This is a genomic window from Enterococcus lemanii, from assembly GCF_016909125.1.
GTDB classification, from domain to species: Bacteria; Bacillota; Bacilli; order Lactobacillales; family Enterococcaceae; genus Enterococcus_I; species Enterococcus_I lemanii.
In genome coordinates this window covers 1-56,319 of sequence record NZ_JAFBFD010000008.1, presented here as the reverse complement: position 1 = coordinate 56,319, position 56,319 = coordinate 1, and the positions used below count along the sequence as shown (strand labels likewise).

The following is a 56,319-nucleotide window of genomic DNA, read 5'->3' as shown; positions in this document are numbered from 1 at the left end:
GATTTTATCGAATTTTTTTGAAACACCCCAAATTGCACCGATAACGACACCAATACTGGTGGTAATTAAGGTTGCTATCACACTAATTGAGATGGAGGTTTTCGCTCCGGCCCAAACGGCGTCAAATAACGACATACCGTTCGCATCTGTTCCAAACCAGTGCTCTAAACTTGGGCGGTTATAACGTTTCCCAAAATCATTAATGTCTTCCACGTTCATGAAATCATACCCACTAAAAATGGGTTGAATGAACGCCATTAATAAAATGGCGGTCATTAAGATTAACATCGCAATGGCTGTTTTATTTGAGAAAAACTTGCGACCAACCGAACGCCAATAGGAATACGTTGGTGTATCGATTTTTTCAGAGGCTAAAGAGTCGATTGTGACAAAATTAAAGCCATCATTGATTTTTTGATTGGAATTTTCCACTTTACTCGCCTCCTGCAGATAAGTTAATACGTGGGTCAACCATTGCCATTGTTAAGTCACCTAGCAAGATTGAGGTAACCGCAACCGTTGTAAAGACAAAGACAATTGCGATGACGACCGGGTTATTGTTTGACATAATCGCATCTGGTAGCATTTTACCCATACCTGGAGCGGCAAAGACCGTCTCTGTAATGGTTGCTCCAGTGATTGCACCGATAATACTTGCCGGGATTTGATTGGCAATTGGAATCGCCGCGTTTTTGAAGATATGTTTGCGGGCGATTTCGCGGCTATTTAGTCCTTTGGCTTTGGCAAATTTCACGTAATCTGCTGATTGTTGGTCAATCATATAACGACGAATCCAGATGATAATACTTGATAAGGAAAGCAGTCCTAAGATCACCGTTGGCAAAACAAAGGAGCGTATGTCACCTGCCCCATAAGTTGGGAAGGAATCCGGCATGCCAAACCAGCGATTTCCGATAAAACGGAAGAAATAAATAAAGGCTAAACTTGGTACCGAAATTAATACAGTCACTAAGCCAATCCCAACCTTATCTGGGAATTTCCCTTTAAAACGTGCCATTAACATCGCAAACGGTATCCCTAAGCCATAAGCTAAGAAGACCGCTACGACACCCATACGAAAAGAAATGCCAATCATAGAAGGATCTTTATAGTTATTTTGGGTAACGACATAATTATCAGTAAAAAGTTTTTTGTCTTTAGAAGAAATCTTGTCACTATCTTGGTATTGACGTGAGTACAAATTAGCAGCTGACTTCATCGTCACGCCCGTTGGGAATGTCATTTCATGGCTATCGGTCTTCCCTTGACCGCCAGCGATAACATCCATTACTTTTTGACCAGCAAAAGTTGGATAAGAAACGCCTAGGTTTAAGTGCACGATATTTTGGTGGATATATGGGAACTGAGAGTTAAAATAAATTTGATATTTAAATTGTGTTCCCGAACCTACTAAGGCAAATCCTACCGTCTCGTCATTTTCGAAACGTAGCGACCGTTTTAAATCTGGATTTGATGGATCTTGTACCTTCCATGGATGATCAATCTGAATCATATTGGCATAAAATCGATACACACGCTTTGGTAGTGGAATGTCTTTGGTGACATAAAATGCTTGACTAATTGGTAACTGGTTCAATGTCCAACCGTTTTTATCGGCCCATTCTTGTAAAATGGCTTTATTTTCTGGTGTTGGTTCGCCAGTTAGCTCTTCGTTATCCTCTCCTACTTTATCAATTAATTCTTTTGAAGATAAAAACTCAATATAGCCCATTTTGCTAAAAGCGGTGTTTTCATAATTTGCCAATTCATCTGGTTTTCCTTTTAATTTCCCGTAGTTTGGGTCGTCTTTAAAGACATTTCTACGAGGAACCATGGTATAAATCACCGCATAAGTAATGGTGGTTACCAGAAAGATACTCACGATTGATCGTAATATTCTAAATGAAAGGTATCGTTTCAAATCTTGTCCCTACTTTCTCTATGTAAGTAAAAAAGGCTAAATTTAGCCTTTTTTACTAAAAATAAATTATTTTGCTGCTTTTTCTTTGGCAGCTGTCCAAGCATCGTGCGCTTTGTCCCATTGGTCAACGGTTACGATTTCGTCTTGGATTTCAATGTATTTCAATTTATCAGCTGCAATTCCTGCCCAGCCATCTGGTCTTGTAAATGGTACAACCGTTGTTACACCAGGTAAACCTTCGTCTGAGTTAATTGGAATTTGGATAACTGCATTTAATAACCAAGCTTCTGCTTCGGCATAAGCTTCGTAACGTTTGTCGTTATCATCATAAATGGCTGCTGCTTTGTCTAACAAAGCATCATATTCTGCTAAACCAATTGCTTCTTTTGCTGCTTTTGATGGGTCTTCCCCTTGAACAATTGCTGAACCTTCAAGACCTAAAGTTTTTAACATATCTCCTGTACGAGAGTCGTAAATGTTTAAGTAAGTTGATGGGTCAACATAGTCAGGTCCCCAACCAGAAGCATTTGAGATATCAAAGTCACCTGCTGCACCAGTTGTTGCGTCATAAGTTGCCGCATAGTATTTGTCATCATTTAACAATTGAATATCAACAATCACGTTATCCGTGCCTAAAGCAGATTCAATCGTGCTCTTCAATGATTTCACTTGGTTTACAGCAATTTCAGCTGATTCTCGAACAGGGATATCTAAGTGAATTGGGAAAGTTACGCCGTCTGCTTCTAAAGCTTCGCGCGCTTTTGCAATATACTCTTTCGCTTTTTCAGGGTTGTAGTACGCTGCTTGCCCTTCTGCTAATTCAATATCACCAAAAGCATCGGCATCTAAAGCACGTAATTTTTCTTGTACGGTCTCACCAACTGGCTGCCCCGCAATATTAACAAATTGTGTTGGTATTAACGTGTTACGTAAGCTACGGTCCGCGCCTTCTTCACCTACGTTTTGCGCACGATACGCTTTTGTATCAAAACCAAACATAAAGGCTAAACGGAAGTCGCGGTTACGAATCGCTTTTTGGGTATCCGTAAATTCTTGTTCCGTTGTTTTTGATGTCGCATCAAATGTGCCACGGTTAAAGTTGAAAGTTAAGTTAAACGTACTTCCACCTGGTAATGTCCATGTTACACCATCTGGGTAAGTTTTTAAGACATCTTGGTAACCTGGTGAGTTTGGATAGACACGAGCGGCTGTTAACGTACCATCTTGGAATTGTTTGAATAAACCGTCGGGATCACTGCCGTCATTGTAAGTCCATTTTACCGTATCGATATTGACATTATCTGCATCCCAGTATGCTTCGTTTTTCTCATACTCGATAACTGATTTTGCCGTATTATTTTTTAAGATAAACGCACCATTATAAAGAATTGAATCAGGTGCCGGTGTTCCGAATTCTTCTCCTTTTGAAGTTAAGAATTCTTCGTTAATTGGGTATAAAATCCCATAAGTTGTTTTAGAATTCCAGAAAGATTCTGGTTGGTTTAATGTATACTCTAAAGTATAGTCATCCAACGCTTTAATCCCTACGCTATCGAAGTCTTTAGAAACCCCATTGACATAATCTTCTAAACCTACGATACTACCAGCTACAATGTACAGCGTCTCTGATTTTTTCTCAACCGCATGTTTAAGACCGGTTAGCCAATCATGAGCCGTCACTTCTGCGCCGTACTCATTGCCTTCGCTATCGATCCATTGTACTCCTTTACGGATGTGGTAAGTATAGGTTAAACCGTCATCACTAACTTCCCAAGACTCAGCCATTGCTGGTACTAAGTTCCCTAAGTTATCATTTTCTAATAAGCCATCCACAAAGTTCGTGAAGTGGTCCCCATTTGTTTTACGTTGTGAAAAAGTGTAGTCTAAGATTTCCAAATCTTTTGAAAAGACATTGTTATATTCTCTAACTAAACCGGCTTGATCGCCACCATCTTTTGAACCATCTGTTTTGCCCGTTCCACCATTACCGCAAGCTGCAAGCACAAATGTACTAACCAATACAGTTGCTAAAACCTTACTTACTTTCATGTATACTCCTCCATTTTCCCTTTTGTTACTTTATCTAAATTTTTAAGCGGTTCAAATTGTTTGAATATTTGAATTATCAGAAAAATTAGATAAGCATGAGAAAATAATAACTGATTTTTATTTATTCGTCAACGATTTTTTTAATAATTAATTAGAAAAAAGAACGAATTATGAAAATATATCGCTTAAATCTTGATTTAACAACCTTTTATTTTGAAAAAAATTATTTTATTCTCTAGTCATTTTTCCATTATTTGACTTATTTTCGTCTTTTTTCATTTTATTTCTTTTACGAATCTTCTTATTTTTGCTTTTTCTTTCTTAACAAGCAATATGAAATAACAGTTATTTCATATTATATAAGAAGCATTCATAAAAAAACGGAACCGACTCCTTTGACGAAGCGGTTCCGTTTAATAATCAATTAAAGTGATCCCTTGTTGAAATTCATTTAATAGGTGGATTTTTTTATAATCATCAAAAGCCGATTGGTGTTTTTTTAGCACCCCTTTTAATTTCGTCGGGCGATACTTTTGGGCAAGTTGCCGTTCAAAAACAAATTGACGGGTCAACTGCCATTCATAATAATAGCCAAACGGGCGACAATGGTACCAGGTCTGCTTAATCTTTTTAGGTTCAAACCGACGATGCGTATGACCAAATATAACGTGTTGGACTTGTGAAAACTCATCTAAAACTTCGCCAAAACCTTCCGAACCTAAAAAAGCGTTTAGTTGATTCCAACGAGCATGTTCCCCTGTTTGAAAAACAATAAATTCTCTTTTGGGTACGAAATGCGTGCTTAAAATGATTTTCTTTTCTTTTGGTAATTGCTTTAATGTCTGATACAAACGTTGGTTAATTTGTTCGCTAATTTGCGGATCACTCCCCAAGCGTTTGATATTCCGGTCAAACCAATACAATTCTTTCAATTGGCGAATCTTACTTTCTTCTTGTAACTCTGAAAAACGGTAATCATACCAGCCATTTACACCTAATAAAAGTGTCTCTTCATTAAGAGAGACACTTTTAAAGTTTAAGAAAGCTTGATCTTTATATGCTTCAATTTCGGTTTCACCATTTAATCCGACCATCTCATGGTTGCCCCAGTGATAGGTTGTTGGCACATGTTTTTGAAAATATGCAACGACCGCTTGCGTTGCTTGCGGATGATTGGCAATATCCCCAGCCAAATGCAAATGTGTCACTTGTGCTTGTTTTAACGTTTGCCAAAGCATCGCCAGCTCAATCGATGAAAGCCGATTAATATCAACGTGTAGGTCACTAATGACCGCAAGTTTACCCAATTATCCCACTCCTATAACTAAACAATTTACGCGTCCATTCGCAGTAATGGCATATTTGCTGCAATCACCCCACTATTTGAACGAATTTGCAAGCGTTGATAGGCCGGCTCAACCATAATTTCAATCGCCTCATCTAATAACATTTCTGAACGTTTTTTTACCGAAACAATCCCTAATTCTGTTTCAATCGCATCATCATAATCTATGAGTTGTTCTTTTGGAAACTCTTTTGGTACTAATAATAAACGAAAACTTGGGTATAACTGACAAGAAACCGCCGATTGGGTAAATGGACCAATTGCGTCTTCATAATCTAAAAGAATCACATCCCCTGGTTGTTGTTTGGCTAAAATAACATCTTGTGCCGCTTGGCTAAAACTTAATTTCATGATAATCCCCCCTTAACTTCTTCCTATCTTAAGTGTACTGCTTTTTTCAGATTAATTCACGAAAAGAAGCTTCATCTAAATTTAAGATTTCATAAAGAGTCAAACATAGCCACACCATGTTTACTCTTTTGAGTGAGATTGCATTATTATTTTTTTCCTTTTGGCTTGTGTGCTATAATAGTTTCAATCATACTTTTGGAGGAGTTTTATGCCTGAAAATTTGCAACAACGCCTTGAACAATCGACAAGCGGTACCCCAATGGTAAATCCAGACGAACAACGAAAGTATTTAGGGACGTTTCGCGAGCGCTGTTATTTAAGCATGACGATTGGCCAAATGAAGCAAAAAAAATTACAAGAAGCTTTTAGTCGATTGAGTTTAAACTATCCCAAAGCTTCCATCTTGATTAACGGTTGTTTAGCACCTTTAATCCAAAGCACTTATATTCAAATCGCATCGAAAAACCAAATACCGTTTACAATTGTCACTACGAATCAAAATTGTGAGAATGAACGTATTGGGTTACTGATTGTCGCGAACGAAGCGGTTAATGAAAAAGAAATTGACATTGAAAAGTTACTAACCCCTCCTGAAAATAAGCAAACCGTCACTTTAAACAAAGAACATGCCCCTGAAGCCAAAAAAAGTTTTTGGAAAAAATTCTTTTAGCCTAATCTAAAAAAACGGAAGGAGTTTTAACAATGACAAACTATTTAAACTTAAAAAAAGAACTCATTGATGCCCTTGACACTCACATCGACATCTTAAAGGACACCGCCACGATTGATAGCGAGTCTTTAGATGGGGTGATGTTTATGATGCGCAGCTTAGGATTTATTTTTGACCGTGCCCCAAAAGTTCTATGGGAAGAAGATCCAGATGAGATGAATTTTTTAATGTTCCAGTATTATAGTTTGCTTCGTGAACTAAAGTACAATTTAGCTTTAAATTACTCCTATGCAAAAATTCACAATCAAACGCTCTTAGAAATTAGCCAAAATTTCCCAACCACTTATGAACAAGAAATGAAAGATTGGTGGGAAGGGTTAACCGGCTTACAAGTCGATTACACCAAACAAACAATGGCGAGTGATCAGTTTTAGTTTTTATCATGAGTTAAAAAATAAGCGCTGGCTTTTCGCCACCGCTTATTTTTATTTTAAACAAACATTTCGGGAAATAATAATTCTAAAATAGTCATCGTTAAGCGACGACCTTGTCCTTGGTAAGGATACGTATGGATCATCATCGCTGGGTTAAAATTGGCTTCAATAATCCCATATGCACCTGGTTCATCGGCTGGTTGGGTATAATCGGGAATAATTAAATCAATCCCACACACGACTGCCCCTAATGCTTTCACGGCGCTTTCAGCAATCTCTTTATAATCTTGACCAAAAGCATCGGTCATATCAATCGAGTCACCCCCACTACTAATGTTGGAGTTTTCTCTTAAATATACGACTTCATCTTTTTTAGGAACCGAATGGACTTGATAGCCTTGTTCTTTTAAAGCGAGTTGTTCAATTTCACCTAATTGGATTTTTTCTAATGGTGTTAGGTGATGCGTTCCCCGTAATGGGTCAGTGTTTTTTTGCGCCACTAATTCTTCAATCGTATGCACGCCATCGCCTTTCACGTTAGCTGGTACGCGTAGTAAAATAGCTTTTGTTTGGCCATCGACAACAAAAAAGCGGTATTCGGTTCCAACTAAAAATTCTTCGACTAAAACAGCATCGTCTTCTTTAAAGGCAATTTCTAAGGCCGTTTGATAATCACTCAAACTCGCTCCTTCTTTAAAAATCGAAATCCCTAGCCCATAATTCGTTGATTTTGGCTTCACTACAAAAGCTTGGGTTTCAAACTCGCGATAACTGGCGAGAGCTTCTTCCACTCGATGGAATTCACGGCCTCTTGGTACACGAAAACCAGCTTTACCTAACACCTTTTTGGTTACGGTTTTATTTTCCATTAGTAAAGGCACAATATAATTATCCTTACTGGTCATGTTCCCATTTTTGACATATTCGATATGGTCGCCCACCGTTAATTGTAAAAATTGATCTTGTGGGTCTAGCACTTCAACACCAATCCCTTTTTGAATGGCATCAAAAATCAAAATTTGCGTTGACAGTTCTAACGCCTCAAAACCAGCTAATTGATACGGTTTTGCCCAACGTTTTCGGTGGTTTGCTAAAGCAATTTGAACGGCGACGTCTTTTTGACTTGTTTTTTGACTCGCTAAATACAATTGCGCAGCCAACGTTTCTTCTGGCTTTTTCACAGCTTGGAATAGTTTAGGCAATAAGTCTTTGGTCAGTGGTAACTCTAGTTCTTTGGCAAAAGCAAGCATCTCATCGAATAATTCATGGGCTTCTTTGGCATATTTCGTTTTTTCTAACGGATGCTCTAGCGCCACTTGTTCATTTTTTTGCAGGCCACTTTCGACCCATTCATCTAAAATGGGGCCTTCTTCTTGCCAAAGTAAGAAGAGTAAAAAGAAATGTAAGAATTCGACTTGTTCCACACTAATGCCACAAGAAGCAAAAGGATGCAAATCTAAATTGCGTAATTCAATATAACGAATGCCATCTTTGGCTAAATCGGCCATTCTTTTCCCACCACGTAACCGAACTGCGGAGTAAAATTCTTTTTCTTCTGACAGTTTGCCTTCTTCTACCATACGGGTAATGTCGGCTAAATAAGTCTCCATATCGCAATAAGAAACTTTTACGTCTTCATGATTTTTATAACCATAAGAACTATTACGAATACTACGAACGGGTTCTTTCGGACGCTTGCAACCTTCAAAATAACGTGCTTCACTTAATGGTGTTGCTCCGAATAAATAAGTGACTAACCAACTGTAATGCAAGTAATTGCGGGTAACTTTTAAATAGACTTCGGTTTTAAATTGATGATAATCTAAAACTTCGGTTTGCATTGAAAACATTTTTTGCAATAACTCGTCGCTAAATTCAAAGTTAAAGTGAATCCCGCTGACCATTTGCTTGCGTCGGCCATAAGTTTTCGCTAAATAACGGCGATACAACACGTCTTCAAAGGCGTCTAATTTTGCGATAAGAATGTCTTCTTCTTTTTCTGGTAACGCTGGTGGCATACTTAATGGCCACAACATTTCGTTTTCATCCATTGAACGATACGCCACGTCATGAATTCCTGTTAAATATTGGAATAACTCTGGAATACTTTCTGCCACTGGTGTAATCAATTCCATTTGCGTTTCCGCAAAATCGGTTTGAATATACGGGTGGTATTGGCGATTGCCTAAACGTGCTGGATGAGGAGTGTCCACTAACTCCCCAGTCAAAGTTACGCGTTGGCCTTCTCGCTCAATGCCATAACGCGCTTTTAATAAATATGGTTGCAACTCCTGTTTTGCTAGGAGGGTTTTGAATTCCATGATGTCACGCCTCTTTTCAAATGTAATCACTCACATTATAGCAAACATCATTTAAAAAGTTACGATATTTGTTTTTTTTTAAAAGAATTCACGTCTTACTTTATTCGATTCCTTAGAAAGTCTGCTTGTTGTTTAATTTTGGGCATTATTTTTGGGCATTATATAATAAGATTAAATAAAAAATGAAAGGGGTGCTTCTAAAATGTTATTCGCGTTTCTTTTCGATTTACTTGCACTTATTTTATACTTTTTTCAAAAACAAGATTTAACGACTTCGCGCTTCACGATTGGACTTATTGGGCAAACAATGCTTGTCTTTGCCTTACTCGTCCTCGTCTTTTCTTATAAAGGAAAAAAATATAGTCAGGTTCAACCAGTGATCGGTATGCGTTATTTCTCGATTCGATTTGCTTTGATTGTTTTTTCCTTTATCGGTGGCCAAAAAATCTACTTTTATGAAGCACTCTCAAAAACCTATCTTGTTTCCAGTTTACCCACAAAAATGATAAAAACCGACGATCAAGAATGACGTTTTCTTCTTGATCGTCGGTTTTACTCTCTATTTTTCGAACGCCATTTTTATAGTTTAAAACGGATACACTAGCGCTAACTAACTTGAAGTTTTTCATTTTGATTAGCATACTCTCGCTGTTGGTTACCGTTTAAGCCACGCTTTCATTTGTTACAATAGTACACAAAACCATCAATTTCAAAAATCGTTCAATTAGACAAATCAATAATACCCATCATTTTTTTATTTTCACGTTTAATTTTTAGCAATGCCAATAAAAAAAAGAATACGCTAATTAAACTCAAATAGAAAACTCCTTGCCTCCAAGTCGGTAGCCAACCACTAATTCCACTTCTTGCAAAAATTAATTCTGGTAAATTAAAATAGCCAAAAGGCAAGTAATTCAATATTTTATTTGGTAAAAGTTTTAAAACTTCTGGCATCAATCCGGGCAAGACCAAACAAATCCCCATGACAAGTGTCCCTATCGTATTTTTCGTTACTAAACTAAAAAGATAAATGGCTGTTACTAGGAAGAAAGACAGCACTAGCAAGCTGATTAATAACTTTACTAAATACTCACCACTTGAAATTGATTGTACTTGTTTTTCAAGATCAAGAAAGAAAAAGCGATACTTTAACGTACCAAATCCATATTGAATGGTCGTAATACTACTAATGATAAACATGCAAGTAACCAAGAAAAGAATACCCAAACAAATGTTGTACTAGTTTTATCCAATAAAAGATACTCTCGCTTATAAGGAAAAGAATTAAGGAAATAAATTGTTTTTTCTCGATATTCAGCCGTTAGATGAAACGATAACAATAAAACAATCAATAATAATAAGGTAGTTATGGGGATAAATTCAAATAATCGCGGAATAAAATAAGTGGTCGGAAGTTTTTGGTACTGAAGAGATTCTCCCACATACTCTATATTGGGATGAGTAATAAAAAAGTTTTTTTCCACTATTTTTAATTTAATTTCTTCAGGCTCAATACCTGAGAGATTGCCTTTTTGTAATAAACCTAAATCAATCCTTTCGATCTCAATCTCAGCTGTTAACTACTTTATTAAGTTGTTTTCTGCAATCCCTTCCGCTCTTTGACGAAAGTGTTTTTCTTGTTGCTCAATCTCACTGTAAACTTCTTGCGGAAACCCTTTTTCTTTCATATCAGCAACGAGTGCAGCCTTTTTTCCAACGGCATCTTTTGACTGAATTAAAAGATCCTTTTGGTTTACCATTGCTAGCTTTGAATAGGGGTAATAAGTAAACAGCAAAATAGCAATGAAACAAAATGGCAAGACAAATAATACTTTTGAGCGATAGATTTTAATAAATTCTATTTTCATAAATATTTTCTCCCGTTTAAAAATAATGTCTGATAAATTTTATCTAAATCTGCTTTTTCTTTCTTTGATACTTCTTCTATTATTTGCCCTTCAGATAAAAATAATACCCGCGTACAGATTTCAGAAAGGTTCGCTAAATTATGCGACGACATCAAAATGGAACGATTTTCTAATTGTGCTTTTATCATTTGTTGATTAAAAAGATAAGCATTTGTCGGATCTAATCCATTTAACGGTTCTTCCATTAGCCAAAATGGCGCATCGCTTATTGCATACATCGTTAAAATTAATTGTTGTTTCATCCCTAAAGAAAGTTGTTTTACTTTTTTCTTTAAAAATGGTTCAATCTCAAAAAAACGAGTCGCTTCTTCTAGCGTAATTTTCGACTGCCATTTTTGTTTAACCATTAATAAATGTTCTTCTACCGTCAAATATTCATATAAATTTTGATTTGTTTCAATAAAAAAGAAGTTCTTTAAATACGACTCCCTATTTTTTAAATTATTCGAATCCCCCAGGATAATTGTCCCTGATTGAGGTACTTGTAACCCTACTAACGTTTTTAGGAGAGTTGTTTTCCCACTACCATTCGGAGCAACCAAGCCAATGACTTCCCCAGGTTGTATTTTGAAAGAACAATCAACTAAAATTTTTTGATGCTTAAACTCGACCTGTAAATTTTCTACAATTAATTTCATCAAACTCTCCTTAATTCTTTTATTTGCATAGGTTTTATTAGTTAATTGTTATTTAATTTATAAGTTCCACTCACTTACGATAATTTATTGGTTTATAGGGTGATGATGATGTGGCTGTTCTGGATCAATGTCAATAGTTGACCATAGACATATCAATTACATTAAAATCAATATCTTTATTTAATTTATCAATCAAATAATTTTTTAGTTTTTCAAGCGGCATTATTGACACAAAATCGCAGTTATACAAAAAACATTCAAGTCAATATTTCCAATGTTTTTTTCTTTGCAATACTTCCTATACCATAAACACTAAACATATTGTCTAAATTATTTAACTCAGTAGAATTTTTAATTTCTACTCTTACCTGTTCTAACATTTTTTCACTCCTTTAATACATCAAATTTGTTTTCCATATTTTTTATGATAATATCACAATCATCCATCCATTTATAATAGTTACTTTCATACTGAAAACGTCTTTTAGAAAAATCAGCTAATATTTTTTCTTTAGGTACCCCTCTGATTCCATTATCTCTTTTTAATCTCATTTTCAATTCCAATTCTTTTTCAGTATATATAAATATTTTTTTTTCGATTTTAAAAAATGACTCTGTAAAAGGTAAAGCAATCCCTTCAAAAATCTTAATATCTTTTGGTTGATATAAAAACATTTCATTTTTATAGTTAGGTAGTTTCATAAATTTTTTTCCCATTATAGCCATCTTCAAATCTCGTTCTAAAGCTGGAATAAAATACGAATCTTTATCATAGGCAGTTTTATTACTAAATAGACTTGATTTTCTAATTTTTGAATCCAAAAGATAATCATCAGTATTTAACAACTGTTCGTTACTGTACTTAAAATTCATTAATAATTTATTAGCTAAAAAAGATTTCCCACCACCTCCATTACCAATAATCGCGTATTCTTTTGAATCTGATTCTGTTATAAACTCTATTAATTCATCTATGCTCATAATCATATCTGATTTATACTCCTTTACTAAAACTTGAAACATAAAAAATGCACACTAATCCCATGGTATCAAGCAACTAACTTCAACTGGTTTTATGTTGCTTGAGGTAGTTTTTGGATATTAATTGTCTTTATCCAAGTAACAGAGGTTTAAATGTAGCTTAATTCCTGCTTTTGTTTACGAAATTTCACCCAAGGAAACCATGTTTTATTTAAGAATATGGTCATTGAGTCAACAAATTGAAGGCTAGAGGTTTTTGAACTTGGCCGTTTTTGTGGATTTTTTTGTACCAGTACGCCAAAGATTTTCATCAAGACTTCGATTTGAATTGCACCTCCCTTACGAGACAAAGAACGATGAGATAGAGATTCGATGCCTATTTCTTAGCTCAATCGTTTGTCCATGAACGCGCGCCTAATTTCACGATAACTCGGTAATTCTTCATAAACCGCATACAAAAGAAACTTGCGCGTTGTTTCAAAATCAAGTTTCTTGTGATAATAATCAAAATTTTTAATGGTTATTTGGGCTTCTTCTGATAATTCGTTAAAATTTATCGCAGAGACCCATTTCTCAAAGGTTGTTTTTTTGTTATACTTATCCATGTGTGGGTCCTTTTTATTGGTCTTGGATAAGTCATCCTTGATTCAGTATAAAGGACTTTTTTGGGTTTAGATAGTGATAGATGAGGTTTTTAGTGCGAAATAATCTTTGCACCACTAGTGAAGCTATTGATATTAAATATTTATTTTATCAATTAACAGCTTATGTGAAACTTTAGCATAACGATTATTTTCAATAATATTTAGATTTCATCCCTTCTTTCTTAATTTTTTTCACTACCGTATCCTTTTTGCATTACCGTAAAGGTTCAATAGATAACCAAGTCACTAAAAGTATTAATAAATCAATCATATAAATAGATCATCCTTTCTAATTTTTTTAACTTAACAATAGTCTATCAAATTAGAAGGAAAAAAATTATTTTGTGCATAATTGAAACCTAAAGGAGCGTTTTTTATGAATGATGGCAATTTGATTAAAAAACTTCGAATTGAAAGAAATATTACCCAAAAGGAACTAGCTGCTGGACTATGTAGCCGTAGTACTTTGGCTCGGTTTGAGAACAATAATGGTAATATCCAGGCATACCTACTTATTAATATACTTGAACGAATGAATATTACTTTTGAAGAGTACGCTTCTTATAAAAGTAATAACGAGCGCTCAAAAAAAGAAGTGCTATCTGAAAACTTTTCAAATAAAGTCCTAAATATTCAGCATGGAGAAACTTATTTACAAAGTCTATATCAAGAATATAACCAAACAAATGATCTTTATTATCTTCACTTGTATTGCCAAGGTCGAATTATTTTAAGTAAGGTTTACAATAAAGAAATTAATTTGGCTAATGAATTTAAAATCATCAAAAAACATTTAGATAATGTTGATAATTGGGGATTTTTTGAGTTAACAATGTACACAAATAGTTTGTATTTATTTGATTATGATCAAACTATTTATCAATTTGATCAAGTCATTGCTCAAATCAATAAATTTTCAAATTCAATTAAAATAAAACACCTAAAAATTCATTTTCTAGTAAATTCTATTATTCTATCCTTTGAACACGAAAAACCTAAATTAACGACTAAATACTTAGAGATATTGCATGCTAGCTCCGAACATACTGACTTTATTTTAGGTCGCATTTTTTGGAAATTCTTTACCGGCCTTCAAAATGCTCAAAATAATCACACGATTTTTGATGCTGAAGTAACTTTAAGTTGGCTTCACTCTTTAGGCTATTCTAATTTGGTAGAAAATTTTAGAGGAATCCAAGAACTAGTTGAAGCAAAGAATAATATTTAAATAAACGCCAAAAAGAAAACGAGCAAAATTCTGCTCGTTTTCTTTAAGTATTCCTATTCCTCTTCTAACAATCCCTTAAATAGTCCCATCACAAAATCATTTGGATTGAAGACTTCTAGATCGTTAATCCCTTCGCCTAAGCCAACTAGCTTAACTGGCAAATGCAATTCATTACGAATCGCAATAACAATCCCACCTTTAGCCGTCCCATCTAGTTTGGTTAACACTAGACCAGTAACGTCGGTGGTTTCTTTGAATTGCTTGGCTTGAATCATCGCGTTTTGTCCGGTTGTTGCATCAACAACTAACAATACTTCATGCGGTGCGTCAGGTACTTCACGCTGAATCACGCGTTTAATCTTATCTAATTCGTTCATTAAGTTGACTTTGTTTTGCAAACGACCGGCTGTATCTACTAATAAAATGTCGGCTTGTTGTTCTTTGGCTTTTTCTAACGCGTCAAAGACCACCGCCGCCGGATCGCCCCCCGCTTTGCCGCGAACGACCTCGACTTGGGCACGCTCACCCCAAACAACCAATTGATCAATCGCACCCGCACGGAAGGTATCGGCTGCGGCAAGTAAAACTTTTTTACCAGCTAAACGATATTGGTTCGCCAATTTCCCAATGCTGGTTGTTTTCCCAACGCCATTCACCCCTACAAATAACATCACTGTTAATTGGTTGGGCTGGATATTTAAGGTGTGGTTTTCATTGATTCCTTGTGCTTCATACAGGTCAACCATTTTTTCAATAATGGCATTTTGAACAGCCGCGGGTTTTTTTAGATTTTTTAATTTGACTTCTTGGCGTAAATCTTCTGCAATTTTCATCGACGTTTCAAAACCAACGTCGGCACCAATTAAAGTTTCTTCGACTTCTTCAAAAAAATCTTCATCGACTGCGCGAAAATTAGCGAACAATTCATTCATGCGTTCTTTAAAGGTTTTACGCGTTTTTTCTAACCCTTTATCGTATTTGTTTTGAGTACTTTGAGGATTTGGTTCCACAATTGGAACTTTAATTTCTTCAACAATCGGTGGTGTCGCCTCAATTTCTGTTACTACTTCAACTTCTTCAGGCTCTGTTGGTGTTTCAATCATTTTCTTTGTTTCGTCTAATTTGTTTTCTTCTAAAATTACGCTGACTTCTTCTGTTATCGAGAGTTCTTCATCCATTGCTTTGTCTTCAGCACTTGGTGTTACTTCTGTGACTAGAGTCGCTGCGTCGGCTTGTTCTGCTACTGTTTCTTGTTCTGCTACTATCGATTGTTCTTCAACAACCGATTGCTCTTCTTTTTCTTTGATAAATGCTTTTTTTATTTTATCGAATAATCCCACGAACAAACGCCCCCTTTATTTCAATAAATATTTTTCAATCACTTGCGCCACACCATCTTCTTCGTTTGAAGCGGTAACCACATTTGCTACGGCTTTGACTTGATCAACCGCATTCGCCATCGCAACACCGATCCCCGCGTATTCAATCATTGGCAAATCATTTTCCTCATCACCAATCGTCATAATTTCAGCAGCTGTTAACCCTAAATCTTTGGCGAGTAAAGCTAAACCATACGCTTTGGTCACCCCTTTTGGCATAAATTCAAGTAAAACGGCCCGACTCTTGATCACTTCATATTGTTCTTTAAAATGCCTTGGAATTTCTGTAATTTTTTGATCAAGGAGTTGTTGTTCATAACCAATGACGGCTTTATTATACGGTCTTTGCCAATCTAAATCAGCTAGTGGCGTTGGAATATGTGTTAATAACGGGTTAATTTCTGGATACAAAGAAAGATGGTTTGTTGAAGTTTCTAATGTATAGACTTTGCCACCTGATAATAAATCGAGTGGCATATCAAGTGTTTGCGCAAGTGTAATCAACTCTTTTACTTGCTCACTTGTTAAAACTTTTTTCTCTAAAACTTCCCCGGTATCATTTTTTTGTACAAAACCACCGTTGAAAGTAATGCTATAATCACCGGGCTCTTCTAAGTTTAATTGGGCTAAAAACGGATGAATCGCTTCAAGCGGACGCCCCGTACAAATGACCACTTTTATTCCTTGTGCTTTGGCTTGTTCGATTGCGACTTGGTTACGTTGGCTAATTTTTTTTTGATCATTTAAAAGAGTGCCATCTAAATCAATTGCGACCAATTTTATCATTTTTTTCTCCTTATTAAACAGTTATTTTGCCATCTTGAGCAACTTGCTCTAAACGAACTGAGACAATTTTTGATACGCCAGATTCTTCCATCGCCACGCCATATAAGACATTGGCTGCTTCCATCGTCCCTTTGCGGTGTGTAACGACAATAAATTGAGTATCGGTTTGGAAAGTGCGTAAATAATGACCAAAACGTAAAACATTAGCTTCATCTAATGCGGCTTCCACCTCATCAAGTACACAAAATGGCACTGGACGTACTTTAATAATTGAAAAAAGTAACGCAATTGCCGTCAGTGCGCGCTCGCCACCAGACAGTAAGCTTAAGTTTTGTAATTTTTTACCCGGCGGTTGTGCTTCAATCTCAATCCCTGTATTTAATAAATCATCTGGGTTCGTCAAAATCAGCTCAGCTCGTCCACCGCCAAACATATTCGGGAAGACGATTTTAAACTGTTGACAAATGCCATCAAAAACTTCTTTAAATCGTATTTTGACTTCTTCATCCATTTCAGACATCGTTTCAAACAGTTGCTCTTTGGCTGCTAATAAATCGTCTTGTTGGCTAGATAAGAAATCGTAGCGTTCTTTCACAACGTCAAATTGTTCAATCGCCTGTAAATTCACCGGCTCTAACGCACTCATTTGACGACGCAAAGCTTGCAGCTGTTCTTTTACTTGCGCGAGTTCGGTAATCGGTGCATATTTTTGACAAGCGCCTTCGTAAGTCAACTGATACGTTTCTTGCAAATATTGTAAACGTTGATCTAATAAGTCATTGGCGCGACTATAGTCCACTTCTAAACGCGTCAACTCACTTAGTAAGCTTTGTTGGCTCTCGTTTTCCTTACTTAACCATTGGTCTTTTTGACGAATATTTGCTTGGATCAAGGATCGGGCTTCACGAGTTGCTTGGAGCGTGACGAGTAACGTTTGTTTTTCTTTTTCAAGTTGGGCAATTTTTTCTTTTAATTCTTCTTCGGAAAACCCTTGGTCAGAAGCGTCACTTGATAACATCGCTAAATGTTGCTCAATCACTTGTTGGCGTTCTTGTGTTTCATTAATCGTTGCATTTAAATTTGTGATTTGTTCACGCAAATGTAACGCTTGCTCTTTTGAAACCGCCAGTTGCGCTTTACCGGTTGCGACTTGTTCACTTAAAATTTCCCGTCTTTGTGCCAGGCTATCTTCTTGTGTCGTTAGACTTTTGATTTCCTGATTAATCGCATTTAACTTTTCATTTACAGCTTGTTGTTGTTCAAGCGTTTCTGTTTTCTTTTCGTCGTATGTTGCTAAAAATTCTTGTAAATCTTGATTTTCATACTGCAAAATTCGTAATTCTTTGGTAAAGCGCGTCACTTCTTCGCTTAAGTGCGCTTGTTTTAAGCGTAATTCTTGTTCAAGGGCTTTTTGACTTTCGCCTGTTTCTCGCATTTCTTCTAGCAATTGTTGACTTTCTTTCATCGCTTGTTCGAAATGTTGCACTTGTTTTTCAATCACCAGTAAGCGTTGATCTAATTTTTGAGCACTTTGGGTAAGCTCATGCAACTCGTGGCTTTGACTAAATAAGTTCCCTTGATTGCCTTTTTTGGTTGCCCCACCGGTCATTGAACCACCAGCATGCATGACGTCGCCTTCTAAAGATACGATACGGTAACGGTATTGCAATTTGCGCGCCAGTAGGTTGCCACTTTCTAAATCTTCTGTGATTAACGTATTGCCTAACAAGTTGCCAATGACTCCTTGGATTTTTTCATCAAATTGAACGAGTTCATTAGCCACTCCAATAAAACCGGTGACTTGTTGGGCTTGCTGGATAATTGAGGCCGGTATTTGACGGGCATGGATTGTCGTTAACGGTAAAAACGTCCCCCGGCCCCCTTGTCGTTGTTTTAAAAATTGAATTCCGGCACGTGCATCTTTTTCCGTTTCAACTATTAAATGTTGCGCTGCTGCTCCAAAAGCCGTTTCGATAGCAAGCGTATAAGCCGCTGGTACTTGCACTAACTCCGCTACAGCACCAACAATCCCAGTTAGTTCCGACCGATTTTGTAAAATCGTTCGTGTCCCTTGGTAAAAACCGGTATAGTTCTCTTGAATTTCTTGCAAGCTTTTTTTACGCGCTTTTACTTGCTGCAATTCTTTCATTAACTGATACATTTTTCTTTGATTTTGTTCAAACTGGCTTTGATGTTCTTTAAAACGCGCTTGCTCTTGTTGGTATTGTGTTCGTTGTTGGGTTAGTGTTGCTTGCTTTTCAGTTAAAGCGGTCGTTATTTCTGCCAACTGTGCTTCTTTCTTTGCTTGTTCCGCTTCTAAATTGGCTTGTTTTGCTAATAAGTGTTGGTTTTGCGCCGTTTCTTGTTGGTATTGCCGTTCCAAATATTTAAGGTCATTGCCTAAATTCGCTTGTTGTTGCATGAAATCAACGTATTGGCTGCGTAACTCTTCAATTAACTCTTTGGCATTTTTTTGATATTTCTGTAAACTTACTTCTTGCTCACGTAAGTCTTTTTCAATTTTTTGAATTTCACCATTTTTTTGTGACAAAAGCGCCATTTTTTCTTGTTTGTCGTGTGTAAGGTTGGTTAATTTCTCCGCGATTTCCAGTAAGTTGTCTTGGTATTGTGAGGTGCTTTTTTGGGCGTGTTTCGCTCTTTCTTCCAAAACGGCTTGCTGTCCTTGCGTTTGTTTTAATTCTTCCACGACTTCTAGTTGCCGCGCGTTTAATTTTTCTAAAGTTTCATCTTGTTGATTGCGTTCTTGGCGCAGCTTTTCGACTTTTGCTTCTTCAACTTTCATTTGCTGGCTACGTTGTTCAAGTTGGCGTTTTTTTTGCGTTAATTTTTGTGAAACATCATCAAAGACGGCTTTGGTTTGAGTAATCTCGGTCATCACATACGCGACGTCTTTTTTAGTAAATGTCTCTTGTAACGCTAAAAATTGTTTGGCTTCTTCGCTTTGAATTTTTAACGGGGCCAGTTGTTCCTCTAACTCGTAAATAATATCTTGCACACGATTCAAGTTGTCTTGCGTTTCAAAAATCTTTTGTTCTGCTTGTTTTTTTCGTTGTTTATATTTTAAGACCCCGGCCGCTTCTTCAAAAATTCCACGACGATCTTCTGGTTTACTACTAAAAATCGCCTCAACCTTCCCTTGCGAAATAATCGAGAAAGACTCTTTGCCTAAACCTGAATCCATAAACAACTCTTGAATGTCTTTTAAACGACATGCTTGTTTATTTAAAAAGTACTCACTATCACCTGAACGAGAAACACGTCTCGTCACGCTGACTTCTTCAAAATCCAACGGTAAATAATGATCTTGATTGTCTAACACAATCGTTACTTCTGCAATATTGAGTGCTTTACGTGCTTCTGAACCAGCAAAAATAATATCTGGCATTTTGCCACCACGTAAACTTTTTGCACTTTGTTCGCCAAGCACCCAACGAATTGCTTCTGTAATATTACTTTTACCACTGCCATTAGGGCCAACAATGGCGGTCACACTTTTTTCAAAATCAATGGCCGTTCGATTGGCAAAAGACTTAAAGCCTGCTATTTCAATTCGTTTTAAGTACACATTAAATCCTCTCTTAATCTAACAACTGATTTAAAGCATTGGCCGCAGCCGCTTGTTCAGCTAATTTTTTCGATTTTCCTTGGCCTTCGCCGATTTTCTCACCATTAAAATAGACCTGCGTCCAAAATTGGCGTTCATGGGCGGGGCCTTCTTCTTTGATTAGACGATAGTCAATCAAGACATCCCCTGATCGTTGTAACACTTCTTGTAAACGTGTTTTATGATCCATCTCATGTGAAAAAGCACCTGCTAAAATTTTTGGAAAAACTACTTTTTCTAAAAAAGTTTCAACCGCTTCAAACCCTTGATCTAGATACAAAGCTCCTAAAAATGCTTCAAACAAATCACAGAGTAGGGCTGGTCGATTTCTTCCACCCGAATGTTCTTCCCCTTTTCCTAATCGAATCGACTGATCAAAGCGGCATTCTTTGGCAAATTTTGCTAAACTTTCTTCGCAAACAATCGCTGCTCGCAATTTTGTTAATTTCCCTTCAGGAACTTGCGGATATTTTCGGTATAAGAATTTGGAAACGGCGAGTTCTAATACGGCATCGCCTAAAAACTCTAAACGCTCATTATCCGAAAGTTGCAAGTAACGATGCTCATTCACATAAGATGAATGGGTAAAAGCTTGTTCCAACAAGTCTACGTCATGAAAAACGAGATTAAATTTTTCTTTTAATTCTTTTAGTAATACATGATCCATTTTATCCATTCCTTTGTTATATATTCAGACCCTTCTATTATATCGGTTTTTCGACAATTATGAAATAACCACTCGCAAAAACTTAGATTATCTTTAGTTTCCTTTTAATAGCATTTTTACTTCGCCACCACTTTTAGCAAAAAAAAAAAAAAGAATGAATGATTCTGCTTCATCCATTCTTTTTCACTATGCAAAATGACTAACGATAAAATCAACTGCTCCACCAACGGTTTGGATATTTTCAGCATCTTCATCTGAAATCTCCGTCGAAAATTCTTCTTCTAACTCTAAGACGAATTCCATTACACTAATGGAATCAGCATTTAAATCTTCTTTAATTCTCATTGTATCGGTAACTTTATCCGCATCTATTTCAAAATGATTTGCGATTACTGTCGCTACTTTTGCAAATATTTCTTCACGCGTCAATTGTACTCACCTCCACGGTTTTTGACAAGATCTTAAAATAAGCTATTCCAATTTTAGCGATATATTTCATTTTTGTCTAGCTTTTTTTCATTTTTGTAACATTCATGACGATTCCACGTCAAAACAAATAGACTATTCGGATGTTTTTTGCTCAAATTGTGTGACTAGTTTTTCCACAACTTTTGTTTCTAACATCGCATGAATTTGCCGAATCGTTGTTGCGACTGCTTCTGGCCCAGTCGAGCCATGCGTTTTCACGACTGGCGCTTTTAAGCCAAATAAAACGGCGCCACCATATTTGGCATAATCCATTTCATTTTTTAAACCTTTTAAGGCATCTTTTAGTAATAAAGCACCGAGTTTACCTTTTAAACCCGAGTCAAGAATCGACTGTTTTAATAAACTAACGATATTTAATGCCGTTCCTTCGATTGATTTTAATACCGCATTCCCTGTAAAACCGTCTGTTACTACCACGTCGGCTGCGCCATTTAACAAATCACGCGCTTCAACGTTACCAATAAAGTGAATGTTTGGTTCACTTGATAAAAGTTCAAACGTTTTTTTCGTTAACTCACTGCCTTTGGTTTCTTCTGTCCCATTGTTTAATAGTCCAACACGTGGCTTTGTAATGCCACGCACATTGTTCGCATAAAATGACCCTAAAATCGCATACTGAACTAAATGCTCGGCTTTGTTGTCTGCGTTTGCCCCTAAGTCTAACATGTCAAAACCGGTTGTTTGTCCCATGACCGGCATGGTCGAAAGTAATCCGGGACGTTCGATCCCTTTAATTCGTCCAACAATAAACAGGCCTGCTGCTAGTAAAGCACCAGTGTTTCCTGCCGAAAAAATCGCATCGGCTTCCCCATTTTTTACCGCTTGGGCAGCTAAAACCATTGAAGCTTGTTTTTTACGACGAATCGCTTTAACAGGTTCATCGTCACTATTAATTTTTTCATCCGTATGAATAATTTGAATGTTTGTTTCATCGGTTAAATACGCTTTTATTTGCGTTTCGTCTCCATAAAGTTGGAATTGCATTTCAGGAAACTCTTTTCTAGCAAGCATGACGCCTTCAACAATTGCTTGAGGAGCGTGGTCGCCTCCCATTGCATCAACCGCAATTTTCATGGTACTGGGCACTTCCTTTCTTTTTTGCTTTCATAGTATACCATATTTTACTTAATCAAAAAATGCTTTTTGCGCTTGTTGCACTTGTAAGTAAGCGACTAAAGCCGTGTAATCAGGTAGTATTTCCCAATTTTTCTTTTGCCAAATACTTTCTGCTTCTGTTTTGGCGACTTCTAAGATGTGCCCATCTGCGACAAGGTCTGCGGTCGCAAATTCTGGTAGTCCCGATTGACGACTTCCAAAAACTTCTCCTGGGCCGCGAAGTTCCAAATCTTTTTCACTGACGACAAAGCCATTGGTCGTTTCCGTCATAATTTGCATCCGTTTTTTCCCGACTTCATTTTTAGGATTCGCTACTAAAATACAAGTCGAAGCCGCCGCCCCACGCCCCACTCGCCCGCGTAATTGATGCAGTTGAGCTAAACCAAATCGATCGGCATCAATAATGAGCATCATCGTCGCATTTGGAACGTTCACACCTACTTCAATCACGGTGGTCGAAACTAAAATTTGACTTTGATTTTGTTTAAAAGTTTCCATAATGGCTTCTTTTTCTTGGTTCTTCATTTTTCCATGAAGTAAGCTGACTTGATATTTCGGTGCATAAAAAGCTTGCAGTTCTTCAAAAACAGCCACCGCATTTTGAACATCAAGCATTTCTGATTCTTCAATTAAAGGACAAATCACATACATTTGATGCCCTTTAGCTAATTCTTTTTGGCAACTCGTTAAGACTTGTTCGAGTTGTTGTGGGCGTATCCAACGTGTTTCAACTGGAATTCGACCGGCTGGCAATTCATCAATAATCGACACATCCATCTCGCCATAAGCCGTAATCGCTAGCGTCCGTGGAATTGGGGTCGCCGTCATAAATAATACGTCTGGTTTTAAGCCTTTTTCCCGTAATATTTTCCGCTGATTCACGCCAAAACGATGTTGCTCGTCGGTAATCACCAAACCAAGTCGCTTAAAATTAACGTCTTCTTGGATGAGCGCATGCGTACCGACTAACACATCAAGTTCCCCCGAAGCTAATTGGGCCAAAATTTCGCGGCGTTCCTTGGTTTTCGTTGAACCGGTTAATAACGCCACTTTCACCGGTGTTTGCGCGAATAACTCGACAAAACTTTCCATATGTTGCTGGGCTAAAATTTCAGTTGGCACCATTAAAGCGCCTTGAAAGCCCGCCGTAACCGTCGCATAAAGAGCAATGGCCGCAACAACCGTTTTCCCACTACCGACGTCTCCTTGCAATAACCGGTGCATGTGGTTTGGACTCTTTAAGTCACGGCAAATTTCATTGGTGACTCTTTTTTGCGCCTGAGTTAATTCAAAGGGCAAACTTTTCGTAAAAGCTTTTAACGCTTGGACATCATAATGAACGGCTAAACCATTTACTTCTGCGCGTTCTTTTTGCCTTAAACCTTGCAACGCCATTTGGAAAAGAAAAAACTCCTCAAAAATCACTCGTCGCTTGGCCTGGTGGTGTTCTTTGGCATTTTTGGGAAAATGCATCGCGTACATCGCTTCTTGTCGTGAAAGCAAGCGGTATTTTTCAAGCAAAGAAAGCGGCAAATTTTCTTCGATCACGGTATAATATTGTTCAAATCCTTGTTTAATGAGTTGAATTAAAGTCGTTTGTCGAACCACTTTATTGACGTGATAAATCGGCGCAAATTCCTCTTCTTGTTGCGCGCCTAATATTTTCATACCAGTCAAACTCTTGCGTTTGGCATCCCACTTACCGTACACTGCAATTTCCTCAGACACATTGACCTTGTCCTTTAAATACGGTTGATTAAAAAAAGAAACCCCAAAAACGTCATGACCTTGCATCATTCGAAATTGTAGTCGTGACTTTTTATAACCAAAGCGACTTAAAACAGCTGGTGAAACAACCGTTCCTTTTAACGTCACCTTTTCTTGATCCAAAATTTCATTTAATTGTCGTTCTTGAATGTCTTCATAGCGAAATGGATAATAACTAAGCAAATCTTCGAGCGTTTCAATGCCTAAAGTCGCTAAATTTTCCGCTCTTTTATCCCCGACGCCGCTTAATTGGCGAATTGAGTCTTTTAAATCCACTTGGTTCATCCTTTCTATTATAAAATTCAACAAAAATCACTATATACATCCTGTTAAAAAATCACTATATAAAAGTTCAATTTATTTTGTCAACGCCGCTCACCTACGAGAATTCATTGGCTTTTGGGGCCGGGATGACGTAGCCGTTCGAACGCTAGTGAGTTACGGATGCGGGACAAAGTTGAGCATCAGCGAAACCTTGTTCATTTTTCCCGTAGTCTCTCAGCTTTCGAGCTTCAAACGGAATCCTAGCTGCTAAAGCATCAAGGCTCCGTAATTCACATCGAATCTTTTGACACGGCTCCGGCGCCAATGAGCTACGTGAACCTAGTAATATATCCGTAACTCCCTTTGGTCGAACGGCTCTAATATCTCTTCGGTTCACTAGTCTGGATGGACCTAGCAATAGATGCATAAAAACATTTTTTTAACAAAAGAATATGAAACAATTTATTTAAAAAAACAATGAGTGACGAGTATCAATTAACAAATAGCGCGATTTCGTTATCTGATGAGTCAAAATATCTATTATTTTTTTATTCTATGCATGATAGAAACTTATAAAAGTATTTATTTAACGAGGTACATGTAGATTCCACCAATCGATTGGCCTACTCAAAAAAACTTGGGCAAACAAGTTGGTTTGTCCAAGTTTTTTGATGCTTATTCTGCTGCAAATAAGTATGGATAAACGGGTTGGTCGCCCATATGAATTTCAATTTCTAATTCGTCGTTCAGCGCCAGTAACGCCTCTTCCATCTTCTCTGCTTCTGCTTGTGAACCTTCTTCACCAATGATAATCGTCACAATTTCGGTGTCTTCATCAATCATTTGTTCGAGTGTTTCAAGTGCAACTTCCAATACGTCTTTCTTTGACACAACGATTTTTCCATCAATCATGCCTAAAAAGTCACCTTCAGCAATCGCAAGGCCGTCAATCGTCGTATCACGAATGGCGTGCGTAATGGAACCACTAACCACGCTAGCTAACATTTCAATCATCGCTGTTTGATTTTCTTTTAAATCAAATTGCGCGTTAAAGGCGAGCATCGCCGTCATCCCTTGAGAAATCGTCTTACTTGGAACAACAACGACCGGAATTTCAGCAACTTCGGCGGCTTGGTCAGCTGCCATAAAGATGTTTTTATTGTTTGGCAATAAAATTACTTGCTCAGCATTGACTTCTTCAATCGCTTTTAAGATATCTTCGGTACTTGGGTTCATGGTTTGTCCACCACTAATCACATAATTTGCGCCTAGACTCTTAAATAACTCTTGCACACCACTACCTGCTGCAATCGCAATAATGCCATAAGGAACACGTGGTTTTTTAACCGGTGCCGCGTCGTGTTCTAAAATCGTTTCATGTTGCAAACGCATATTGTCCACTTTGACTTTCACTAACGAACCAAATTTTTGGCCGTAATTCATTACTTCACCAGGATGTTCCGTATGCACGTGCACTTTAATGATTTCATCGTCATTTACAACAAGTAAAGAATCACCTAACTCGTTTAAGTAATTACGGAAAGTGTCATAGTCAAATTCACTATCAACCGTTGGACCTTCACCAATTTTGACCATGATTTCGGTACAGTAACCAAAAGTAATGTCTTCGGTTGCAAGTTGACCTTGAACGCTACGGTGGTGTTCGGCATTGATCATTTCATCCATCGCAGCCGGTGTTTCAAAGTGATCTTCTGGTACGTATTCACCATTTAAAACACTCAAAAATCCTTCATAAATAAATAAAAGACCTTGACCACCACTATCCACCACACCCACTTCTTTTAAAACAGGTAACATGTCTGGTGTTTTATCTAACGCTCTTTTGGCACCTTTTACAACCGCCGTCATAACGGCCACACAATCATCGCTTTCGGCGGCTTTTTTCTCGCCATACTCTGCGCCAACTCGAGCAACGGTTAAAATCGTTCCTTCAACTGGTTTCATGACTGCTTTATACGCCGTCTCCACGCCATGCGTAAAAGCGGCTGCTAAATCTTTGGCATTCAGTGTTTCCACCGTAGGAATTTGTTTGGCAAATCCTCGGAATAGCTGCGATAAAATCACCCCAGAATTCCCCCGTGCGCCCATTAACAATCCTTTTGATAAATGATTGGCTAATTCGCCCACTTTTTCACTCGTTGAATCACTGACCGCCTTGGCTCCACTAATCATTGATAAATTCATATTCGTTCCGGTATCTCCATCTGGAACCGGAAAGACATTTAACGAGTTAACAAACTCTGCATGTTCTTGTAAACGATTGGCGCCGGCTTGAACCATTTCTTGGAACTGACCTGCACGAATATTTGTGACTTCCACTTATAAATCCTCCTTAAAAATCCACTGCTTTTTGCAGCCTTCCCTTAGTCTGGCAATACTCGCACGCCTTGAACAAAAATATTCACTGAGTTTGCGGCCACACCTAACATTGACTCTAAATTATACTTGACTTTTTCTTGTACGTTGCGAGAAACTTCTGAAATTTTTGTTCCATAACTCACGATCGTATAGACATCAACTGAGATTTCATTTTCTTCTTGACGAACGACAACACCGCGAGCATAGTTTTCTTTACGTAAAATTTCATTGATATTATCTTTGATTTGGTTTTTACTTGCCATGCCAACAATGCCGAACACGTCTGTCGCTGCACCGCCGACAACCGTTGCAATGACTTCATTTGAAATTTCAATTAAGCCAGATGATGTTTGAATTTTAACTGCCATGAATAATAGCCTCCTTAACAGACAAATGGTCTTATTTCTATCTCTAATATTTTAACATAGCGCTAGGTTAAATAAAAGAAGGAGTCCTTGTGTTTTCTTGCTTTTCATTGCTTTTTTTCTCAAACAACGGTTAAATTTAGCCTGAACGTCGGAAAAAGTCAAGTCAAAAAGAAGATCGGGCTTGCAAATCAAATGGATTTATGGTAAGTTATTTTAGTATGAGCTTAAAAAATTGGCTCCACTATCAAGGCAAAGGAGGAAATCAATAATGGCTAAAGTTTGTTACTTCACTGGTCGTAAAACTACATCTGGGAACAACCGCTCTCACGCAATGAACGCTTCAAAACGTATTGTTAAACCTAACTTACAAAAAGTTCGTGTGATGATCGACGGCACACCTAAAAAAGTTTGGGTGTCAACTCGTGCTTTGAAATCAGGTAAAATCGAACGCGTTTAATTTTATACGACATTGACAACCGTTTCTGTCAAGAAGCGGTTTTTTGTTTGCCAAAAATCCCACAATCGACGTATTTTTATACGAAAATAGTGGGATTTTTTAGTGTTGTTTTATTTGTGCGTTCGTTACTTTTTCTTCGGTGTTAAGATAAGCTGGATATTATTTTCTTTTGCATTGTTGTTACTGATCGCTACTAAAAACGACGAAAATTCATTCATCTGAAGTATTTTGGGATCTTTCAAGTTTGATAAAAATTGCTGACTATCATATTGTTCTCCCAAAATATTAAATAATTCAATCAGAAAAGGCGCCACTTTTGCGTGAATCTCATTATAATTTTCGTATGATCCTGTTATTTCTATATAGATTTGTGGAATAAAATCGGTTGGTAAACTATCCACCCCTTTATAATTAATTTTAAGGTATTGCCCATAAAGAAGCGAGGTACCTACTTTTTTTATAGACGGAATTGCTTCAAGTTTACTATCAAGTTCTGAAATGTTATACGAAAAGTATTCTTGCTTTTCAAAGACTTCTTTTTCTTCTGCTTGCGCTTGTTGTTGTATCTCACTCATTTTGTCTGACTGTACATTTTTCGGGGTCAATGATCCACATCCTGTTAAAATAAATAAAAATACAATCAATGCTTTCCAGCGCATAGTATTCGCCCCTTTTCAATTTCAATGACTCGATCACACAATTCATCAATTGTTCGTTCATCATGACTAGTTAGTAGAATCGTCTTCCCTATTTTTTTTTGCTGGATTAATAAATCAGTGATTTCACGTACTCCTTTTTTATCTAATCCATTAAATGGTTCGTCTAATATTAATATTTCAGGGTCTTCCATTAGCGCTTGCGCAATTCGAAGTCTTTGTTTCATTCCTAAAGAAAAATGCCTTACTTTTTTATCACTTGCATCACCTAGTCCCGTTTTTTCTAGTATAAAATCAATCTGTTTATCTTCAATTTTCTTTTGAATGTTGGCAAGTAGTTCTAAATTTTCTTTAGCTGTTAACGATGGTATCCACTCAGGTTGTTCAATAATTATACCCGCATCTTGAATAAATGTTTCCCCATTCACTACTTTTTTATTTGCAATTATTATTGTGCCAGTTATTACTGGAACAAAGCCACAAATTGCTTTTAGTAACATCGATTTGCCAGAGCCATTATGTCCTATAATGCCCACACAGGAGTTTTTTTCTATCATTAAATTAATATCTTCTAAAATTACTTGTTTATTTAATTCAACTTGTAAATTTTGTATTATTATAAATGCCATTCTCATTCTCCTACAAATAAAATTTCAGCTTTTTTTTCAATAATTTTGCGATGACAAATAAAATCATTCCGACCAACAGACTATTAAGCCAATAGTTTTCATACCACAAGAATAACAATGCTATTTGGGGAAATGTTAAATTTAACATTAATATAAAAGCAACAACGATGACTACTGACACCAAAAAGAATAACTCTCCTTTTATTAAATACACATTAAATAAACAAGCTAAAACACCTAACATCAAAAATGTATGGCTAATAAAAATAAAGAGCATTTGTTGTATTAATGCCAAATTGCTCGTTTGGTACTGGTAATTGTTTCCTTTTAGAATGAGTAAAATAATCGTCGCATGGTAGACAAATGAAAATAAGATACTTGCTCTACTCCCCTTCACTTGCATTCTATAATATAATTTATTTACGTTTTCACTTCTAACTGCAAGCCATTGGTAATAACGAAAGTCTTGCCTTAAATATGAATATGCTCCTATTAATAAAAAAAGTAGCCAAAAAAAATATGGCTGTAGCAATAAATAAACTTGCCTACCTCCCAAATAACTTATATTTTTAAAATCAGGTAATAAAATAATTTTATTCATTAAATATTCTTTGTATAAAATCATCTGATTCATTTGACTATGTTCAACTAAATTTGCATTCGCTGTTAAGTAAGTAACTATCGCTAAAACCATTGGGGAAATGCCAAGTACACTAAATAATTTTATAATATTCATTTGTTTAATTCGCTTCATAAAAGCACTGCACCTTTGTCTTTCCAATAAAAAATAGTACTTGCCCAATAATTCCAAACAGTACCACTGAAACAAACGATTCATATGTTTTCAATTGAGTATTATAGGATGTAAAAGCACTATATATATTTATAATTGGCAGACCAATGATATTACTCAAACTACTTACACCAAAACAAATAAGAAAAAGTATCCCTAACACTTGGTAAACCTTTTGATAATATAATACCAGTCCACAGGTAATAAAACTTAAAACAAAAAAAGCTGCAAAATAGATTGTCCAAACCATGCTAATGAAAAACAAATATGGATGATTTATATAAAAGTTATTTGGATATAAAAAAGAATAGCCTCCTATGTTTTCAATACTTCGATATACAAATAGACCTCCAATAGAATAAAATACACTAAAAGCAAGTGATGCAGTACCTGCTGACAAAAAAGAATAATATAGAACTTTTTTCTTAATTTCTTTACTAAGATTTAGATATCGGTTTTTACCAATTTGATAGTTTACTCTTTTTACATTAAACAAATTTAAAGTGGGTAACACCACAATTAGTGGTAAAAAATTAATTAAATAAAACATCGAAGCATCGACTAATGTTTCCCAAGTTAAGATTCTTATTATAAAACTTTTTTGTATTTCTCTTTTATCACTATTTATTAAATCTGGTGCTTGATAATCCATTGTTAAGATTTCAAAAAAATAACTTGAAAAAAACCAAGATATCATCAATGACGCCAATAAAATACTAAATGTCACTCCGGTTACTTTTAAATCTAGTTTTTTCATATTTCCCTTTTTCTCCTCCTCACATCATACATTTACAATTTTTACGATACCATCTATAATTACAAATAGCACAAACTGTCGGAAAATGCGTCGGAAAAAGGAGTGTATTATTAATATGAAACAAGGTGAATTATTTCAAAAGCTACGTAAGGAAAGAAGAATTTCTCAAGAAACACTCGTTCAAGGGCTATCTTCAAGAAGTACCTTATCTTCTTTTGAAAACCGGAACACACAACTTTCATCTGAGATACTCTTTGCTTACTTAGACCGACTAAATATTACTCCAAATGAATTCCAATTCTTACTCAATAGCTGTACACCGACCAAAAAACAAAAATATTCAAAACTATACCATGAACGGCACTATGAACGAACACTAACAACTGATTTTTTAGAGTCACTTTTGATTGAATACCACCAGTCAAAGGATGTTTTTTATTTATTACTTTATTTACAAGGTTCCCTTGAAAATGCTCGGCAAGAAGCAGATTTTCATTCAATTCTCTTTAAAGAACAGGCACAAATTGTTCAAGAATATCTTTTTCGAATTGAAACATGGGGAAAATTTGAATTCACCTTTTTTATTAATTTATTATTTATCTTTGATGAAGAATTACTACAACGACAAATGCCACAAATTTTAGATAAAATCATGACCCAAGCAGAAGATTATTTATACTCAAATATGATTAGTGTCGCTATTTTAAACGGCTGTCATTATGCTACACTAAAAAAGAATCCTTCATTATTGCAGCCCTTTTTACAAACAATTGATTCTTTGCCAAATACGCCACATTACTTTTATTTAAAGTCTCATCGCCCCTTCTATGAACAAATTCATCACTATCTTCGAACAAAGAAGATTGATTTAGAACAAGTAAATCAAGCCCTTGCTTGCTTTAAACAGATGGGTTACGACACGCATGAAGAACGTTTACGTGTGCTTATTAACGATTTTATGCTTTGACTAAACTTGTTTCTCTTGCAAAACAAAAAGAAACTTTCAGCAAACCACGCTAAGTGTTTTGTTGTAAGTTTTTTGTTTTAATTTCTAACTTTTTAATTTTTCAGATACTTGATTGTCTGGCTAGATAGAACAGGATTATAAGCCAATTTGATCTGCTAATTCTTCTTTAGACATTGGCTGCGCACTTTCGCTTGTTTCTTTCGCAACTTTATGAAAATTCGATATTAAGCTTTGTTTTCTAAATTTAAACTCTGCTAGCATCTTTTTTAGCATTTCCTGCAGCAATAATATCGGCTAACCGGCCTTCGCTAAAATCAACAACTAACAAAACCTCAGCTTGTCCAACCTTTTTTTATTTTTTTCCTTTCTTTGCTTTTGTCTATGGTAAAATAGTGAAAAGAGAAGGATTGATTTAAAGGAGGTCTTTTTTTGCAAAAAATTCAACAATTTATCAAAGAAAACAAACGCTATTTACTGGCTAGTTTCTTCATTCCTTTTGGTGTGATGGCCCTTGTTTATCTGGCGATGGGGATTTATCCAGGGAGTAGCCGTAGTGTCTTAGCGAGTGATGCTTTTTCCCAATTTTCGAATTTCCATGCGAGTTTTCGTAATGCTTTACTAGGAAAACAAAGTCTTTTTTATACGTGGAATGCTTCTTTAGGCTTAAATTATTGGGCGTTAATCTCGTATTATTTAGGTGGCTTTTTCACCCCACTGGTTCTCTTTTTCCCCAACCAATGGATGCCTGATGCGCTTTATTTTTTGACTTTACTTAAAATTGGTAGTGCTGGCCTTACCTTTTGGTTTTATGCGAAACATACGTTTAAAATTGCGCCGTGGAACCACGTTATTTTAGCTGTTTGTTACGCGCTCATGTCTTTTGCAACGGCTCATTCTGAACTCGTGATGTGGCTAGACGCTTTAATTTATTTCCCACTCGTCATTTGGGGAATTGACCGTTTACTCCAAAAGAAAAAACCTACACTGTTATTTATCAGCTATCTACTGTTATTTTTGTCCAATTATTATATGGGCTTTATGATTGGGGTCTTCTCCTTTTTATATTTTTTCACTCGTGTTTTTGCCAATTGGTCGAGTGCCAAAAACCGTATTTTGACTTATTTTGGGACTTCTTTTTTAGCAGGTGGCGCGTCAATGGTCATGATTTTGCCGATGTTTTTAGATTTGCGCTCAAACGGGGAAGCTTTAAGTGAAATTACCAAACTCAAAACCGAAGCAACCAGTTTTCTTGATTTTTTTGTTAAAAACATGATTGGCGTTTATGATACGACTAAATATGGTTCGATTCCGTTTATTTATGTGGGATTGTTGCCGCTCACCTTTGCTTTGCTTTATTTTGTGGCTAAAGCGGTCCCTTTAAAAGAAAAACTGCTTAATTTAAGCTTGTTTGCAATCCTGATTGCGAGTTTTTACCTTGTACCGCTTAATTTATTTTGGCATGGGATGCATGCACCGAATATGTTTTTATTCCGCTATGCCTTTTTACTTTCGTTTTTAATTGTGATGCTCGCTGGTTATGGCTGGGAACAATTTAAATTTGATGATCAAGGTACTTTCTTAGGGATTACTTTAACTTGGATTGTCTTATTTAGCTTGGCTTACGGCCTTATCCCAAAAGAAAGTTACACGTATTTAACCATCCCTTCGTTTATTTTAACGATTGTCTTTTTAATGGTTTACTTGCTACTTTTTGCTTTTTATCAATTAAAATTATTTAGTTTGGCACGTTTTAGTCGGTTTCTTTTAATCTTTGTCGCTTTTGAAATGGGCTTAAACACCTATGGCATGACCCAAGGGATTTTAAACGATTGGAACTATGCATCGCGCAGTCTTTACACCGCTCCGGCAAAAGATATCAAAAAACTCGTCAAACAAGCCAATCAGCAATCGGAAGATTTTTTCCGTTTAGAAAATCTTGACCCGGTTTCGGCTAATGATGGGTTGAATTACGGGTATAGTGGCGTGAGTTTGTTTTCTTCTATTCGCAACCGAAATTCATCGAGCTATTTAAACAAACTCGGTTTTCGCTCAAGAGGAACCAATTTAAATATTCGTTACCCAAATAATACGTTACTCATGGACGCCTTTACTGGCATTCGTTACAACATTTCCAAGCAAGATGTTCAAAAATATGGTTATCAAAAAATTGGGCAGTCCGGCGACTACCAACTTTATGAAAATCAAGATGCTTTACCACTCGCCTTTTTAGCAGACACGGATGTTTTAGCGATTCAAACTTTTGAAAATGATAACTTAGGCAATCAAACTAACTTGATGAATGGCCTAACTGGGCTTCACGAACAATACTTTGCTTTTCAACCAATTTCAGTGATTCGTTCAAGCAACGTGACGCTAACAAATACGGGCAATCAAACAAAATTAAGCGAAATTGAACCAAATATCGCCAAGGATGTGACTTGGGAAGTAACCGTTCCAGCTAACAGCCAAGCTTACTTAAGTCTGTATCCAAGTAATTTTAATCAATTAGAAAGCTCAACGGTCACCATTACTGCAAATGGTGAACAGCGCAAAACCCAAATTAACATTAACGGGCAATACTATAATTTAGGCTATTACTCCGAAGAAACAACTTTTGAATTTACTGCTAGCTTTTATGGTACGAAAGAAGTTAGCTTCCAAAACCCGCAAGTTTTAACATTAAATACGCAAGCTTATCAACAAGCCGTCGATCAATTAAAGCAACAAGGCGTCCATTTAACAGTAGGGAAACGTTCGGCTAAAGGCCATGTTAGTCTGGCAAAGGAACAACAACTGATTACGACGATTCCCTATGATAAAGGTTGGCAAGCCAAAGTGAATGGTAAAACAGTACCGATTGAAGCGTTTCAAGGCGCCTTTGTCAGTCTTCCGCTAGCTGCGGGTGACAACGAGATTTCCTTGACCTTTATGCCACAAGGATTTGGGATTGGACTTGCTTTATTCTTCCTTTGTATTGGACTTTTTCTTTTCTGGCAAAAAATGACGACGAAAAAAACAACCACTTCTGCGTAAAGGCAAAAGTGGTTGTTTTTTGGTTATCTTATTCATAGCGAACTTCTTTTAAATATAGTCCTTCTGGATGGGCGGTTGGTCCAGCTAAGTTCCGATCTTTTCCGGCAATAATCGCTGGAATCGCATCGACCGGTAAACGACCATTCCCGATTTTTAACAAAGTGCCGACCATAATTCGAATCATCTTATATAAAAAGCCATCCCCACTAAAAGTGAAGACTAATTCTTCACCATCAGGGCTAACGGTTAAATTAGCAACTTCAATTGTACGTGTTTTGTCTTCAACGGAACTACCAGAAGCGCAAAATGAAGTAAAATCATGCGTGCCTAACAAATCTGGTAAGGCTTGTTGCATTTTATGAACATCGACGGGGTAAGGATAATAACTTGCATAATACCGGCGAAACGGGCTACGAGGTTTACCAATATCTACACGAAACTCATACGTCTTTCCCTTGGCTAAATAACGGGCGTGAAAATCATCCGCGACCATTTCAACTTGACGGCAAGCGATATCGTCAGGTGTTTGAGTATCTAGGCCAAAACGCATTTTTTCAAGCGGGCGTTCATAAGGAAAATCAAAGTGAATCACTTGACCAATCGCATGTACTCCCGCATCGGTTCGACCAGAGCCATGAATTTCAATCGGTTGATTCGCCATTTTACTTAATGTTTTTTCTAATTCTCCTTGAACTGTCCGGCCTTTTAATTGGCGTTGAAAGCCACAAAAGTTTGTTCCATCATAAGAAATAATTGCTTTATATCGAACCATTTTTTCTTTCCTTTCAAATCGGGTCTTTCGACGAGTAAAAAAGCGAGTCTTGGCGGCTCGCTTTTTCCTCTTATTTTCTTAAATAAACTAAAGCCAGCGTTACGAGTGCAAAGGCAATTAGGCTCAACGTATCCGCCAAGCGCCAATGCAAGACGCGGTATTTTGTTCGTCCATCGCCACCTTGGTAACCGCGAGCTTCCATCGCCGTTGCTAAATCATCGGCACGGTTAAAACTACTTACAAACAACGGAATTAACAACGGGATGACAGCTTTCATTTTTTGAACTAAGTTGCCCTCACCAAAATCAACCCCTCGTGCGCGTTGGGCATTCATGATTTTTTCTGTTTCATCCATTAATGTCGGCACAAAACGTAAAGCAATGGAAAGCATCAAAGAGATTTCGTGTACCGGTACTTTTAATGGTTTTAACGGGCGCAGTAAATATTCAATCGCGTCTGATAACGATAACGGTGCGGTTGTTAACGTCAGTAAGGTTGACATGAAGATAATTAAGACAAAACGACAGAAGATAAAGAGTCCGTTTTGAATCCCTAATTCGGTTAATTGTAAAATGCCCCATTTCCAGTACACTTCACCGCCACCTGTAAAGAAAATTTGTAAGGCAACCGTAAATAAAATTAACCAGATCATTGGCTTGACACCTTTTATAAAGAAATTAAAATCAATTTTTGATAAAAATAAACTAAAAAGGGTAAACAAACCTAATAGTAAGTAGGTTTGCCAATTATTTGCTAGAAATATAATCCCGATGAAATAAAAGGCTCCGATTAATTTTGCTCGTGGGTCCAATCGGTGAATCAACGAGTCTCCTGGTAAATAACGACCTAAGATCAATTTATTCATCATTGGCTTAATCCTCCTTTAGCAATTAGTGCGGTTGCTAATTCTTCGGAAGTTAAAGGCAAAGTTGCAAATTGAAAGCCACGGTCGACCAGTTTTTGCGCAAAGGCGGTAGCGGTTGGTACGCCGAGTTGTCTGTCATGTAACCATTCAACATCTTGAAAGACTTCGCGCGGGCTCCCTTCTTTGACTAGGCGTCCTTTTTCTAGGACATAGACAAAATCAGCATAATCAGCCACGTCATCCATCAAATGCGTCACTAATACAATGGTAATCTTATTTTCTTGGTGTAAACGATGAAACATTTCCATCATTTCTTTTCGACCTTGGGGATCCAAACCAGCAGTCGGTTCATCTAAGACTAAAATCTCAGGTTCCATCGCTAAAACGCCCGCAATGGCTACCCGACGCATTTGACCGCCTGACAGGTCAAATGGTGAGCGTGCTAAGTAACTTTCGTCTAGCCCAACCATTTTTAACGTTTTGGCAGCTAGCTGATTAGCCGCTTCTTCTGAAACACCAAAATTTTTCGGACCAAAAGCAATGTCTCTTTCAACTGTTTCTTCAAACAATTGCGCTTCTGGAAATTGGAAAACAATCCCGACTTTTTGACGAATGGGTTTTAAGTTTTTATTATTGGTTTCAGGTGTAATGACGCGGTCTCCGATAAAGACTTTGCCAGCGGTTGGTTTTAATAACGCATTGAGGTGTTGTAACAGGGTAGATTTTCCACTGCCCGTATGACCAACAAGCGCGGTATAAGAACCTTCTTTAATGGTTAAGTTCATCTCATGTAAAACACGTTGTTCAAATGGTGAATTTGGTTGATACGTAAAATCTACTTGTTCAAAGCGGATGTCCACAGCCATTCCACCATCCCTTCTTCAGTTAAGTATTGCGTTGGTACTTCGATTCCCTTTTCTTTCAAAGAATACTTTAATTTTTCCGGAAATGGTAAATCCAGACCTAATTCAACCAGTTTAGGCCCCGCTGAAAAGATTTTCTCAGGCGTTCCTTCATCGATTAATTCTCCTTGGCGCATGACTAAGACACGATTAGCATTTGCTGCCTCATCAATATCGTGGGTAATCGAAAGAACGGTTAAATTATTTTCTTCTTTAATCTTTTTAATCGTTGCAATCACTTCTGCTCGCCCTTCTGGATCAAGCATACTCGTTGCTTCATCTAAAATAATAATATCTGGACGTAAAGCCACCACACCAGCAATCGCCACCCGTTGTTTTTGACCACCAGATAGTCGGGCAGGTTCTTTTGTTCGAAAACCATCCATCCGTACTTGCTCTAACGCTTCCTTCACCCGAACTAGCATTTCTTCGCGAGGAATTCCTTGGTTTTCTAGACCAAACGCCACGTCATCTTCAACTGTCGCCCCAACAAATTGGTTATCAGGGTTTTGAAAAACCATTCCAACCATGCGGCGAATCGACCACAAATCGGCTTCACTTAATGTATAATCACCGACTTTGACCGTACCTTTTTCAGGGGCAAGTAAGCCGTTAATCGTTTTGGCTAAGGTTGACTTTCCTGAGCCATTGTGCCCGATAATCGCCACCCATTCGCCCGGGTAAATTGAAAGCGAGACGTCATTTAAAGCTGGACGCTCGTCTGTTTTTTGATATCTAAAAGTAAGATGATTTAATTCAATAATCGGTTTCATATTGACTCCTTTGATTGACTAATTTCTAACTAACACTACCAAAAAAAACAAGACTTTTCAATCAATATCCATTTTTTCATGAAAAAGTTTTGTTTTCCTCTTGCCTTGTTGGTTCTTATCTTTTTCTTCCACTCCCCATGACCTGTCTTGACAGATAATCGAGGGTAAAAAAAAACACTTTATGATGAGTGCTGACCCCTTGATAAAAATCAAGGGGTAGCGACGAGCTAGACTCGGAAAAAAAGTTACTCTTCCAACATCATAACACTCTTAAAAAATTCATCGACAAAGTGATGTAGCTATATGCTATTAAGTGTGATTTTAAACTAGTTCAATGATAACCATTGGTGCTGCATCTCCGCGTCTTGGTTCTGTCTTCAAGATACGAGTATAACCGCCTTGGCGTTCTGCATAACGAGGTGCGATGTCATTGAATAACTTTTGTAAAGCTGATTCAATAACGATTTCTTCGCCTTCTTCACGAACGCTAGCAACTTCATTACGAACGTAAGCCGCTGCTTGACGACGTGCATGTAAATCGCCACGTTTACCTAATGTGATCATTTTTTCTGTAGTTGAACGAATTTCTTTCGCACGAGCTTCAGTCGTAACGATGCGTTCGTTAATGATTAAATCAGTTGTCAAATCACGCAACATCGCTTTACGTTGAGAAGATGTGCGTCCTAATTTACGATAACTCACGTGGTTTCCCTCCTTCGTAAAAATTAATCGTCTTTACGTAATTCTAAACCAAGATCTTCTAGTTTCGCCTTAACTTCCTCTAACGATTTACGGCCAAGGTTACGCACTTTGATCATTTCTGGTTCAGATTTATTTGTCAATTCTTGTACAGAGTTAATTCCTGCACGTTTTAAGCAGTTATATGAACGAACAGATAAGTCTAATTCTTCAATCGTCATTTCTAACATTTTTTCTTTTTGTGTTTCTTCTTTTTCGACCATGATTTCAGCATGTTTTGCTTCATCTGTTAGATTCACAAAAATATCTAAATGTTCTGTCATGATTTTTGCAGCTAAACTCATTGCATCTAATGGCTCAATTGAACCATCTGTCCATATTTCCATTGTTAATTTATCAAAGTCATCTCGTCGTCCAACACGTGTATTTTCAACTTGATAGTTGACACGGCGAACTGGAGTGTAGATAGAATCAACAGGAAGAACGCCAATTGGCATGTCTTCTTTTTTGTTCTCATCAGCTTGAACATATCCTCGGCCTGGTTTAACCGTTAAGCGCGCATGGAATGTTGCTCCTTCAGAGACAGTACAGATGTACATATCTTTATTCAAGATTTCAACATCGCTATCCACAAGAATATCTCCTGCAGTTACCGTTGCTGGTCCTGTAATATCGATTTCTAGTGTTTTTTCTTCTTGTCCATACATTTTTAATGCAAGACCTTTAATATTCAAAATAATTTGAGCGACATCTTCTCTTACACCTTTAACAGTTGAAAATTCGTGTAACACTCCATCAATTTGGATACTAGTAATGGCTGCACCTGGTAAAGAAGATAACAAAATACGACGTAGGGAATTTCCTAAAGTAGTTCCATAGCCTCGTTCTAGAGGTTCTACGATGAACTTGCCATAATCTTTCTCTTCATCAATTTTAGCAATTCTTGGTTTTTCGAATTCAATCATTATTATCTCTTACCCCTTTCAAAACGAAAAGTGTCTTGTTCAATGACATAATACTGATACTCAAAATGAGCGACATCCATTAAACACGACGGCGTTTTGGAGGGCGGCATCCATTATGAGGAACTGGAGTTACGTCACGGATTGCAGTCACTTCTAAACCTGCTGCTTGTAATGAACGAATTGCTGCTTCACGTCCTGAACCAGGACCTTTAACAGTTACTTCTACAGTTCTTAATCCATGTTCCATTGCTACTTTTGTAGCTGTTTCTGCTGCCATTTGAGCGGCAAATGGTGTTGATTTTCTGCTTCCTTTAAAACCTAATGCACCAGCTGATGACCATGCTAACGCATTACCATGAGAATCAGTAATCATCACGATTGTATTGTTGAATGTTGAATGGATATGTGCAATCCCAGTTTCAATATTCTTTTTCACACGGCGTTTACGACTCACTTTTTTTGCTGCCATGAAGTTTTAACCTCCTTCACTTAGGAATTATTTTTTCTTGCCTGCGACTGTTTTAGACGGGCCTTTACGTGTACGTGCATTATTTTTCGTGTTTTGTCCACGTACTGGTAATCCACGACGGTGACGGATTCCACGGTATGAACCGATTTCCATCAAGCGTTTAATGTTTAAGTTCACTTCACGACGAAGATCCCCTTCAACTTTTAATTTATCAATTTCAGCACGGATAGCGTCTGTTTGTTCATTCGTTAATTCACGAACACGAATTTCTTCAGAAACGCCAGCGTTAGCTAAAACTTGTTTCGCAGTTGTATTCCCAATACCATAAATATAAGTTAGGGAAACAACAACGCGTTTATCACGAGGAATATCTACTCCTGCAATACGAGCCATATTCGTTACACCTCCGGTTATCCTTGACGTTGTTTATGTTTTGGATTTGCTGGGCAAATCACCATAACGCGTCCATTACGACGAATTACTTTACAATGTTCACACATTGGTTTTACTGATGGTCTTACTTTCATGATCTTACCTCCTGTGATTTTACGGAGTACAATTATTTAAAACGATAAGTGATACGGCCACGAGTCAAGTCATAAGGTGATAATTCAACTGTCACCTTGTCGCCTGGTAAAATACGAATATAGTGCATACGGATTTTGCCAGAAACTGTCGCTAAAACTTGATGTCCGTTTTCTAGTTCGACTTTAAACATTGCATTCGGCAAAGTATCGACGACTGTACCTTCGACTTCAATCATATCTTCTTTTGCCACGCACAGTACCTCCTTGTAATTGTTTCGCATTTTCACACGATAAAACGGCGGAAACGAGTGCTCCCACCTTAGATTCTCAATACAACCTTCTGAAAATGTCAGAAGTCGGACTGACACATTGTACCACAATGTGCTTTACTAAGCAAGAGAAAGTTTCCGATTTGCAAGTCGGTTACGGGCAATCGATCGTTATTCGATGATTTTTTTTACGTCTGCAAAGACAGCATCGATTTCACGATTACCATCAATAGACTGCAATAAACCTTCTTCTTTATAGTAGGCTAAAATTGGTTGACTACTTTTTATGTTAATTGCCAGACGATTTTTAACCGTCTCTGGTTTGTCATCTTCTCGTTGATAAAATTCATGGCCTCCGCAACGATCACAAGTACCTTCAACTTTGGTTGGGTTAAAGATTTTATGATACGTAGCACCGCAATTGCGACACATGTAACGGCCAGCTAAACGATCAACAAGAATTTCTTCAGGGACATGAATGTCAATCACAGCATCAATTTTCTTGCCGAGTTCTTTTAACATTTGATCGAGCGCTTTGGCTTGGTCAAGTGTACGAGGGAAGCCATCTAATAAGAAGCCTTCTTTCGTATCGTCTTGCGCTAAACGTTCTTTCACAATGCCATTGGTTACTTCGTCAGGAACTAATGCTCCTTGATCCATGTATGATTTTGCTTTTAAGCCAAGCGCTGTTTCATTGGCCATGGCCGCACGAAACATATCGCCTGTTGAAATATGTGGAATTTTGTATTCAGCAATGATTTTCTCTGCTTGCGTACCTTTTCCCGCACCGGGTAATCCCATTAATATGAGGTTCATTCTATTTCCTCCTATAAGTTTTTGAATGATGTTGAGGAAAACCTCAACACCCTACAAAACTTTAGTTCATAAAACCAGTATATTGACGTTTTAGCATAAGTCCTTCTAACTGTTTTGCAGTTTCCAGAGCTACACCAATCACGATTAATAAACTTGTTCCGCCCAAGCCAATTGACTGCGGTAAGTTCCAAGCCATTTGAGCAATGATTGGAAGTAAGGCAACTAATCCTAGGAAAAGCGCGCCTACTGCACTTAATCGCATTAATAAACTTGATACGTAGTCTTCGGTTCCTTTTCCAGGTCGAACACTTGGTATGTAACTTCCTTGTTTTTGCAAGTTCTCCGCTAATTTCTCAGGGTTGACTTGAACAAAGGCATAGAAGAAGGTGAAAGCGATAATTAACACGGTATATAAAATTGCTCCAGGAACAGTATTATAATTAAACAGTGTTTGTACGATTTCAAACCAAGCGGCATTTCCATAGGAACCACCAAATGCTTGAATGATTGCGTTTGGCGTAGTAATAAAGGAGCTAGCAAAGATGACCGGAATAACACCTGCCGCGTTTACTTTCAATGGAAGGTAAGAGCTAGTTGGCGCACCCGCTACTCGTTTCGTATATTGAATTGGCAATTTTCGTTCTGCTTGTTGGAAATACGTTACAAAAGCAACGATTAACAACACTGCAATCACAAGAGCAACCATAAAGAGTGCCGATTGCCAAATTCTTGAAGCTTCAATATTGATAAAGTAGTCTTCGATTAACTCTTTTATGTCAACTGGTAGACGAGCAATGATCCCTGCAAAGATAATCATTGATACACCATTACCAATCCCTTTTTCGGAAATTTGTTCACCTAGCCAAGTGACAAACATTGTTCCCGTCGTTAAAATAACGCCGATTAATAAAAATGTTTTCGCACTTGGATCTGGGACAAATCCAAATTGTGTCCACATATTAAACCCAGCTGTTAATGCCATTGATTGTAGGAACCCTAAACCAATCGTTAAATAACGTGTTGCTTGATTTAATTTGCGACGGCCGACTTCTCCTTGTTTTGACCACTCAACGAACTTTGGCACAATATCCATCTGCATTAATTGAATAATAATTGATGCAGTGATATAAGGCGAAACACCCATTGAAAAGATCGAGAAGCGTTGCATGGCACTTCCACTTACCAAGTCTAGCATATTCAAGAATGGTAAGTCAGAGATACTTTGCAAGCGCGAAGCATCTACACCAGGAACGGTAATGTGCGTTCCTAAGCGAAAGATGAACAAAATGAATACAGTAAAAAAGATTTTCGATCTAATTTCCTTGACTTTAAAGGCATCCTTTAAAAGTTTAAGCATTAAATCACCTCAACTGATCCACCAGCAGCTACAATAGCTTCTTCGGCTGTTTTAGAGAACTTCGCTGCTTTCACAGCTAATTTCTTCGTTAATTCGCCATTTCCTAACACTTTGATTCCAGCTTTTTCGTCTTTCACGATTCCAGCTTCAACTAAAGTTAACGGTGTTACTTCAGTTCCATCTTCAAAGCGATTTAAAATGTCAAGATTAACAACTGCGTATTCTTTACGGTTAACGTTTGTAAATCCACGTTTTGGTAAACGACGGAACAATGGAGTTTGTCCCCCCTCAAAACCTAAACGTACACCACCACCAGAACGTGATTTTTGACCTTTTTGTCCACGTCCAGATGTTTTACCATTACCAGATGAAGATCCACGACCAACACGGTTACGTTCTTGGCGAGAGCCTTCTGCAGGTTTTAATTCATGTAGTTTCATGCTTTGGCACCTCCTTAATCAAAATGAATCTATTACATTGTTTTTAAACTTCTTTTACGTCTACTAAGTGTGCAACTGTGTTAACCATGCCTTTAATTGCTTCGTTGGCAGGTTGTACCACGCTTGAGTTTACTTTTGATAGACCTAACGCTTTAACGGTATCCTTTTGGTTTTGAGGACGTCCGATAATACTGCGTTTTAAAGTAATTTTTAATTCAGCCATTTCTGAGTCCTCCTTAACCGATTAATTCTTCCACTGATTTGCCACGTAATGCCGCAACTTCTTCAGCGCGTTTTAATTGTTGTAATCCGTCAACTACGGCACGAACAACGTTGATTGGTGTGTTACAGCCTAAAGATTTAGTCGTGATATCATTAATACCAGCTAATTCTAATACGGCACGAACAGTTCCACCAGCAGCTACCCCAGAACCTTCTACAGCAGGTTTCATTAAGATACGTCCGCCACCGAATGTTCCGATAACATCATGAGGAATTGTTGTCCCTACGATTGGCACTTCAATCAAGTTCTTTTTAGCACTTTCAACGGCTTTACGGATTGCTTCTGGTACTTCTTGTGCTTTACCAGTACCAAATCCTACGTGTCCGTTTTTATCACCAACGATTACTAAAGCTGCAAAACGTAAACGGCGTCCACCTTTAACAACTTTTGTTACGCGGTTAATCGCAACAACGCGGTCTTCTAATTCCAAATGTTTTGGATCGATATAAACCATGAATGGTGTTCCTCCTTCTCTTAAAATTCTAGTCCATTTTCGCGAGCTGCTGTTGCTAATGCTGCTACACGGCCATGGTAAAGGTATCCACCACGGTCAAAGACTACTTCTTTAATCCCTTTTGCTGCTGCACGTTCTGCGATTAATTTACCGACAGCTTGTGCTTGTTCCGTTTTTGTTGCACCTGAAATTTCTTTATCTAGGGCAGAGGCACTTGCTAGCGTCACACCCGCTACGTCATCAATAATTTGAGCGTAGATGTTTTTGTTAGAACGAAAAACGTTTAAGCGTGGGCACTCAGCAGTACCAGAGATTTTGCCACGTACACGACGATGTCTCTTTTGACGTGTTTTATTTTTATCTGGTTTTGTAATCACAATTGTCACCTCTTTAATGTTGCTAGCCTAAGCTGCGTTTCGCAAGACCATTTGGTTGCGAAAATTATTTACCAGTTTTACCTTCTTTACGACGAACAAATTCACCAACATAGCGAATTCCTTTGCCTTTGTATGGCTCTGGCGCGCGGACGATACGAATGTTTGCTGCTAATTCGCCAACAACTTCTTTATCAATCCCTTTAACGATAATTGAAGTGTTTGATGGAACTTCGATAGTTGTTCCAGCAGGTGCTTCAATCTCAACTGGGTGAGAGTAACCAACGTTTAATACAAGTTTTGAACCTTGTAGTTGCGCACGGTAACCAACCCCGATTAATTCTAATGCTTTTTGGAACCCTTCGCTGACACCAACAACCATGTTATTGAAGTTTGCACGAGTAGTTCCATGAATAGTTTTCATGTCTTTGCTATCATTTGGACGAGTGAATGTTACTTCGTTTCCTTCGATATTCATTGCGATATCAGAAGAGAAAGTACGAGTTAATTCACCTTTAGGACCTTTAACTGTTACATCGTTTCCGTTTTGTGTTACTTCAACACCAGCCGGTAAAACGACGATTTTATTCCCAATACGACTCACTTAGAGACACCTCCTTGTGTAATAAATTTAAATTACCAAACGTATGCGACTACTTCGCCACCAACGTTTTTAGCTCTTGCTTCTTTATCAGTGATTACACCTTCAGAAGTTGAGATGATTGCAATACCTAAACCGTTCAATACTTTCGGTACTTCGTCAGCTTTTACATAAGCACGTAGACCTGGTTTAGAGATACGTTTTAAGTTAGTGATAACACGCTCACCATTTTTTCCATATTTAAGGAAAACGCGGATTACGCCTTGTTTGTCATCTTCGATATATTCAACATCACGAACGAAACCTTCATTTTTCAAGATTTCAGCGATGTCACGTTTGATTTTTGAAGCAGGTACTTCTAAAACATCGTGTTTTACCATGTTGGCATTACGAATGCGTGTTAGAAAATCTGCAATTGGATCTGTCATGACCATTAGATGATTTACCTCCTTTATGCGAGTTTACTTGTTTACCAGCTTGCTTTCTTCACGCCGGGAATTTGACCTTTGTAGGCAAGTTCGCGGAAGCAAATACGGCAAAGTTTAAATTTACGATAAACTGAATGTGGGCGTCCGCAACGTTCACAACGAGAGTTTTGTTGTGTTGAAAATTTTGCTGGACGGTTGTGTTTAGCAATCATTGACTTTTTAGCCACGTAGTTCGCCTCCTTTTTTTATTTTTGGAATGGCATGCCTAATTGAGTTAACAATTCACGAGACTCTTCGTCTGTGTTGGCAGTTGTAACAATAACGATATCCATTCCACGTACTTTATCGACCAAATCATAATCAACTTCTGGGAAGATTAATTGTTCTTTGACACCTAAAGTGTAGTTTCCACGTCCATCGAACGCTTTTTTGCTTACACCGTGGAAGTCACGTACACGTGGTAAAGCAACTGTAACTAATTTATCTAAAAATTCGTACATTCTTTCGCCACGTAAAGTAACTTTCGCACCGATTGGCATTCCATCACGTAAACGGAAGCCCGCGATTGATTTCTTTGCTTTTGTAATTAAAGGTTTTTGACCTGTAATAATTTGTAATTCTTCCACAGCTTTGTCTAACGCTTTTGTGTTAGCAACTGCTTCGCCGACACCCATGTTGATAACGATTTTGTCAACTTTTGGTGCTTGCATTACTGAGCTATATTCAAATTTTTCCATTAATGCTGGAACAACTTCTTTATTATATTTTTCTTTAAGGCGGTTCATTCAATAAGCCCCTCCTTCCTTAATTTGATTATTTATCAAGAATTTCTCCGGTTTTCTTAGAAACGCGGACTTTTTTACCGTCAACTTCTTTGTAGCCTACTCGCGTTGCTTCACCGTTTGAAGGATCAATCACCATCACGTTAGAAACATGAATTGGCGCTTCTACTTCAAGGATTCCGCCTTGAGGAGCTGTTTGAGAAGGTTTTTGGTGTTTTTTAACGATGTTAACACCTTCGACAACAACTTTATCTTTCTTTGGTAAAGCTTCTAAAACAATACCTTCTTTGTTCTTGTCTTTTCCAGTGATAACTTTAACTTTATCGCCTTTTTTAACAAACATTATTGTTTCGCACCTCCTTTAATAATGAGTAACAATTATAATACTTCTGGTGCTAGGGAAACGATCTTCATGAAGTTGCTTTCGCGTAATTCACGAGCAACTGGACCAAAGATACGTGTTCCACGTGGGCTCTTATCATCACGGATAATAACCGCAGCATTTTCATCAAATTTAATATATGAACCGTCAGCACGGCGAGCGCCTGATTTCGTACGAACGATAACCGCTTTAACGACATCACCTTTTTTGACAACCCCACCTGGCGTTGCTTGTTTAACGGTTGCAACGATTACGTCACCGATATTAGCAGTTTTACGACCTGAGCCACCAAGGACTTTGATCGTCAAGATTTCACGAGCGCCAGAGTTGTCAGCAACTTTTAAACGACTTTCTTGTTGGATCACGATGTGTATCCTCCTTTCAGATTTTGCAATTCAATCTATATAGGAAAATCTCGTGTGATTATTAAATAATCACTGCTTTTTCAACGATTTCTACTAGACGGAAACGTTTTGTAGCCGATAATGGACGAGTTTCCATAATTTTCACGATATCACCGATTTTCGCTTCGTTGTTTTCATCGTGTGCTTTGTATTTCTTAGAATAGTTCATGCGTTTACCATAAATTGGGTGGTTTTTCTTTGTTTCAACTACTACTGTAATTGTTTTATCCATTTTGTCGGATACCACGCGGCCTTGGTAAACTTTGCGTTGATTTCTTTCCTCAGTCATACGCTAAATGGCCTCCTTCCACTATTACTTTACTTGTTCACGCAATACTGTTTTAATGCGTGCAATCGATTTACGTACTTCTTTAATACGTGCAGTGTTTTCTAATTGTCCGGTAGCTAATTGGAAACGCAAGTTAAACAATTCTTCTTTTAATTGTTTTTCTTGATCTAGCATTTCGGCAGTGGTTAATTCTCTGATTTCTTTAACCTTCATTCGATTCACCACCCATTTCTTCACGTTTTACGATTTTTGTTTTAACCGGTAATTTGTGAGAAGCTAAACGTAGTGCTTCACGCGCTACTTCTTCAGGTACGCCTGCAATTTCAAACATGATTTTACCACGTTTTACTGGTGCAACCCATCCTTCTGGAGCCCCTTTACCTTTACCCATACGAACGCCAATCGCTTTACTTGTATATGATTTGTGAGGGAAAATTTTAATCCATACTTTCCCACCACGTTTCATGTAACGAGTCATTGCAATACGGGCAGCTTCGATTTGACGGTTTGTAATCCAATGAGATTCAACCGCTTGTAAGCCATATTCACCAAAAGTGACTTCTTTTCCACCTTTAGCTTCTCCACGCATTTTACCGCGGAATTCACGACGGTGTTTTACACGTTTAGGTACTAACATGCTTATTTCCCTCCTTTCTCAGTGTTCTTTTTAGTTGGAAGAATTTCTCCACGATAGATCCACACTTTAACTCCTAGTTTTCCGTATGTTGTATCTGCTTCTTCCCATGCGTAATCAATATCCGCACGTAATGTATGAAGTGGAACTGTTCCTTCAGAGTATCCTTCGCTACGAGCAATATCTGCACCGTTTAAACGACCTGATACTTGTGTTTTGATTCCTTTAGCGCCAGCACGCATTGTGCGTTGGATCGCTTGTTTTTGCGCACGACGGAATGCTACACGACCTTCTAATTGACGTGCAATCCCTTCGCCGACTAATTTTGCATCTAAATCTGGTTTTTTGATTTCTACAATATTGATGTGTACTTTCTTACCAGTTAATTTGTTTAATTCTGTTCTTAGGCTTTCGACTTCAGATCCACCTTTACCGATAACCATACCTGGTCTAGCTGTATGAATTGAAATGTTTACGCGGTTTGCGGCACGTTCAATTTCAACAGTTGACACAGCGGCATCAGCAAGTTTTTTAGCGATGAATTTACGAATTCTTAAATCTTCGTGTAAAAAGTCTGCATAATCTTTTTCTGCGTACCATTTCGCATCCCAGTCACGGATGATGCCAACACGCATTCCAATTGGATGTACTTTTTGACCCACTGAATGTCCCTCCTTATTTTTCTGATACGACTACCGTAATATGACTTGTACGTTTGTTGATTGGAGAAGCTGAGCCTTTTGCACGTGGACGGAAACGTTTCATTGTTGGTCCTTCGTTCACAAATGCTTCAGAAACGACTAAATTCTCAACATCTAAGTCAAAGTTGTTTTCTGCGTTAGCGATTGCTGACATCAATACTTTTTCGATGATTCCAGCAGCTTTGTTTGGTGTAAATTTTAAGATTGCAATTGCTTCTGCAACGTTTTTCCCTCTAATTAAATCAATAACAAGGCGTGATTTGCGAGGAGAAACGCGAACTGTTTTAGCAGTTGCTTTCGCTGATGTAATTTGTTCTGCCATCTGTATATCCTCCCCTCAGATTAACGTCTTGTTTTCTTATCGTCAGCAGCATGTCCGCGATAAGTTCTAGTTGGTGCAAATTCACCTAATTTATGTCCTACCATGTCTTCTTGGATGTAAACAGGTACATGTTTACGTCCATCATAGACAGCGATAGTGAAACCGATAAAACTTGGGAAGATTGTTGAACGACGTGACCAAGTTTTAATAACTTTTTTCTTTTCAGCGCCTAATTGTGCTTCAACCTTTTTCATCAAATGGTCATCGACAAAAGGCCCTTTCTTTAAACTACGACCCATGGTGAACCTCCTCTCAAAATGTGCAACACATGGTTAATGTAATTATTTTTCATTACGACGACGAACGATAAGTTTGTCTGATTTTGCTTTCTTGTTACGAGTTTTCATACCAAGAGCTGGTTTACCCCAAGGAGTAAGAGGACTCTTACGTCCGATTGGTGCTTTACCTTCACCACCACCGTGTGGGTGATCGTTAGGGTTCATTACGCTACCGCGAACAGTTGGGCGTTTGCGCATCCAACGAGAACGACCGGCTTTACCGATGTTGATTAATTCGTGTTGTTCGTTACCAACTGAACCAACAGTTGCACGACAAGTAGCTAAGATCATACGAACTTCGCCAGAGTTTAAACGAATTAAAACATATTTACCTTCTTTACCAAGTACTTGAGCACTTGTACCAGCTGAACGGATTAATTGTCCGCCTTTACCAGGTTTTAATTCAATATTGTGGATAACCGTACCCACTGGAATGTTTGCTAATGGTAACGCGTTTCCTACTTTGATATCTGCATCTGGTCCAGATACGATTGTCATTCCTACTTCTAAGCCTTTTGGCGCTAAGATGTAAGCTTTAACCCCATCTTCGTAGTGAACTAACGCAATGTTAGCAGAACGGTTTGGATCATACTCAATCGTTTTAACAAGCGCAACAACGTTGTCTTTGTTACGTTTGAAGTCGATTAAACGGTATTGACGTTTGTGACCGCCACCTTGATGGCGAACAGTAATACGTCCGTTATTGTTACGACCGGCATGGTTTTTTAACGGTGCTAATAAAGACTTTTCTGGTTTTGAAACGGTAATTTCTGCAAAATCAGAAGTTGTCATATTACGACGACCATTTGTAGTAGCTTTATACTTTTTAATTGCCACGTCATTTTCCCTCCTATGTTAATAATGTCCGGGTGTCAGCTTATTCAGCTGAGAAAAATTCGATTGCTTTTGAATTTTCAGTTAAAGTCACAATAGCTTTGCGACGTTTTTTCGTATATCCTGCATATTTACCAACACGTTTAAATTTAGGACGCACGTTGATGATGTTTACGTTTTTCACTTTCACATCAAAAGCTGCTTCTACAGCTTGTTTCACTAAAGTTTTGTTTGCGCGAGTATCTACATCAAAAGTGTATTTTTTCTCGTCCATTGCAAGCATTGATTTTTCAGTGATTACTGGGCGTTTAATTACGTCTAATAAGTTCATTATGCAAGCACCTCCTCAATTTGAGTAAGAGCAGTTTGTGTTACTAAAACTTTATCGTTTGATACAACATCTAATACACTTACGTTGTTCGATGCAATCACAGAAACGTTTGGTAAGTTACGTGCAGATAATGCTGCAAAGTCGTTACCTTCTTCTAATACGATCAAGACTTTCTTATCAATTGATAAGTTAGCAAGCACTTGTTTGAATTCTTTTGTTTTTGGTGCGTCAAAGCTTAAAGCATCAACCACGACCAATTTGTTTTCAGCAACTTTTTCTGATAAAACAGATTTAATTGCTAAGCGACGAACTTTTTTAGGAAGTTTGTAGCTATATGAACGAGGAGTTGGTCCAAAGACAATTCCTCCTCCACGCCATTGTGGTGAACGAATTGAACCTTGACGCGCACGTCCAGTTCCTTTTTGACGCCATGGCTTACGGCCACCGCCACGAACAGCACTGCGGTTTTTCACTGCGTGTGTTCCTTGTCTTAATGAAGCACGTTGCATGATAATTGCATCAAAAACAACTGATTCATTTGGTTCGATTCCGAAAATTTCTTCGTTTAAAGTGATTTCGCCAACTTGGCTACCATCTTGTTTAAATAATGCTACATTCGGCATTCCTTAGTTCCTCCTTTCTTCCTATCTAAATTATTTAGCTTTCACAGCTGATTTAATTGTAATCAATGATTTTTTCGCTCCAGGAACGTTTCCTTTAATTAGGATTGCATTGCGTTCAACGTCAACACGCACGATTTCCAAGTTTTGGATTGTAATGCGATTGCCACCCATACGGCCAGCAAGTTTTTTGTTTTTGAACACACGGTTCGGTGCAACTGGTCCCATTGAGCCAGGACGACGGTGGTAACGAGATCCGTGAGCCATTGGTCCACGTGATTGTCCGTGGCGTTTGATAACCCCTTGGAATCCTTTACCTTTTGAAGTACCTGTAACATCAACAATGTCTCCAGCTTGGAACACGTCAACTTTAATTTCTGATCCTACTTCTAAGCCCTCAAGCTCAACATTCTTGAATTCGCGAATGAAGCGCTTAGGAGCCGTGTTTGCTTTTGCAACATGACCTTTCGCAGGTTTGTTACTTAAAACTTCACGCATATCTTGGTAACCAATTTGTACAGCTTCGTAACCATCGTTTTCGATTGTTTTTAATTGTAAAACAACGTTCGGCGTTGCTTCGATAACTGTTACTGGAATTAATTCACCAGTTTCCGTGAAGATTTGAGTCATTCCCACTTTTTTCCCTAAGATTCCTTTGGTCATGATTACACCTCCATTTTACTTAAATTATAGTTTGATTTCGATATTCACACCTGATGGTAAGTCAAGCTTCATTAAAGCATCAACTGTTTTCGGTGTTGGGTTCACAATGTCGATTAGACGTTTGTGTGTACGCATTTCGAATTGTTCGCGTGAATCTTTGTATTTATGTGTCGCACGGATTACAGTGTAAAGACTACGATCTGTTGGTAATGGAATTGGACCAGACACGCTAGCACCAGTTCTTTTTGCAGTTTCTACGATTTTATCCGCTGATTGGTCTAAAATACGGTGTTCATACGCTTTTAAACGGATACGAATTTTTTGTTTTGCCATTATTTTCCCTCCTCGCCTATTTAAAAAGTAGACATAGCTCCACGAAAATTTTTCCGTCACGCTCGTCCATGGCAAAGCGTCCGGGCGTGTCGCAACCTCTCGTTTCTTAGCCGGTAAAAATTTCTTTCTACCAGTGTGTTCGTTACTTAATGTAAACAGCACCTGTATGATTATATTATGGATGAAAAAAAATAGCAACCCTTTTTCATTCTTTTTTCTAACTTTTTTTCAAAAAAAGCACTTTTTCAAGTTTTGACCACAAAAAAACGCCCCTATCTCTCTTAAATAAGGGCATTTCCTTCCTATAAATAGCGTTGAAATATTTTTTTCAAAGGAAAATATAAAAAAGCGACGATTATAATTGTTGTGAAAACATTAATGAACGTTGCCGGTAGTTTCGCACTCGCAGCGATAAAAGCAGTAGTCCAGTCACTTCCTAAATAAAACAATTTCACGGTATTCTTTAATTGGGTCATCATAATTTTTCCGACTCCTGTAACCATACCAATACAAACAATTTGCCAAATCTTGGTTGGATCTTTACGAAATAGTAAAAATGCGCCATAAGCAAAGGCCCCGACGATAAAACTTTCAAATAAAAAATAAGGTGCTTCGGCAGCATAACCATTTAAAAGATCAAAAATAGCAAAACCTAGCCCACCTGCTAATGCTCCTCTTGTATACCCTAATAACAAAACTGCTAATAATAGAACTGAATTACCTAAATGAGCAAAAGCACCTGTTGGCATTGGGATTTTGATCATTGTTCCGATTACAGTTAATGCAGCAAATACCGCAATATAAGTGATTTGATGAATCGTATTATTTTTTTCCATCTATTGTTCCTCCATTCGATTTTGTGCTTGATTATAAGCGCCATGCCAGACATGACCGACATAAGGATTGATACGAACACCTTGTTCAATCGCCTTTAATACAAAAGCTTTCGCTAGTTCAACGGCTTTGATTGTTGCATAGCCTTTTGCTAACCCTGCTGTAATCGCGGCCGCAAATGTACAGCCCGCACCGTGATTGTTCGCTGTTTGTACCATCTTTGTTTCAAGCACATGAAACGTATGTCCATCATATAAAACATCAATTGCAAAATCACCAACCAAACGCTGGCCTCCTTTTACAACAACATTTCGAGCCCCTAGTTTATGAATTTGACGAGCAGCCTCTTTCATATCTGCTAGCGAGTTTAAGTCCCCTAGACCTGATAAGATACCTGCTTCGACCAAATTCGGTGTCGCCACCCATGCTTGTGGTAATAAATACTCTTGCAAGCCGGAGACACTTTTTGGTTGAAGAATCTGAGCAGTCCCTTTACAAGCAATGACTGGATCTACCACAACGTTTTCCACTTGGTATTTTTCAATAAAATGACTAGCGACTTGAATGTTTTGTTCATTTCCCATCATGCCAGTCTTCAAACCAGCTAACGCCTCACCTGTAAAGACCGAAACTAATTGCTTTTCTAATAAATCAGCAGGTAATTCCGTCACTTCATGCGACCAACCTTGCGTAGGATCCATCGTTACGATTGAAGTAATGCTTGAAAAGCCAAAAACACCATACTCTTCAAATGTTTTTAAATCGGCTTGTAAACCAGCGCCACCCGTTGAATCTGAACCAGCAATCGTTAAAACCTTTTTCACTTCTCTTTCCCCCTAACAGCGATATCGTAATTTTTACTTAGTATACAAGACAGACTGCTTGACGAAAACGGCCAATTGGCTTATTTTTATACCATCCAATTAAGTGAGGTGAAGACAATGTGGTCCCTTGATAAAAACAGCACCTTGCCTTTTTATCAACAAATTACTAACCAAATCATCCAAGCAATTCAACAAGGGGAGTTAATGCCTGGAGACAAACTACCACCCGAGCGAACGCTTGCTAAAAGCTACGGAGTCAATCGTTCTACTATTGTTCGTGCATTAGAAGAACTGGTCAGTTTTGGTTGGATTACACGCAGGCAAGGTAGTGGCACTTTAGTCGCGGAAGGGCGCTGGGGTAGTCGGCAATTACAATTGAATCCTTGGCGCTCATTATTAACCAGTCCTTTTTTAAGAGAAGATCCTTATTTAACCGAACTAAAAAAAAGACAAGCGTTTCCTGATTCACTCGATTTATTTACGGGTGATTTACCAGCAGAGTTAATTCCTGACTTTGAATTCCCAGCGATTACTTGGGAACAAATTTTAAAAGAGGAAAAACGAATTACGACGACTGGATACTTACCGCTCAAAGAGGCCATTATCAAGCATTTAGAAAAGCAATTACAATTACCAACCCAAAATCAAGATTTACTAATTACTTCCGGTTCCACCCAAGGAATGGCCTTACTCATGCAAGTCTTATTAGAAACCGGTGATTTCATTGCCACTGAAGAACCTTCTTTTTTATTTGCATTGCCGCTTTTTTCTTCTTTAGGCATTCACCTAGTCGGAGTCAAGCAAGATAAAGAAGGGATGTCGATTGCTGATTTAGAGTTAGCCATCCAAACAAAGAAAATCAAACTCCTTTACTTGAACCCAAATTATCAAAACCCCACCGGAAAAACCATGTCTTTAAAAAGACGCCAAGAAATTTTAGATTTATGTAAAAACTACCGCTTACCAATTATAGAAGATGATGTTTTTAGTGATTTGAATTTTTCAGAGCACTTACCGAGTTTAAAAAAGCTAGCACCAGAACAAGTTATTTATTTAGGATCGTTATCGAAACGTTTCAGCTCTTCGATTAAAATTGGTTGGTTACTTGCACCAAAATCATTAATCGACAGCCTGGCCCAAGCTAAGAAAAGAATGGAAAACGACACTGATCTTTTTCCACAACTACTAGCAAGTGCCGCGTTAACTTCTAGCAACTACCTAGATCAACAACTCGCACTCATTAAAGAGCTACAAAATAGAAGCCAGGCTTTCGAAAAATGTCTCCAATCCTTTACAAACGATTGGGACTACCACCCTATCCAAGGCGGCTTATATTATTGGTTAACTTGGAAACGCCAGCGATTAACACGAAAAGATTGGAATGTTTTTTTAGAAGAAAATTTACTATTGGCTCCTTCTTTTTTATTTAGCAATGATACGATGGCGATGCGGATTAATTACACGCGCATGTCACCTGAAGAAATACCTCTTTTTCAAGAACGACTAGAACAGGCCACTAAAAAAATTCGAAAGGAAGATTTTAATGAACCCTACGATTCAACTACTTAAAAACCACCGAAGCTTTCGTGATTTCGACGAGAGCTACCAACTAACCGAGGAAGAACTAACACAAATACTCGATGCCGCACGTCAAGCACCTTCTTGGATGAATGGCCAAATGTATTCCATTATTGTTATTAAAGATCAATCAATTCGACAAAAACTCGTTGCACTTAACCCAGGAAACCCACAAATCTTAAAGAGTTCACTTTTTATTTTGTTTGTTGCCGATTTAAAGAGAACCAAAATCATTGCAGATGAGCTCAAGGTCCCTTATCAAATCAATGATAGCCTTCACCCATTAATCATAGCGACGACTGATGCGAGTCTTGCACTTCAAAATGCCATCATCGCTAGTGAAGCACTTGGGTTTGGCGTTGTCCCCGTTGGAAGTATTCGTAATCAGATTGAGGAAGTCAGTGAGTTATTGCATTTACCTGATTACGTGTATCCTTTATGCGGCTTAAGTATTGGAAAACCTGCGACGTCAGTGGCCATCAAACCTCGCTTGCCCCAAGAAGCAGTGGTCCATTTTGATACGTATAAGCCATACGACCAAAAATACCTGCGTGACTATGAAGCAACCATGACAAGATTCGGTGAAAAACGCGAAACAAAAACTTGGACTAAGAAATTTGCCGACTATTTTAGCGAAGATTCAAACAAACACTTTGACCGTTACTTAAAAAAGCAAAAATTAATAAAATGATAAAAAAAGACGACCCACTTAATAAAAAGGGGTCTATAATATTTGGTGTTGTTACTAAGAAATTGGTAAGAACACCCTTTTTCTTTCTATAACAAAAAAGCATCTGTTTCCCTTATAATTAAG

Annotated in this window: 70 protein-coding genes (1 of these 70 only partly in view); 9 read left to right on the top strand and 61 right to left on the bottom strand. The window is 37.7% G+C overall.

The genetic code is table 11. The features are described from left to right. The 5 genes from oppC to JOD14_RS03670 all read right to left on the bottom strand — a co-directional run. Window positions 1-432 carry the 5' end (the start) of an oligopeptide ABC transporter permease OppC gene (gene oppC, locus JOD14_RS03690; RefSeq protein ID WP_204653347.1) on the bottom strand. It extends 504 nt beyond the left edge of the window, so 432 of the gene's 936 nt are visible here — the first part of the coding sequence; its start codon is at window positions 430-432; its stop codon lies off the left edge, out of view. A 1-nt stretch (window position 433) separates the two neighbouring features. Beyond that, window positions 434-1,921, bottom strand: a complete 1,488-nt coding sequence (locus JOD14_RS03685) for an ABC transporter permease (protein ID WP_204653346.1) — start codon at window positions 1,919-1,921, stop codon at window positions 434-436. Between the two features lie 66 nt (window positions 1,922-1,987). Next, a complete protein-coding gene (locus JOD14_RS03680) occupies window positions 1,988-3,970 on the bottom strand; it encodes a peptide ABC transporter substrate-binding protein (RefSeq protein WP_204653345.1) in 1,983 nt (660 codons plus the stop codon). 413 nt (window positions 3,971-4,383) lie between these two features. After that, complete coding sequence (locus JOD14_RS03675) at window positions 4,384-5,277, bottom strand: metallophosphoesterase (RefSeq protein WP_204653344.1); 894 nt, start codon at window positions 5,275-5,277, stop codon at window positions 4,384-4,386. Window positions 5,278-5,303: 26 nt separating this feature from the next. Continuing rightward, window positions 5,304-5,666 (bottom strand): iron-sulfur cluster biosynthesis family protein, encoded by a 363-nt coding sequence (locus JOD14_RS03670; protein WP_204653343.1) that lies wholly within the window; start codon window positions 5,664-5,666, stop codon window positions 5,304-5,306. A gap of 208 nt (window positions 5,667-5,874) precedes the next feature. On the opposite strand from JOD14_RS03670, the gene JOD14_RS03665 reads away from it, so the two are divergent. Then, on the top strand, window positions 5,875-6,336 hold the full coding sequence (locus tag JOD14_RS03665; protein ID WP_204653342.1) for a YueI family protein: 462 nt from the start codon (window positions 5,875-5,877) through the stop codon (window positions 6,334-6,336). Window positions 6,337-6,368: 32 nt separating this feature from the next. Continuing rightward, window positions 6,369-6,770: a hypothetical protein gene (locus tag JOD14_RS03660; protein WP_204653341.1), complete on the top strand. Its 402-nt coding sequence runs from the start codon at window positions 6,369-6,371 to the stop codon at window positions 6,768-6,770. A 56-nt stretch (window positions 6,771-6,826) separates the two neighbouring features. Here JOD14_RS03660 and gshAB read toward each other — a convergent pair whose 3' ends face one another. Next, on the bottom strand, window positions 6,827-9,091 hold the full coding sequence (gene gshAB, locus JOD14_RS03655; RefSeq protein WP_204653340.1) for a bifunctional glutamate--cysteine ligase GshA/glutathione synthetase GshB: 2,265 nt from the start codon (window positions 9,089-9,091) through the stop codon (window positions 6,827-6,829). 202 nt (window positions 9,092-9,293) lie between these two features. Here gshAB and JOD14_RS03650 point away from each other — a divergent pair, with 202 nt between their 5' ends. Continuing rightward, a complete protein-coding gene (locus tag JOD14_RS03650; RefSeq protein ID WP_204653339.1) occupies window positions 9,294-9,620 on the top strand; it encodes a hypothetical protein in 327 nt (108 codons plus the stop codon). 191 nt (window positions 9,621-9,811) lie between these two features. On the opposite strand, the gene JOD14_RS03645 is transcribed toward JOD14_RS03650, so the two are convergent. The 6 genes from JOD14_RS03645 to JOD14_RS03625 form a co-directional block, all read right to left on the bottom strand. After that, complete coding sequence (locus JOD14_RS03645; protein WP_204653338.1) at window positions 9,812-10,291, bottom strand: hypothetical protein; 480 nt, start codon at window positions 10,289-10,291, stop codon at window positions 9,812-9,814. A gap of 380 nt (window positions 10,292-10,671) precedes the next feature. Beyond that, window positions 10,672-10,959, bottom strand: a complete 288-nt coding sequence (locus tag JOD14_RS03640; RefSeq protein WP_204653337.1) for a hypothetical protein — start codon at window positions 10,957-10,959, stop codon at window positions 10,672-10,674. Further along, a complete protein-coding gene (locus tag JOD14_RS03635; protein ID WP_204653336.1) occupies window positions 10,956-11,657 on the bottom strand; it encodes an ATP-binding cassette domain-containing protein in 702 nt (233 codons plus the stop codon). Before JOD14_RS03635 ends, JOD14_RS03640 begins: the two co-directional genes overlap by 4 nt. 257 nt (window positions 11,658-11,914) lie before the next feature. Beyond that, complete coding sequence (locus JOD14_RS13335) at window positions 11,915-12,037, bottom strand: hypothetical protein (RefSeq protein ID WP_275581272.1); 123 nt, start codon at window positions 12,035-12,037, stop codon at window positions 11,915-11,917. Between the two features lie 4 nt (window positions 12,038-12,041). Then, window positions 12,042-12,680 carry a hypothetical protein gene (locus JOD14_RS03630; protein ID WP_204653335.1) on the bottom strand — a complete coding sequence of 213 codons (639 nt, stop codon included), beginning with the start codon at window positions 12,678-12,680 and terminating at the stop codon, window positions 12,042-12,044. A gap of 341 nt (window positions 12,681-13,021) precedes the next feature. Then, entirely contained in the window at window positions 13,022-13,243 is a 222-nt protein-coding gene (locus tag JOD14_RS03625; RefSeq protein WP_204653334.1) for a hypothetical protein, read from the bottom strand. Window positions 13,244-13,658: 415 nt separating this feature from the next. Here JOD14_RS03625 and JOD14_RS03620 point away from each other — a divergent pair, with 415 nt between their 5' ends. After that, a complete protein-coding gene (locus JOD14_RS03620) occupies window positions 13,659-14,510 on the top strand; it encodes a helix-turn-helix domain-containing protein (protein ID WP_204653333.1) in 852 nt (283 codons plus the stop codon). A gap of 53 nt (window positions 14,511-14,563) precedes the next feature. On the opposite strand, the gene ftsY is transcribed toward JOD14_RS03620, so the two are convergent. The 9 genes from ftsY to JOD14_RS03575 form a co-directional block, all read right to left on the bottom strand. Further along, entirely contained in the window at window positions 14,564-15,850 is a 1,287-nt protein-coding gene (gene ftsY, locus JOD14_RS03615; RefSeq protein WP_204653332.1) for a signal recognition particle-docking protein FtsY, read from the bottom strand. 15 nt (window positions 15,851-15,865) lie between these two features. Continuing rightward, the gene (locus tag JOD14_RS03610; RefSeq protein ID WP_204653331.1) at window positions 15,866-16,675 is read right to left on the bottom strand and encodes a Cof-type HAD-IIB family hydrolase; all 810 of its coding nucleotides are present in this window, start codon (window positions 16,673-16,675) and stop codon (window positions 15,866-15,868) included. A gap of 13 nt (window positions 16,676-16,688) precedes the next feature. Then, on the bottom strand, window positions 16,689-20,261 hold the full coding sequence (gene smc / locus JOD14_RS03605; protein ID WP_204653330.1) for a chromosome segregation protein SMC: 3,573 nt from the start codon (window positions 20,259-20,261) through the stop codon (window positions 16,689-16,691). Window positions 20,262-20,274: 13 nt separating this feature from the next. Then, window positions 20,275-20,967 (bottom strand): ribonuclease III, encoded by a 693-nt coding sequence (rnc, locus tag JOD14_RS03600; RefSeq protein WP_204653329.1) that lies wholly within the window; start codon window positions 20,965-20,967, stop codon window positions 20,275-20,277. Window positions 20,968-21,153: 186 nt separating this feature from the next. Beyond that, window positions 21,154-21,396, bottom strand: a complete 243-nt coding sequence (acpP, locus tag JOD14_RS03595; protein ID WP_204653328.1) for an acyl carrier protein — start codon at window positions 21,394-21,396, stop codon at window positions 21,154-21,156. A gap of 132 nt (window positions 21,397-21,528) precedes the next feature. Continuing rightward, window positions 21,529-22,530 carry a phosphate acyltransferase PlsX gene (gene plsX, locus JOD14_RS03590; RefSeq protein WP_204653327.1) on the bottom strand — a complete coding sequence of 334 codons (1,002 nt, stop codon included), beginning with the start codon at window positions 22,528-22,530 and terminating at the stop codon, window positions 21,529-21,531. Window positions 22,531-22,581: 51 nt separating this feature from the next. Beyond that, window positions 22,582-24,624: an ATP-dependent DNA helicase RecG gene (gene recG / locus JOD14_RS03585; RefSeq protein WP_204653326.1), complete on the bottom strand. Its 2,043-nt coding sequence runs from the start codon at window positions 24,622-24,624 to the stop codon at window positions 22,582-22,584. A gap of 654 nt (window positions 24,625-25,278) precedes the next feature. Beyond that, on the bottom strand, window positions 25,279-26,943 hold the full coding sequence (locus JOD14_RS03580) for a DAK2 domain-containing protein (protein ID WP_204653325.1): 1,665 nt from the start codon (window positions 26,941-26,943) through the stop codon (window positions 25,279-25,281). Between the two features lie 44 nt (window positions 26,944-26,987). Beyond that, window positions 26,988-27,350: an Asp23/Gls24 family envelope stress response protein gene (locus JOD14_RS03575; RefSeq protein WP_204653324.1), complete on the bottom strand. Its 363-nt coding sequence runs from the start codon at window positions 27,348-27,350 to the stop codon at window positions 26,988-26,990. Window positions 27,351-27,618: 268 nt separating this feature from the next. Between JOD14_RS03575 and rpmB the strand changes: the two genes are divergently transcribed. Beyond that, window positions 27,619-27,807, top strand: coding sequence for a 50S ribosomal protein L28 (gene rpmB / locus JOD14_RS03570; RefSeq protein ID WP_204653323.1), 189 nt, complete (start codon window positions 27,619-27,621; stop codon window positions 27,805-27,807). Between the two features lie 125 nt (window positions 27,808-27,932). On the opposite strand, the gene JOD14_RS03565 is transcribed toward rpmB, so the two are convergent. The 4 genes from JOD14_RS03565 to JOD14_RS03550 are packed head-to-tail and all read right to left on the bottom strand — an operon-like array spanning window position 27,933 to window position 30,642. Further along, on the bottom strand, window positions 27,933-28,466 hold the full coding sequence (locus JOD14_RS03565) for a hypothetical protein (RefSeq protein ID WP_204653322.1): 534 nt from the start codon (window positions 28,464-28,466) through the stop codon (window positions 27,933-27,935). Beyond that, window positions 28,448-29,092, bottom strand: coding sequence for an ABC transporter ATP-binding protein (locus tag JOD14_RS03560; RefSeq protein ID WP_204653321.1), 645 nt, complete (start codon window positions 29,090-29,092; stop codon window positions 28,448-28,450). The genes JOD14_RS03565 and JOD14_RS03560 overlap by 19 nt, the downstream gene beginning before the upstream one ends. Window positions 29,093-29,102: 10 nt before the next feature. Then, window positions 29,103-29,846, bottom strand: coding sequence for a hypothetical protein (locus JOD14_RS03555; protein ID WP_204653320.1), 744 nt, complete (start codon window positions 29,844-29,846; stop codon window positions 29,103-29,105). Next, on the bottom strand, window positions 29,833-30,642 hold the full coding sequence (locus JOD14_RS03550; RefSeq protein WP_204653319.1) for a hypothetical protein: 810 nt from the start codon (window positions 30,640-30,642) through the stop codon (window positions 29,833-29,835). Before JOD14_RS03550 ends, JOD14_RS03555 begins: the two co-directional genes overlap by 14 nt. Before the next feature lie 115 nt (window positions 30,643-30,757). Here JOD14_RS03550 and JOD14_RS03545 point away from each other — a divergent pair, with 115 nt between their 5' ends. Continuing rightward, the gene (locus JOD14_RS03545; RefSeq protein WP_204653318.1) at window positions 30,758-31,609 is read left to right on the top strand and encodes an Rgg/GadR/MutR family transcriptional regulator; all 852 of its coding nucleotides are present in this window, start codon (window positions 30,758-30,760) and stop codon (window positions 31,607-31,609) included. A 135-nt stretch (window positions 31,610-31,744) separates the two neighbouring features. Here the strand turns inward: JOD14_RS03545 and JOD14_RS13330 are convergent, their stop codons facing one another. Beyond that, window positions 31,745-31,870 carry a hypothetical protein gene (locus JOD14_RS13330; RefSeq protein WP_275581271.1) on the bottom strand — a complete coding sequence of 42 codons (126 nt, stop codon included), beginning with the start codon at window positions 31,868-31,870 and terminating at the stop codon, window positions 31,745-31,747. A gap of 168 nt (window positions 31,871-32,038) precedes the next feature. Here JOD14_RS13330 and JOD14_RS03540 point away from each other — a divergent pair, with 168 nt between their 5' ends. Beyond that, window positions 32,039-34,642 carry a YfhO family protein gene (locus JOD14_RS03540; protein ID WP_204653317.1) on the top strand — a complete coding sequence of 868 codons (2,604 nt, stop codon included), beginning with the start codon at window positions 32,039-32,041 and terminating at the stop codon, window positions 34,640-34,642. 28 nt (window positions 34,643-34,670) lie between these two features. Here the strand turns inward: JOD14_RS03540 and truA are convergent, their stop codons facing one another. The 35 genes from truA to thiD form a co-directional block, all read right to left on the bottom strand. Next, complete coding sequence (truA, locus tag JOD14_RS03535) at window positions 34,671-35,414, bottom strand: tRNA pseudouridine(38-40) synthase TruA (RefSeq protein ID WP_204653316.1); 744 nt, start codon at window positions 35,412-35,414, stop codon at window positions 34,671-34,673. 70 nt (window positions 35,415-35,484) lie between these two features. Then, window positions 35,485-36,282, bottom strand: a complete 798-nt coding sequence (locus JOD14_RS03530; protein WP_204653315.1) for an energy-coupling factor transporter transmembrane component T family protein — start codon at window positions 36,280-36,282, stop codon at window positions 35,485-35,487. Beyond that, window positions 36,279-37,139 (bottom strand): energy-coupling factor ABC transporter ATP-binding protein, encoded by an 861-nt coding sequence (locus tag JOD14_RS03525; protein ID WP_204653360.1) that lies wholly within the window; start codon window positions 37,137-37,139, stop codon window positions 36,279-36,281. Before JOD14_RS03525 ends, JOD14_RS03530 begins: the two co-directional genes overlap by 4 nt. Next, window positions 37,115-37,954 (bottom strand): energy-coupling factor ABC transporter ATP-binding protein, encoded by an 840-nt coding sequence (locus JOD14_RS03520; protein WP_204653314.1) that lies wholly within the window; start codon window positions 37,952-37,954, stop codon window positions 37,115-37,117. Before JOD14_RS03520 ends, JOD14_RS03525 begins: the two co-directional genes overlap by 25 nt. A 321-nt stretch (window positions 37,955-38,275) precedes the next feature. After that, a complete protein-coding gene (rplQ, locus tag JOD14_RS03515; RefSeq protein ID WP_204653313.1) occupies window positions 38,276-38,656 on the bottom strand; it encodes a 50S ribosomal protein L17 in 381 nt (126 codons plus the stop codon). 23 nt (window positions 38,657-38,679) lie between these two features. After that, entirely contained in the window at window positions 38,680-39,618 is a 939-nt protein-coding gene (locus JOD14_RS03510) for a DNA-directed RNA polymerase subunit alpha (RefSeq protein ID WP_204653312.1), read from the bottom strand. 79 nt (window positions 39,619-39,697) lie between these two features. Further along, window positions 39,698-40,087 carry a 30S ribosomal protein S11 gene (rpsK, locus tag JOD14_RS03505; protein ID WP_204653311.1) on the bottom strand — a complete coding sequence of 130 codons (390 nt, stop codon included), beginning with the start codon at window positions 40,085-40,087 and terminating at the stop codon, window positions 39,698-39,700. Window positions 40,088-40,114: 27 nt separating this feature from the next. Further along, on the bottom strand, window positions 40,115-40,480 hold the full coding sequence (gene rpsM, locus JOD14_RS03500) for a 30S ribosomal protein S13 (protein ID WP_204653310.1): 366 nt from the start codon (window positions 40,478-40,480) through the stop codon (window positions 40,115-40,117). 17 nt (window positions 40,481-40,497) lie between these two features. After that, the gene (gene rpmJ, locus JOD14_RS03495) at window positions 40,498-40,614 is read right to left on the bottom strand and encodes a 50S ribosomal protein L36 (protein WP_010742772.1); all 117 of its coding nucleotides are present in this window, start codon (window positions 40,612-40,614) and stop codon (window positions 40,498-40,500) included. Window positions 40,615-40,646: 32 nt separating this feature from the next. Then, window positions 40,647-40,865, bottom strand: a complete 219-nt coding sequence (infA, locus tag JOD14_RS03490; protein WP_071874013.1) for a translation initiation factor IF-1 — start codon at window positions 40,863-40,865, stop codon at window positions 40,647-40,649. 189 nt (window positions 40,866-41,054) lie between these two features. Then, entirely contained in the window at window positions 41,055-41,699 is a 645-nt protein-coding gene (locus tag JOD14_RS03485; RefSeq protein WP_204653309.1) for an adenylate kinase, read from the bottom strand. Between the two features lie 61 nt (window positions 41,700-41,760). Continuing rightward, on the bottom strand, window positions 41,761-43,056 hold the full coding sequence (gene secY / locus JOD14_RS03480) for a preprotein translocase subunit SecY (protein ID WP_204653308.1): 1,296 nt from the start codon (window positions 43,054-43,056) through the stop codon (window positions 41,761-41,763). Further along, window positions 43,056-43,496, bottom strand: a complete 441-nt coding sequence (gene rplO / locus JOD14_RS03475) for a 50S ribosomal protein L15 (protein WP_204653307.1) — start codon at window positions 43,494-43,496, stop codon at window positions 43,056-43,058. The genes secY and rplO overlap by 1 nt, the downstream gene beginning before the upstream one ends. A 43-nt stretch (window positions 43,497-43,539) precedes the next feature. Beyond that, complete coding sequence (gene rpmD, locus JOD14_RS03470; protein WP_204653306.1) at window positions 43,540-43,719, bottom strand: 50S ribosomal protein L30; 180 nt, start codon at window positions 43,717-43,719, stop codon at window positions 43,540-43,542. Window positions 43,720-43,732: 13 nt separating this feature from the next. Then, window positions 43,733-44,233, bottom strand: coding sequence for a 30S ribosomal protein S5 (rpsE, locus tag JOD14_RS03465; RefSeq protein WP_204653305.1), 501 nt, complete (start codon window positions 44,231-44,233; stop codon window positions 43,733-43,735). Between the two features lie 20 nt (window positions 44,234-44,253). Beyond that, window positions 44,254-44,610, bottom strand: coding sequence for a 50S ribosomal protein L18 (gene rplR, locus JOD14_RS03460; protein ID WP_204653304.1), 357 nt, complete (start codon window positions 44,608-44,610; stop codon window positions 44,254-44,256). A gap of 64 nt (window positions 44,611-44,674) precedes the next feature. Next, a complete protein-coding gene (gene rplF / locus JOD14_RS03455) occupies window positions 44,675-45,211 on the bottom strand; it encodes a 50S ribosomal protein L6 (protein ID WP_204653303.1) in 537 nt (178 codons plus the stop codon). 32 nt (window positions 45,212-45,243) lie between these two features. Beyond that, a complete protein-coding gene (gene rpsH / locus JOD14_RS03450) occupies window positions 45,244-45,642 on the bottom strand; it encodes a 30S ribosomal protein S8 (protein ID WP_204653302.1) in 399 nt (132 codons plus the stop codon). Window positions 45,643-45,677: 35 nt separating this feature from the next. Further along, entirely contained in the window at window positions 45,678-45,863 is a 186-nt protein-coding gene (locus JOD14_RS03445) for a type Z 30S ribosomal protein S14 (protein WP_204653301.1), read from the bottom strand. An 18-nt stretch (window positions 45,864-45,881) separates the two neighbouring features. Continuing rightward, complete coding sequence (rplE, locus tag JOD14_RS03440) at window positions 45,882-46,421, bottom strand: 50S ribosomal protein L5 (RefSeq protein WP_204653300.1); 540 nt, start codon at window positions 46,419-46,421, stop codon at window positions 45,882-45,884. A gap of 28 nt (window positions 46,422-46,449) precedes the next feature. Further along, window positions 46,450-46,761: a 50S ribosomal protein L24 gene (gene rplX, locus JOD14_RS03435; protein WP_204653299.1), complete on the bottom strand. Its 312-nt coding sequence runs from the start codon at window positions 46,759-46,761 to the stop codon at window positions 46,450-46,452. A 35-nt stretch (window positions 46,762-46,796) separates the two neighbouring features. Next, window positions 46,797-47,165, bottom strand: coding sequence for a 50S ribosomal protein L14 (gene rplN, locus JOD14_RS03430; RefSeq protein WP_204653298.1), 369 nt, complete (start codon window positions 47,163-47,165; stop codon window positions 46,797-46,799). A gap of 61 nt (window positions 47,166-47,226) precedes the next feature. After that, the gene (gene rpsQ, locus JOD14_RS03425) at window positions 47,227-47,493 is read right to left on the bottom strand and encodes a 30S ribosomal protein S17 (RefSeq protein WP_204653297.1); all 267 of its coding nucleotides are present in this window, start codon (window positions 47,491-47,493) and stop codon (window positions 47,227-47,229) included. A 24-nt stretch (window positions 47,494-47,517) separates the two neighbouring features. Next, window positions 47,518-47,706, bottom strand: coding sequence for a 50S ribosomal protein L29 (gene rpmC, locus JOD14_RS03420; RefSeq protein ID WP_005232529.1), 189 nt, complete (start codon window positions 47,704-47,706; stop codon window positions 47,518-47,520). Further along, window positions 47,696-48,130, bottom strand: coding sequence for a 50S ribosomal protein L16 (gene rplP, locus JOD14_RS03415; protein ID WP_204653296.1), 435 nt, complete (start codon window positions 48,128-48,130; stop codon window positions 47,696-47,698). Before rplP ends, rpmC begins: the two co-directional genes overlap by 11 nt. Window positions 48,131-48,132: 2 nt before the next feature. Beyond that, entirely contained in the window at window positions 48,133-48,789 is a 657-nt protein-coding gene (gene rpsC / locus JOD14_RS03410) for a 30S ribosomal protein S3 (protein WP_204653295.1), read from the bottom strand. Between the two features lie 13 nt (window positions 48,790-48,802). Next, window positions 48,803-49,150 (bottom strand): 50S ribosomal protein L22, encoded by a 348-nt coding sequence (gene rplV, locus JOD14_RS03405; protein ID WP_204653294.1) that lies wholly within the window; start codon window positions 49,148-49,150, stop codon window positions 48,803-48,805. A 20-nt stretch (window positions 49,151-49,170) separates the two neighbouring features. Continuing rightward, entirely contained in the window at window positions 49,171-49,449 is a 279-nt protein-coding gene (gene rpsS / locus JOD14_RS03400) for a 30S ribosomal protein S19 (protein ID WP_204653293.1), read from the bottom strand. 42 nt (window positions 49,450-49,491) lie between these two features. Further along, the gene (gene rplB / locus JOD14_RS03395) at window positions 49,492-50,325 is read right to left on the bottom strand and encodes a 50S ribosomal protein L2 (RefSeq protein WP_204653292.1); all 834 of its coding nucleotides are present in this window, start codon (window positions 50,323-50,325) and stop codon (window positions 49,492-49,494) included. A 40-nt stretch (window positions 50,326-50,365) separates the two neighbouring features. Further along, window positions 50,366-50,653 (bottom strand): 50S ribosomal protein L23, encoded by a 288-nt coding sequence (locus JOD14_RS03390; protein ID WP_204653291.1) that lies wholly within the window; start codon window positions 50,651-50,653, stop codon window positions 50,366-50,368. Then, the gene (gene rplD / locus JOD14_RS03385; RefSeq protein WP_204653290.1) at window positions 50,653-51,276 is read right to left on the bottom strand and encodes a 50S ribosomal protein L4; all 624 of its coding nucleotides are present in this window, start codon (window positions 51,274-51,276) and stop codon (window positions 50,653-50,655) included. The genes JOD14_RS03390 and rplD overlap by 1 nt, the downstream gene beginning before the upstream one ends. A 30-nt stretch (window positions 51,277-51,306) precedes the next feature. Further along, entirely contained in the window at window positions 51,307-51,936 is a 630-nt protein-coding gene (gene rplC, locus JOD14_RS03380) for a 50S ribosomal protein L3 (protein ID WP_204653289.1), read from the bottom strand. Between the two features lie 24 nt (window positions 51,937-51,960). After that, a complete protein-coding gene (gene rpsJ, locus JOD14_RS03375; RefSeq protein WP_204653288.1) occupies window positions 51,961-52,269 on the bottom strand; it encodes a 30S ribosomal protein S10 in 309 nt (102 codons plus the stop codon). A gap of 302 nt (window positions 52,270-52,571) precedes the next feature. Next, window positions 52,572-53,105, bottom strand: a complete 534-nt coding sequence (locus JOD14_RS03370) for an ECF transporter S component (protein WP_204653287.1) — start codon at window positions 53,103-53,105, stop codon at window positions 52,572-52,574. Continuing rightward, complete coding sequence (gene thiD / locus JOD14_RS03365) at window positions 53,106-53,927, bottom strand: bifunctional hydroxymethylpyrimidine kinase/phosphomethylpyrimidine kinase (protein ID WP_204653286.1); 822 nt, start codon at window positions 53,925-53,927, stop codon at window positions 53,106-53,108. Window positions 53,928-54,044: 117 nt separating this feature from the next. On the opposite strand from thiD, the gene JOD14_RS03360 reads away from it, so the two are divergent. Both JOD14_RS03360 and JOD14_RS03355 read left to right on the top strand, forming a co-directional pair. Then, window positions 54,045-55,496, top strand: a complete 1,452-nt coding sequence (locus JOD14_RS03360) for an aminotransferase-like domain-containing protein (protein WP_204653359.1) — start codon at window positions 54,045-54,047, stop codon at window positions 55,494-55,496. Further along, on the top strand, window positions 55,471-56,196 hold the full coding sequence (locus JOD14_RS03355; protein WP_204653285.1) for a nitroreductase family protein: 726 nt from the start codon (window positions 55,471-55,473) through the stop codon (window positions 56,194-56,196). The genes JOD14_RS03360 and JOD14_RS03355 overlap by 26 nt, the downstream gene beginning before the upstream one ends. Window positions 56,197-56,319: the final 123 nt, after the last annotated feature.

Excerpts from the sequence above, each read along its gene's own strand:
- JOD14_RS03680 (WP_204653345.1), bottom strand. The coding sequence starts at position 3,970 with ATGAAAGTAAGTAAGGTTTTAGCAACTGTATTGGTTAGTACATTTGTG.
- JOD14_RS03670 (WP_204653343.1), bottom strand. The coding sequence starts at position 5,666 with ATGAAATTAAGTTTTAGCCAAGCGGCACAAGATGTTATTTTAGCCAAA.
- JOD14_RS03665 (WP_204653342.1), top strand. The coding sequence starts at position 5,875 with ATGCCTGAAAATTTGCAACAACGCCTTGAACAATCGACAAGCGGTACC.
- JOD14_RS03660 (WP_204653341.1), top strand. The coding sequence starts at position 6,369 with ATGACAAACTATTTAAACTTAAAAAAAGAACTCATTGATGCCCTTGAC.
- gshAB (WP_204653340.1), bottom strand. The coding sequence starts at position 9,091 with ATGGAATTCAAAACCCTCCTAGCAAAACAGGAGTTGCAACCATATTTA.
- JOD14_RS03650 (WP_204653339.1), top strand. The coding sequence starts at position 9,294 with ATGTTATTCGCGTTTCTTTTCGATTTACTTGCACTTATTTTATACTTT.
- JOD14_RS03645 (WP_204653338.1), bottom strand. The coding sequence starts at position 10,291 with ATGTTTATCATTAGTAGTATTACGACCATTCAATATGGATTTGGTACG.
- JOD14_RS03640 (WP_204653337.1), bottom strand. The coding sequence starts at position 10,959 with ATGAAAATAGAATTTATTAAAATCTATCGCTCAAAAGTATTATTTGTC.
- JOD14_RS03635 (WP_204653336.1), bottom strand. The coding sequence starts at position 11,657 with ATGAAATTAATTGTAGAAAATTTACAGGTCGAGTTTAAGCATCAAAAA.
- JOD14_RS13335 (WP_275581272.1), bottom strand. The coding sequence starts at position 12,037 with ATGTTAGAACAGGTAAGAGTAGAAATTAAAAATTCTACTGAGTTAAAT.
- JOD14_RS03630 (WP_204653335.1), bottom strand. The coding sequence starts at position 12,680 with ATGTTTCAAGTTTTAGTAAAGGAGTATAAATCAGATATGATTATGAGC.
- JOD14_RS03625 (WP_204653334.1), bottom strand. The coding sequence starts at position 13,243 with ATGGATAAGTATAACAAAAAAACAACCTTTGAGAAATGGGTCTCTGCG.
- JOD14_RS03620 (WP_204653333.1), top strand. The coding sequence starts at position 13,659 with ATGAATGATGGCAATTTGATTAAAAAACTTCGAATTGAAAGAAATATT.
- JOD14_RS03610 (WP_204653331.1), bottom strand. The coding sequence starts at position 16,675 with ATGATAAAATTGGTCGCAATTGATTTAGATGGCACTCTTTTAAATGAT.
- rnc (WP_204653329.1), bottom strand. The coding sequence starts at position 20,967 with ATGGATCATGTATTACTAAAAGAATTAAAAGAAAAATTTAATCTCGTT.
- plsX (WP_204653327.1), bottom strand. The coding sequence starts at position 22,530 with ATGAAAATTGCGGTTGATGCAATGGGAGGCGACCACGCTCCTCAAGCA.
- recG (WP_204653326.1), bottom strand. The coding sequence starts at position 24,624 with ATGAACCAAGTGGATTTAAAAGACTCAATTCGCCAATTAAGCGGCGTC.
- JOD14_RS03575 (WP_204653324.1), bottom strand. The coding sequence starts at position 27,350 with ATGGCAGTTAAAATTCAAACATCATCTGGCTTAATTGAAATTTCAAAT.
- rpmB (WP_204653323.1), top strand. The coding sequence starts at position 27,619 with ATGGCTAAAGTTTGTTACTTCACTGGTCGTAAAACTACATCTGGGAAC.
- JOD14_RS03565 (WP_204653322.1), bottom strand. The coding sequence starts at position 28,466 with ATGCGCTGGAAAGCATTGATTGTATTTTTATTTATTTTAACAGGATGT.
- JOD14_RS03560 (WP_204653321.1), bottom strand. The coding sequence starts at position 29,092 with ATGGCATTTATAATAATACAAAATTTACAAGTTGAATTAAATAAACAA.
- JOD14_RS03555 (WP_204653320.1), bottom strand. The coding sequence starts at position 29,846 with ATGAAGCGAATTAAACAAATGAATATTATAAAATTATTTAGTGTACTT.
- JOD14_RS03550 (WP_204653319.1), bottom strand. The coding sequence starts at position 30,642 with ATGAAAAAACTAGATTTAAAAGTAACCGGAGTGACATTTAGTATTTTA.
- JOD14_RS03545 (WP_204653318.1), top strand. The coding sequence starts at position 30,758 with ATGAAACAAGGTGAATTATTTCAAAAGCTACGTAAGGAAAGAAGAATT.
- JOD14_RS13330 (WP_275581271.1), bottom strand. The coding sequence starts at position 31,870 with ATGCTAGCAGAGTTTAAATTTAGAAAACAAAGCTTAATATCGAATTTT.
- truA (WP_204653316.1), bottom strand. The coding sequence starts at position 35,414 with ATGGTTCGATATAAAGCAATTATTTCTTATGATGGAACAAACTTTTGT.
- JOD14_RS03530 (WP_204653315.1), bottom strand. The coding sequence starts at position 36,282 with ATGATGAATAAATTGATCTTAGGTCGTTATTTACCAGGAGACTCGTTG.
- JOD14_RS03520 (WP_204653314.1), bottom strand. The coding sequence starts at position 37,954 with ATGAAACCGATTATTGAATTAAATCATCTTACTTTTAGATATCAAAAA.
- JOD14_RS03510 (WP_204653312.1), bottom strand. The coding sequence starts at position 39,618 with ATGATTGAATTCGAAAAACCAAGAATTGCTAAAATTGATGAAGAGAAA.
- rpsK (WP_204653311.1), bottom strand. The coding sequence starts at position 40,087 with ATGGCAGCAAAAAAAGTGAGTCGTAAACGCCGTGTGAAAAAGAATATT.
- rpsM (WP_204653310.1), bottom strand. The coding sequence starts at position 40,480 with ATGGCTCGTATTGCAGGAGTAGATATTCCTCGTGATAAACGCGTTGTT.
- rpmJ (WP_010742772.1), bottom strand. The coding sequence starts at position 40,614 with ATGAAAGTAAGACCATCAGTAAAACCAATGTGTGAACATTGTAAAGTA.
- JOD14_RS03485 (WP_204653309.1), bottom strand. The coding sequence starts at position 41,699 with ATGAACCTCATATTAATGGGATTACCCGGTGCGGGAAAAGGTACGCAA.
- secY (WP_204653308.1), bottom strand. The coding sequence starts at position 43,056 with ATGCTTAAACTTTTAAAGGATGCCTTTAAAGTCAAGGAAATTAGATCG.
- rplO (WP_204653307.1), bottom strand. The coding sequence starts at position 43,496 with ATGAAACTACATGAATTAAAACCTGCAGAAGGCTCTCGCCAAGAACGT.
- rpmD (WP_204653306.1), bottom strand. The coding sequence starts at position 43,719 with ATGGCTGAATTAAAAATTACTTTAAAACGCAGTATTATCGGACGTCCT.
- rpsE (WP_204653305.1), bottom strand. The coding sequence starts at position 44,233 with ATGGTTTATATCGATCCAAAACATTTGGAATTAGAAGACCGCGTTGTT.
- rpsH (WP_204653302.1), bottom strand. The coding sequence starts at position 45,642 with ATGGTCATGACAGATCCAATTGCAGATTTTCTAACACGCATTCGTAAT.
- rplE (WP_204653300.1), bottom strand. The coding sequence starts at position 46,421 with ATGAACCGCCTTAAAGAAAAATATAATAAAGAAGTTGTTCCAGCATTA.
- rplX (WP_204653299.1), bottom strand. The coding sequence starts at position 46,761 with ATGTTTGTTAAAAAAGGCGATAAAGTTAAAGTTATCACTGGAAAAGAC.
- rpsQ (WP_204653297.1), bottom strand. The coding sequence starts at position 47,493 with ATGACTGAGGAAAGAAATCAACGCAAAGTTTACCAAGGCCGCGTGGTA.
- rpmC (WP_005232529.1), bottom strand. The coding sequence starts at position 47,706 with ATGAAGGTTAAAGAAATCAGAGAATTAACCACTGCCGAAATGCTAGAT.
- rplP (WP_204653296.1), bottom strand. The coding sequence starts at position 48,130 with ATGTTAGTACCTAAACGTGTAAAACACCGTCGTGAATTCCGCGGTAAA.
- rplV (WP_204653294.1), bottom strand. The coding sequence starts at position 49,150 with ATGGCAGAACAAATTACATCAGCGAAAGCAACTGCTAAAACAGTTCGC.
- rpsS (WP_204653293.1), bottom strand. The coding sequence starts at position 49,449 with ATGGGTCGTAGTTTAAAGAAAGGGCCTTTTGTCGATGACCATTTGATG.
- JOD14_RS03390 (WP_204653291.1), bottom strand. The coding sequence starts at position 50,653 with ATGAACTTATTAGACGTAATTAAACGCCCAGTAATCACTGAAAAATCA.
- rplD (WP_204653290.1), bottom strand. The coding sequence starts at position 51,276 with ATGCCGAATGTAGCATTATTTAAACAAGATGGTAGCCAAGTTGGCGAA.
- rplC (WP_204653289.1), bottom strand. The coding sequence starts at position 51,936 with ATGACCAAAGGAATCTTAGGGAAAAAAGTGGGAATGACTCAAATCTTC.
- rpsJ (WP_204653288.1), bottom strand. The coding sequence starts at position 52,269 with ATGGCAAAACAAAAAATTCGTATCCGTTTAAAAGCGTATGAACACCGT.
- JOD14_RS03370 (WP_204653287.1), bottom strand. The coding sequence starts at position 53,105 with ATGGAAAAAAATAATACGATTCATCAAATCACTTATATTGCGGTATTT.
- JOD14_RS03360 (WP_204653359.1), top strand. The coding sequence starts at position 54,045 with ATGTGGTCCCTTGATAAAAACAGCACCTTGCCTTTTTATCAACAAATT.
- JOD14_RS03355 (WP_204653285.1), top strand. The coding sequence starts at position 55,471 with ATGAACCCTACGATTCAACTACTTAAAAACCACCGAAGCTTTCGTGAT.